The organism is Pseudomonas sp. UBA4617, assembly GCF_002386445.1.
Classification (GTDB): Bacteria; Pseudomonadota; Gammaproteobacteria; order Pseudomonadales; family Pseudomonadaceae; genus Aquipseudomonas.
The window spans coordinates 56,571-114,004 of sequence record NZ_DGIR01000002.1; the positions used below are offsets into that span (position 1 = coordinate 56,571).

Consider the following 57,434-nt stretch of genomic DNA (forward strand, 5'->3'; position numbering starts at 1 on the left):
GCTTTCATTTCTTCTTCGAAGTCCTGCGATGTGCTTTAGGTCTATCGGTACACTTGACAAAGCCCCCTATCGGTTAATCAGTTAAGGTGCGGGCGATTGCTTTCGCAAGTGGCAACCTGATTGCATTTCGCGTCCCCTTCTCGCCCTTTGGTATCGTTTCATGGCGCCAATTTCCTGAATGGCAAACTGGCTGGACACGTCATGCTCCGTCAGCCAGCCCAGCACGCGTTATTCCGTTACCACCTGGCTATTGATAATCAGCGTTTGATGCCTTCTTGAACAAGAAGGAGCATCGTCATGTTAGCCAACAACCTTCATCAACCCTTGCTCGAAGCGCAGCTGCCGTGCTGGGCTCGTCAATTGACATCGGACCAGTGGGCGGCGTTGAAGCAAACCCAGGTCGCCCCGTGGCAGGCGCAGGACTGGTACGCCAATGCAGCCCCCGACCTGCGCCAGGCGGTGGACACAAGCCATACGCGCCTACAGCACGCGCAGGCAGCCATGGCCCGATCACTCAAAGGCCTGAAACAAATCACAGAATTTGCGCAGCCCATGCTCGAGGCGCACCTTGCCGAACGCGGCTTTCATGCGCCGCTGCGCCATAGCCAACTGCTGAGGGTCGAGCGCCGCTGGCACTGGGTGGGCCTGCGCTATCTGTACAGTCACCGCCGTGACAACCTGTTGCAGGCTGCCCTGCAGAACTTCGCCTCGGACGAGACGTTCACGCCCGAGAGCGCCATCGCCCTGAGTGACAGCATTCAGGTAACACCGCTTCAGGTACAAGGCTCTGCACCGCTTGGCATGCAAGTACCGGCTGCTCACTTCACCCTGATGTCGGAGCGCTACCAAGTAGAGCGCCTGCCTCTTACGCCTGCGGCGTTTGCCTCACTCTGCCGTGAACTGGACCTGGGCGGCGCCTATAACGCTCATCTGGCACAGCACTTCACCCGACCGCAAGTCCGTGTGCAAGCCATCGAGCTTCAGCGCCAGCGCCTGCGCCTGGCAGCCGACCTCGCCTACTTGCAGCACTTGCTCGATGGCCGGGCTCGCGACCAGGTAGAACGGCTTGTGCAGGGTGAGCACGTGCAATGCTGGCAACTGGCATTGTTCGGCACTCTACTGCACGACGTCATGCTGATTGATGCCGGCCGTTCCGGGTTGATGCTGTATCTGCCCGACCATGAGCCGTCCCTGCGTCAATGCCGGGACCTTGAAGCGGCGCACGATGCACTCGCCTGCCTGCTGCTCGAGCCCGCTGAGCGTCGGGCATTTGCCGGCTACGTCATGCGGGACGAGAGGCGCCATTTTCTGGACCTGCTGCAGCAAAACCTCGATGCCAGCGGTGATACCGACTTCAATCTCCCGTGGCAGCGCGCTGTGCAGGCGGACCTGCGCCCGTCGCGCCAGGCCCTCCCGACAGAGCCTTTCGGCTATTACCAGGACCAGCACGTGGCCCGCCTGCTGCATGAAGCCAGCCTTGTTGCAGTGCCGACTGCAACAGCCGATGCCCAGGCGCGGACCAGGCGCATGGAAGAATGGGAGAGCCTGGGCCTGGATGCACTGATGGTCGCGGGGTTCTTTGTCCCGGCCATTGGCTCACTGATGCTCGCCGTCACGGCCTGCCAATTGCTCGGTGAGGTTTTCGAAGGCTACGACGCCTGGGAAGCAGGCGACCGCCATCTGGCGCTGCATCATCTGGAAGCCGTAGGTATCAACCTCGCGCTTATCGGCGGTGTTGCTGCAGCCGGTCGTGTGCTGCCCAGACTTTTCGACAGCCCATTGCTGAACAACCTGCAGGAAGTACGCGCCGACGACGGGCAGTACAAGCTGTGGAATCAGGACTTGCTGCCCTACCGCAGCAGCCTGCAGTTGCCTGAACACCTGCAGCCCAACGCGCAAGGCCAGTACGTGTATCAACAGCGTCACTTCATTCGCCTGGACGGTGAGCTGTACGAGCAACGCTTCGACCCACGTCTGCAGCAATGGCGAATCATTCATCCGCAGCAACCGGAAGCCTGGAGGCCACCACTGGAGCACAACGGGCACGGCGCCTGGCGCGGCGCGCATGAGCAGCCGGGCGCATGGTCCTTCGTCAAGCTTGTGCGCCGCCTGGGCGAGCGATATGCGGCATTTACCGCAGAGCAAATGGAGCAGGCCGCGCGCCTGTGTGGCATCGATGAGGCGTGCTTGCGTCAGGTACACCTGCAGGGCCGGCCCGCTCCGCCACTGTTGCTCGATACCCTGCAGCGCATGGCAGCACAAGCCGAGGTCGATGCTTCAGGTGCCGAGGCCCCCCCAGGCCTGTTCGACCAACTCTATGACGGCAACGCCCCCATCGATCCGTCCTGCCAGCAGTTGCTCGCGGCCTATCCGCGGCTTTCCCCGGCACTGGCAAAGCGCCTGCTGGCGCCCCTGGACAATGCCGAATCACTCGCCTGGCAACAGCACGGCAAGTTACCACCTGTGGTTCGCCAGCAGATCGAACAGGTTCACCACGAACTACCATTGGTCCGTGCCCTGGAGGGGTTGCTGCAACCGGCCAGGGCCAGCGCCGACAGCGAGCGGCTGCTGTTCAGCGCCTGCGACGCCATGCCTGGCTGGCCTGCAGACCTGCGCCTGGAGCTTCGTGCAGGTGGGCCGGATGGCCCAAGGCTGGATCATGTCGGTAGCCTTCGGGCCGGCAGACTGAGCCGGGTGATCAAATCCGTCGAGGGCTACGAGGCCGACCTGGGTCAGCGCCCCGCCCCGGGGAAGCGTGACAACGACCTGTGCCGAGCGGTGGAACAGGCGCTGCCACGCCAACATCGCGAAGCGCTAGGCATCGCAAAAGCTGACGGCCGCGTACTGCGCCAGCGGGTGCTGGCATGGGCCGCTCAACACCGCTCGCTGTTGGCGCGACGGATGTGGGGTATGCGCGCCGTGCGGGGTAAAACGCACATTGGGCTGCGCGCTGGAGCCCCCTTGGAGCCTCTGCCGGCCCATCCCCGTCAGACCGGCTCGCTGGCAGCAGCCTACCGCCGCGTATTCCCTGCTGCCACTGATACGGAAATCGCCGACTGGTTAGGGGACCCGGAAGAAAATCCAGACCTTTACGACCTGCGCTCAGCCACCGAGCGGGTGCGCGCCCTGCAACAGCGCCTGGAAGCACTGCGACAAGACCTTCGGTTATGGGCTCAGGCCGACTCTGCCCGCCTGCCGCAGCGGCAAAGTGCGATCCGTCCGATCATCAATGCGTGGCGGCGCCTTTCCACGCTGACACTTGGCGGGGATCAGCGCCTGTTCAGTCTCGACTTGTCCAGCCTCGACCTGAACGACGAAGACCTGGCAAGCCTGGCACTGCCCGACGACTTCGCCCACATCGAACACGTTTCACTCAGTAACAACCGCTCACTCAACCGCCTGCCAGCGGCATTCTGTGAACGCTTTCCCAACCTCAGGCGGCTCAACCTGACCCGGTGCCGCTTCGACCGCCTGCCCCAACTGGCACAACCTGAGAGCCTGTTGTGGCTGGACATGGACAGCAATCGCCTCACCTGGGATGGCCAGGCCCAGCATATGCTCAACCAGCTCACCCACTTGGCACTGCTGGACCTGACTGACAATCCGCTGCTTCAGGCGCCAGATCTGCATGGGCTTGCTCAGCTGCGGTCGCTGTTTCTTTCAGGGTGTGCGCTCAGCGAACTGCCGCAGGGTCTGGACGCTATAACCGAGCCCTTCGTGCTGGACCTTTCGGCCAACCAGTTCCAGCAACTACCTGACGGCTTCACCGTCCCCACGCCTGTCGCCAACGCCCTGCACCTGGAAAGCAACTGGTTGAGCGAGCCGGTCCTGCAACAAATTGAAGCCTACAATGACGCCCACCAGGTCGACCTGCTGGTGGACGAAAACGACTATCAGGAGTTCTTCGAAGAAACAGGCCCGGCACAAGCCGCCTTGTGGCAACGCTTGCCCCGGCAGTACCGGCGTGATCTGCGGGCACTCCTGGACCTTGAACCGTTCCTGTCGCATCCGCGCCTGGCACGCGAAGAGTTCTGGCGACGCCTGGCGCTGATCGATGCGCATCCGGCATTGCGCCAGCAATGGCTGAACTATCCCGCACAGCTTTTCAACCTGCCCCTTTGACCAGTGAACCGTGGTGCCCACCCGTATAGGCGCAAGCACCTCGGCTTCTCTTGAGCCAGACTGGTGTTTTTACGGCAGCCGGTGCATGCTCGCAGCTGAAGCGTTTCACCCGGCTTTGAACCCGCCCAGCAATGTGAGGTGCAGTACCCATGGACCGTCTGCTCGATTCACTTTTCCCCAGCGCCGAAAACATCCCGGAACCCTGGCGCCTGGAAGCTCCCCTGGAACAACGCGACTACCTGGTGAACGGCGAGCTCAGGCGCTGGGACGGCCCCCTGGCCACGGTGCGCAGCCCGGTCTGGCTCAAGCAAGGCAACGAAGAACACCAAGTGGTGCTGGGCAGCGCTCCGCTGCTCGATGCCGATACCGCGCTCACCGCCCTCGATGCCGCCGTGCAGGCCTACGACAAAGGCCGCGGCGCCTGGCCGACCCTGCGCGTGGCCGAGCGCATCCAGCACGTCGAGGCGTTCCTGGCGCGCATGCGCGAGCAGCGCCAGGCCGTGGTCAAGCTGCTGATGTGGGAGATCGGCAAGAACCTCAGGGATTCGGAAAAGGAATTCGACCGTACCTGCGACTATATCGTCGACACCATCAATGCACTCAAAGACCTCGACCGCCGCTCCAGTCGCTTCGAGCTGGAACAGGGCACGCTGGGCCAGATCCGTCGGGCGCCGCTGGGTGTAGCCCTGTGCATGGGGCCTTACAACTACCCGCTCAACGAAACCTTCACCACGTTGATCCCGGCCCTGATCATGGGCAATACCGTGGTGTTCAAACCGGCCAAGTTCGGCGTACTGCTGATTCGGCCACTGCTCGAAGCGTTCCGCGACAGCTTCCCGCCAGGCGTCATCAACGTCATCTATGGCCGTGGCCGGGAAACGGTAAGCGCACTGATGGCCAGCGGCAAGATCGATGTGTTCGCCTTCATCGGCACGCACAAGGCCGCCAGTGACCTGAAAAAACTCCACCCGCGCCCACACCGTCTGCGCGCCGCGCTGGGGCTGGATGCCAAGAACCCGGGCATCGTCCTGCCCCAGGTGGACCTCGACAACGCTGTCGAGGAAGCCGTCACCGGCGCGCTGTCGTTCAATGGCCAACGCTGCACGGCGTTGAAGATCCTGTTCGTCCACGAGGACGTGGTGGATGCGTTCCTCGACAAGTTCCAGCGCAAGCTGGCCGCACTGAAGCCCGGCATGCCCTGGGAGCCTGGTGTAGCGCTGACCCCTCTGCCAGAACCCGGCAAGGTCGATTACCTCGACGGCCTTGTGGCCGATGCCAAGGCCAAAGGCGCACGGGTACTCAACGAAGGTGGCGGGCACAGCCGCGGCTCGTTCTTCTACCCGGCCGTGCTGTATCCGGTGAAGTCCGACATGCGCGTGTACCACGAGGAACAGTTCGGCCCACTGGTGCCAGTGGTGCCCTACCGCGATCTGCAGACGGTGATCGATTATGTCCTGGACTCCGACTACGGCCAGCAACTGAGCCTGTTCGGCAACGACCCGGCAACCATCGGCAGCCTGGTCGACACCTTCGCCAACCAGGTCGGCCGTATCAACATCAACGCGCAATGCCAGCGCGGCCCGGACACCTACCCCTTCAATGGCCGCAAGAACAGCGCCGAAGGTACCCTGTCGGTGCATGACGCCCTGCGCGTGTTCTCGATCCGTACGCTGGTGGCCACGCGCTTCCAGGCAGCCAACAAGGAACTGATCAGCGAGATCATCCGTAACCGTCAGTCGAGCTTCCTGACGACCGACTACATCTTCTGACCGCCGCGCTTATAGCCAAGCGGTCTATCAAGAAGGTCGACTTTCCATCCGCGCAAACGACTCTAAGCAACAGGGCGCCATCCGGCGCCCACTTCCAAGGAGATCGAACATGGCAGCCAGACCCATTCCCGAGGGCCAGCACAGCATTACCCCGTACCTGGCCATCAACGATGCCGCCGAGGCCATCGAGTTCTATAAAAAGGCCTTTGGCGCCGTCGAGATGTTCCGTCTCGAGGCCCCGGGTGGCCGCATTGGCCATGCCGAGCTGAAGATCGGTGACTCGTCGCTGATGCTTGGCGACCCCTGCGACATGGAAGGCGGCCTCACCGCCAGCCAGAAGCTCAGCGGCGCAGGTGTAGGGCTGCACCTGTATGTCGAGGACAGCGACAAGGTCTACGACCAGGCCGTGGCAGCCGGCGCAACCCAGCTGAGTGCAGTGACAGACCAGTTCTATGGCGACCGTAGCGGTACGCTGAAAGACCCATTCGGCAATATCTGGTTCGTTTCCACCCACAGGGAGGATCTGTTCCCAGACGAAATCCGTGCCCGTGCCGCCAAGCTGTTCGCCGGCAACTGAGCGGCGGGTTGAAAGCGGCGCGGCTTTGCCTGAAGCTTGGCGCTCCTAGCCTGGAGCCGCTTCATGCGAATCATCGACAAAACCGCCGCACAGGTGCGCAGCCTGACCCCCGCCGAAGAGGAGCTGCTGGTCGGCTTTGCCAGCGGCACCCTCGCCGGCCCGCGCCTGCTGCAGGCCAACCAGTTGCTGATGAAAGTGCGCAGCGCCAACCAGTGGCTGGCCTGTGACTGCCGCAGCGATGCCTTGCCGGTGCTCAATGTCACCCTGAACGGCAACACCGGCACGCTGTTCCTCAAGAACAACCCCGGCACCGCCGAGCATGCGCCGGGCTGCCCGTTCACCAAGGACGAGCGGGAAGCTGCCGAGCGCGAAAGCCAGCCCACGCCGCCTGCGGCCTGGCTACCTCCGGACACGCCCCTGCGCCTGATCGGCGACTTCCGCAGTGGCAGCGCTCCAGCTGCCACCGGCGACAACCATGAGCGGCGCGAGCAGCAGCGTCTGCTGGCGCTGTTGCTGACCTGGATCGAAACCAGCGGCCTCAACCTGTATGCCACTCACCTGAAAAAGGACCTGACCGGGCAGTTTGCCGAATTGCGCAGCGTGGCCAGCCGCTACCCGCTGCTGGAGCGGGTGCCGGCCAGCAATTACCTGGAAACCCGCCTGGACATGAAGCACATGATGATGCTCAAGGCCCGCTTGCGCGAAGCCACGGTGTTCGGCAGCCATCGCCGCCACGGCCTGCTGCTGGACTGCGTGGACCAGGTCAAAGGGCGCAAGCTGTTCAACCACGGCAATGCAGACGGCCTGGACTTCCAGGGGCATCATCTGTACTGGGGTGGCAACCGCACCGCCGGGCCGTTGCTGGCCTTGGCGCTGTACTCGCCGACCAGCGCCGGCAGCCAGTTCTACGAACTGATTCATGTGGCCAGCGTGCCGGTGCTGTCGCGGGCGCACCTGTTTCCGGTGTATCGCGATGAAGAGCGCGAACCGCTCAAGGCGCTGGTGTCGCTGATCGACTGGATGGCCAGCAAGGGCGTGAAAGTACAGATGCGCCGCCCGGTGATCGGCGGCGAGGTGATGGATGAACTGGTGCTGACCTCGGACCAGGACCGCGTGCTGTCGGTATCGCTGCTGGAACAGCCGATCGGGCCCGAGCCGGATACCGAGAACTTCAAGCGCTACGCTGACTTCAAGAGCCCGGAGACCTTCCGCAAGTACGTTGCGGGGTTCTTCATGCGTGAGCGCTGAATGCCATTGCAGGCCGCGGTGAATGGCCCCGGCGCTGCCGGTGATCGCGGCTGAATCCGCTCCTGCAAGGTTTGGCAGCCTTGGGATGTTGGCCAAGACAGCGGCTTTACCGGTACCTGTTCAGCCAAGAAACAGCTTGTACGCCGGGTTGTCTGTCTCGTCCCAATAGCGGTACCCCATCTCATCCAGCGCCAGCGGCAAACTCGCCAGCTCATCCCCCGGCACTTCCAGTGCAGCGAACACGCGTGCCTCTGCCGCCCCATGGTTGCGGTAGTGGAACAGGCTGATGTTCCACTGCTTGCCCAATCGCTCCAGGAAGCCCAGCAAGGCCCCCGGACGTTCCGGGAACTCGAAGCGCAGCACCCGCTCGTCAGCACCCGGCGCGGCATGGCCGCCCACTGTATGGCGCACATGCAACTTGGCCAGTTCGTTGTCGGTCAGGTCCAGTACGCTGTAGCCCTGCTCGCGCAAGCTGGCCAGCAATCGTTCGCGCGGGTCGTGCAGCGGGTGGGTCTGTACCCCCACGAACAGGCGCGCCTCCTTGCCAGGATAGTAACGGTAGTTGAACTCAGTGATCTGCCGCTTGCCCAGCGCCCGGCAGAAGGCACGGAAGCTGCCCGGCTGTTCCGGGATGGTAACGGCAATGATCGCTTCGCGTTGCTCGCCCAGCTCGGCGCGCTCGGCGACGTGGCGCAGGCGGTCGAAATTGACGTTGGCGCCGGAATCGATAGCCACCAAGGTCTGTCCCTGCACGCCATGGCGCGCCACGTACTTCTTGATTCCGGCCACAGCCAGGGCTCCGGATGGCTCGGTGATGGAACGGGTGTCGTCGTAGATGTCCTTGATCGCCGCGCACAGCTCATCGTTGCTCACGGTCAGTACCTCATCGACGAAATGCCGGCACAGCTCGAAGCAATGGGCCCCCACCTGCGCCACCGCCACACCATCGGCGAAGGTGCCGACCTGCGGCAGGATAACCCGTTCGCCAGCGGCCATGGCGGCCTGCAGGCAATTGGAGTCTTCCGGCTCGACGCCAATCACCTTCACCTCCGGGCGCAGGTACTTCACATAGGCGGCAATGCCAGCGATCAGCCCGCCACCGCCAACCGGCACGAAGATCGCGTCCAGCGCACCCGGGCACTGACGGAGGATTTCCATGGCCACGGTGCCTTGCCCGGCAATCACATCCGGGTCATCGAACGGCGGCACGAAGGTGGCGCCTTCGCTGTCCGCCAGCTTCAGCGCGTGGGCCAGGGCATGGGGAAAGCTCTCACCCTGCAATACGACATGGCCACCACGCGAACGTACACCTTCCACTTTCAGTGACGGTGTCGTGGTAGGCATGACAATGGTGGCTTTCATACCCAGGTGCGAGGCTGCCAGGGCTACGCCCTGGGCATGGTTGCCCGCCGACGCGGTGATTACCCCGCGTTCGCGCTGTGCCGTGCTCAGACGCGAAAGACGCGTGTAGGCACCGCGGATCTTGAACGAGAACGTTGGCTGCAGGTCTTCGCGCTTGAGCAGCACCTGGTTGCCAAGGCTGGCGGACAACGCGGGAGCGGCTTGCAAAGGCGTCTCGATGGCCAGGTCGTAAACCGGCGCGGACAGGATACGGCGCACCTGCTCCGACAGCAGTTGCTGCACGGGGCTCGAGATACGAGGGCTGACGTTGAGGCTGGTCATCGATGGCAACTCCTTGGCTTTTATTCACGTTGCCCAGGAGTCAGAGAGAAAAAACCCGCCTCCAGGGCGGGTTCGGTGCACCTACGCGCTAGCCCGCCAAGCTGATAATGGCGGTAATAATAATGGCGTGGGCGTGCGGGAAAGTTCTCATGGGGTAGAAACTTAGCCGCTAGTGCGGCTTGAAGTCAACACTTCGCCTGCTGCGCCGAAAGCGGCACATCGAATACCTTGTCGAAGCCCCACTGGAAGACGAACGCATAAACGAAGAAAAACACGAACAGCGCCAGGTTGGTCAGCAGCGCCGCCCATAGGCTGACCTGCAACCAGTAGGCCACCAGCGGCAGCAGAATCAGCACCAACCCGCCCTCGAAGCCCAGAGCGTGCAGAAGGCGCCGCAGGAAGGTGCGCTCACGTCGGCGCTGGCGCGCTTCCCAGCGCTCGAACACCCAGTTGTAGGCCATGTTCCAGCTCATCGCGATGGCCGACATCAGCACCGAGAGCACGGTCGACTGCGCCATGCCGGCGCCGAACGCCAGTTCCAGCGCGGGCGCCACGCAGGCGACAGCGATGGCTTCGTAGAGAATGGCCTGGACGATCTTGCGTGCCTTGCCTTGCATGTTCCCTGCTCCCTGGATAAACGATCTGTAAACTACAAGAAGTGGCTTGTAAGAAAAAGCCTGAAATTTGGACAACCCGGCATTCGGCTGCTTGTATCTATCCAGTACAAACGCCGAATGTCGTACAACTTCGTCCAAGGAACCGAACGAGGACCAAATACAATGGCTTACGCCTTACTGCCGGTGGTCGGCACATGAGCCTGGCATTCATCGACTTTCTGACCTACGTGCTGTTCGGCCTGAAGATCCTCGCGATCGTCCTGGCCTCGCTGATGTTCCTGCTGGGCCTGGATGACCTGTTCATCGACCTGTGTTTCTGGGGCCGCAAGCTGATCCGGCGCTTCCGCATCTATGACAAATACGAAAAGGCCGACGAGAAGCGCCTGTTCGAAGTGCCGGAAAAACCCTTGGCCATCATGGTGCCGGCCTGGAACGAAGTGGGTGTGGTGGGCGAAATGGCGCGCCTCGCCGCCTCGACCATCGACTACGAGAACTATCAGATCTTCGTCGGCACCTACCCCAATGACCCGCAAACCCAGGCCGATGTCGACGCGGTGTGCCTGCACTACCCCAACGTACACAAGGTGGTCTGCGCGCGCCCCGGCCCCACCAGCAAGGCTGACTGCCTGAACAACATCATCGACGCCCTGCTGCGTTTCCAGCAGGACGCCGGTATCGAATTCGCCGGTTTCATCCTGCACGACGCCGAAGACGTGATCTCGCCCATGGAGCTGCGCCTGTTCAACTACCTGCTGCCGAACAAGGACATGATCCAGATCCCGGTGTACCCCTATGCACCGGAATGGAAAGGCTTCACCGCCGGCCACTACGTCGATGAGTTTGCCGAGAATCACGGCAAGGACGTGATCGTGCGCGAAGCCTTGACCGGTCAGGTACCGAGCGCCGGCGTCGGGACCTGTTTCAGCCGCCGCGCCATCGCCGCGCTGCTCGAGGATGGCGACGGCATCGCCTTCGACGTGCAGAGCCTTACCGAAGACTACGACATCGGCTTTCGCCTGAAGCAAAAGGGCATGAAGTGCATTTTTGCCCGCTATTCCATCACCGACCCGGCGCTGACCCTGAAGCAGAAATGGCGCCCGGGCATGAGCCGTGAATTCTCCCAGGTGATCTGCGTACGCGAGCATTTTCCGCGCGACTGGCAACATGCCATTCGGCAGAAGTCGCGGTGGATCGTCGGCATCGTGTTCCAGGGCACCAGCAACCTTGGCTGGAGCCGCAAGGGCGCCCTCAACTACTTCCTCTGGCGTGACCGTCGCGGGCTGTTCGCCTACCTGCTTAGCTTCCTGGTCAACCTGTTGCTGCTGGTGCTGCTGGCCATGTGGCTGGTCACGGTAATTGCGCCAGAGTCATGGCGCTTCATGTCCATCCTCGATGACAGCCCGCTGTTGGCCACCCTGCTGTGGCTGAACGGGCTGCTGCTGGTCAACCGCCTGTTCCAGCGCGCCTGGTTCGTCACCCGCTTCTATGGTATTGGCGAGGGCCTGCTGTCCGCGCCGCGGATGATGTGGAGCAACTTCGTCAACTTCTTCGCCAACCTGCGCGCCTTGCGCCAGGTGATGGAAATGGGCGACTCGCGGCGCGTGGCCTGGGACAAGACCACTCACGAATTTCCTGCCATTGCCGCGCCAGCCCGCACCCCGCTGGGCCAACGCCTGGTGGCCAAGGGCCTGATCAGCGACGAACAGCTGCAACAGGCGATCACCAGCCCGGTACGCCGACGCCTGGGCCGCGAGCTGCTGCTGCGCGGCTGGCTGGACAGCGAACAGCTGGTAGCGACCCTGGCCGAACAACTCGAGCTGCCCTGGGCACCGCTCAACCCGTTCAAGCTTGACCCACAACTGATCGCCAAACTGCCACGCAAGCTGGCGACCCACTATGGCGTGTTACCAGTGGACGAAGACGGCAACACGCTGATCCTGGCCAGCGAAAGCCCGGTCAGCCAGGTGTCGCTGGGGGTCATGAGCCGTCAACTGAAACGCCCGGTCAGCGCCCGCCTGGCGCCACAGGGTCGGGTAACCCTGGGCCTGCGCTACCACTACCCGAGCCCCTGGCAAAAGCCGGAAACCCGCGAGATGCTGGCCGTCCTGGAACGCAACCAGGACGACGAAGCGCTGCTGGAACGGGTCAGCCACCACCAGGTGATGCTGGGTGCCCTGTTGCAGGTGCGCGGCATGGTACCGGTCACCCTGTTCAACCAGGCGCTGATCGACTTCAACCCCGAACAGCAAAGCCTCGGCGAATACCTGATCACTCGCGGCATCATCACCGAGCAGGTGCTGCAGCAGGCCCTCATCGAACAGGCCAGCGAACAGCAGGCCGCCTTTGACCTGACCCGGGAGGTGGCATGAAGCCGCGCTTTTCCCTCACTTTCACTGGCCTGTTGCTGTGCTCCGCCGCCCTGCCCGCTGCTGCCTCGACGCCGATGACCGACTTCCAGCGGTTCACCAGCTACCCGTTCATGGAGCGCAGCTACCGCGAGGCGAAGAAGGACAACTGGGCCGAGGTCGAGCGCCTGACCCGCCATGTGCTCGACCGGGTACCGAACAATGACGAAGCGCGCTCGCTATTGGTGGAGGCCCTGGCCCATCAACGCCGCTACAAGGAGGCCGAAGCGCTGGCCGCACAACTGGGCGACAGCCCGGTGCATGCCAACGCCCTGCTCGAACTGCGCCTGAGCTGGATCGAGCAGGACCCACCCCCGGCCAGCGAGGTGGAGCGCTGGCTGGCCAGCAGCGCTGGCGCCCAGCGTGTACGTCTGTGGCAGGCCTATAGCTTGAGCCTGGCCAAGTCCGGCGGAGCCGCCAGGGCGCTGGACTGGCTCAATCACCTGCCGCCACAGGAAGATGGCCAGGTCTTGCGCCTGGCCAAGGCAAACTTTGCCGAACAGTTGCGTAACTGGAAGGAAACCATCGAACAGCTGCAGCCACTGGCTGCCCAGCGCCAGTTGCCTGCCCAGGACTGGCGGCGCCTGGCCAATGCCTATATCCAGCAACTGGACGAAAACGGCTTGAACGCCTTGCTGCCCAGCGCCCCATCCGCCGAAGCCGCCAACCAGGCTCGCCTGGCCATGGCCAACCGGGCCATCGCCGTCGGCCAGAACCAGCAGGCCCAGCGCTGGCTGCAAGCGCTGCCGGCCGAGCAACTGAACCAGCCGGTACAGCGCCAGCAGCTGTGGGAACTGGCTCGCCAGGGGCAGGACGCCGCGCTGGTCCAACGCCTGAGCAACGAACTGCAACGCCCCTGCCTGGAAACCGTCGACTGGCTGTCGCGGCGTGACCCGGCGCTGGCGCGCGAGCAGTTCAAGGGCTGCAATACCAGCACCGACCCAAAGGCCTACGCCGTGCTCAGACAGCGCCTGTACGGCGACCCACCCCAGCCACCGCAACCACGCACAGCCGCCGAATGGGAGAAGCGCTACCGGCAAAGCGGCGACCTGGCCGCACTGGAACAAACCACCTTCCTGCTGACGCAGCAAGGCCACACCGATCATGCCCGGCAACTGCTGGAGCAGGCCTACGACCGCCGCCAGGGCCGCCTCACGCCGTCGCTGCTGCAGCGCCTGGGCAACCTGTATGCACGTAACGACGGGCCGCTGCAGCGCCAGCGCATGCTTGGCCTGATTCCCCAGATCGATGCCAATACCCGCGCCCAGCTGCTCGGCCGCCTGGCCGAGGCTGGCCACTGCGATGCCGTGCGCCAGGTGATACCGGCCACCCCCAGCGAGCCCGGCCAGTACCGCGCGCTGGGCCGCTGCGCCATGCCCGACCAGCCCGGAGAAGCCGTCGTCTACTACCAGGCCGCCGAGCGCCTGGGCGACCGCGGCAGCCGCCTGCCGCTGGCCTATGCCCTCGAGGCCGCCGGCGATTCCGAGGCTGCCCTGGCCATCTGGCGCAGCTTGCCAGACAGTACCTGGACCGAAAACGCCCGCCTTACCGCTGCGCGTGGCGCGCTGAACGCCGGTGACCCGCAGGCGGCACGGCGCTATTGGGAAGCTGCCGGGCACCATAGCGCCGACGATTGGGCGCTGGGTGCCGCTATCGCCCAGCAGCAAGGCGATTATCAGGCGGCGCTGGGCTTGCAGCGCCAGGCCCTGGCGCATGACCCGCGAGCCGACCATTACTACGCTGCCGCCAGCACCGCGCAACTGGCCGGCGACCGCGCGCAAAGCACCGCCTGGCTGGCCGAAGCCGTGCGCCTGGCCCCGGACCAACCGCGTTATCGCGCCGACTACGGCATGCGCCTGGCCGGCTCGGCCGACAAAGCCCAGCGCCGCCAGTCAATCCCGTTGCTGGAGCGTGCCACCCAGGACTTCCCCGAGGACTACCGCCTGGGCGAGACGCTGGCCCTGCGCTACGACGAAGTCGAAGACAGCGCTGCCGCACGTCGCCAGCTGCGCCGGGTGCTGGATGTGGAGCAGGACCTGGTCGACGGTGGCGATGAATATGGCAGCCTGGAAGCCCGCAAGTATCGCCAGCGCCGGGCCCATGAAAGCCTGTCGCGGCGCGACACCATCACCCTGGCCAGCACCTGGTCGCCGGCCGGTACCTCGACCAACGACAGGTTCCTCGACAATGGCCAGCGCGGTGGCACCGCGCGCCAGGCACAATCGCAGAACGTGCAGTTGGCCATGTGGGACCATGCCCTGGGTGAAGAGCCCAGCCGCAACGGCAGCACCCTGTCGGTGTATGGCCGGGTGCTGTTCGGTGGGCAAAACCGTACCGACTACGCACAAAGCATGGGCACCGGCGTCGGCCTGCGCTACAAGCCGCTCGGTCAGGCCAACCTCAACCTGTACGCCGAGCTGTACCACCAGCGCCAGGTCGACGAGGCGCACTACCGCGGTCTGAGCCTCGGCCAGCTGCTGAGCCCGGCCAAGGTCGGCGGCAACTGGGGCGACCTGCGCCAGCATGCCGAGTCGAGCAATGACCTGCTGTTGCGCGCCACCGCCTCGTTCCTCGACCAGGGCGCCTGGCGCAACGACTGGCGGGTCGATGAAGACGACTGGAACGAGCGCTTCCTCTACCTCGACGCCGCCTGGTGGACCCGCGCCGGCGACCACGCCTGGTTGTCACGCTACCAGCAGGGCCACGCCTGGAAGCTGCCGGGCAGTTCACCGCAAACCCTCATGCCGTACGGCTTTGTCGAGTTCTCCAGTCAGGACCCGAGCAACGACTGGCGCCAGGACGCCCGGGCCGGGGTCGGCGTGCGCTGGCAATGGTGGTTCGATGACGACCGCTACAACGCCTATCGCGGTTCGCTGAAAGTGCGTGCCGAATACCAGCAAGCGCTGGGTGGCAATCTATACGAGCGCGCCAACGGCGTGCTGGTCGGTGCGGAGATGACCTTCTGATGCGTACGTTCCTGGCCCTCTGCCTGCTCGCCCTGTGCCTGCCGGCCAGCGCCGACCAGCGCCTGTTCTACCAGCCCCTCAACCGCGACGCCGGCATCCCCCCCGACCAATGGCAGCAGCTATGGCGGGCCACCGTGGCCCAGGGCGGCAAGACCCTGATCGTGCAATGGAGCGCCTATGGCGACAGCGATTTCGGGGGAGCCCGCGGCTGGCTGGCAAACAGCCTGCGCAGCGCCCAGGCCGAAGGCCTGCAGCTGGTGCTCGGGCTGTACCTGGACCCGGCCTATTACCAGCGCCTCGACGAGCTGGATGGGGACGGCCTGAACAGTTACTGGAAGGCGCAGCTGGGTCGTTCGCTCAACCAGTACCGGCAACTGCGCCAGACCTGGCAGTTGCCGGTGGCTGGCTGGTACCTGCCGATGGAACTGGACGACCTGCATTTTCGTGACGCTGAACGGCGCGATGCACTGTATGGCCAGTTGCAAGCGTTCAACCGCCAGCTCGACAGGCCGCTGCACATCAGTGCTTTCAGCGCGGGCAAACTGTCGCCACGGGCCAATGCTGCCTGGCTGGATCAACTGGCTGGCCTTGGGTTGATGGTGTGGTGGCAAGACGGCACCGGGACCGGGCGCTTGCCCACGCTGGTGCGCCAAAGCTATGAGCAGGCCTTGCCGTGCCGGGTGGGTGTGGTACGCGAGGCGTTCCGCCAGGTGAGCGCGCCAGGGCAGGCGTTCCGGGCCGAGCCCGCCGAACCGCAACTGGGCGGCGGCTGCCATGCCGAGGCGGTGTTCGACTTGCGTTACCGGCCTTGGGCCCGGGATGTTCTGCACGACAATTGAGTCGCCAGGCCCATACCTAGAGAGCCGACCGATGTTCAAGACCATCGAAGCGCACGTTCGCAAGCAGGTCGCCCCGGCCGCCCTGCGCGCCGAGTTCCGTCAGCACGAATTCGAGTCCATGCGCCCGTTCTGTTTGCTGGTGTTCTGCGTCAGCATCCTGATCTGGCTGGTCTTCGACCTGATTGTCAGCTTCCTCGGCGGCCAGGGCTTGACCTGGCTGTCCGGGCTGTTCATCGCCCTGCTCGGCTGCCTCACCCTGGTGCTGCGGTTCACCCGCCGCAGCCATCACTTCGATGTGCTCAACCTGCTGTTCATCATCGTCATCACCCTGGGCATGCGCCTGGTGATCGAAGGCATCCCGGTGGCCCGGCGCCCGGTGTGGCTGGTACTCGGCGTGTCCACCGTGCTGTATGCCGTGTCGGTGCTACCGGTTCGGCGCTGGTCGTTCTTCTGCGCCATGGCCATCACCTGGGTGGTGCTCAACCCGTTCTATCACACTCGTATCGACGCGGATGAGCTCGAAGGCGCCATGCTGCTCAGCTATGCGGTGTTCCTCAGCGGCCTGGTGATCTACAGCTACCTGCAGATGCGCAAGGCCAAGCTGCACAACTTCTATCTGTCCAAGGTGCTGCTGGAACAGGCCTATATCGACGCCCTGACCGAAATCCCCAACCGCCGCTCGTTCATGACCCAGGCCGACCGCCAACTGCGCCTGGCTCCGTCCGAGCGCTACCTGGCGATGATCGATATCGACAACTTCAAGCGAGTGAATGACCGTTTCGGCCATGATGTTGGCGATGAGGTGCTCAAGCGCGTGGCCACGCATATCAAGGCGAGCATGAGCGGTTTCGAGTATGCGCGGCTGGGCGGCGAGGAGTTCGCTATCTTTTTCCAGGGGCTGGACCAGCAAGGCGTCGAGCAACGGCTGGCAGGGTTGTGCCAACGGGTACGCGAGGACACTGCCGAGCACCCGGTGACCGTCAGCATCGGCCTGGCCCGGGTCGACCAGGGCGATAGCCTGACCACTGTGCTGGTGCGCGCTGACCGGGCGCTGTATGAAGCCAAGCACACTGGCAAGGACCGCTTCGTGCTGTGGTCGGCCCGGCTGGCAGACAGCGAATAGCAGGCCAGGCGACACATCACCCGGCCGGCAGACGTATCCGGAACTGCGCCCCGCCCAACGCCGACTGCGCCACGGTCAGCGTCCCGCCCTGGCTTTCGATCGCCCGCCGGCTGATCGCCAGCCCCAGGCCAAATCCGCCGGTATTGCGGTCACGGCTACGGTCAAGCCGATAGAACGGCTGGAAGATCCGCTCACGCTCTTCTACCGGAATGCCTATGCCGTCATCCTCCACCGTCACCAGACACGTACCATCCTCTTCCCGACGAAGACGCAGCAACAAACTTTCATCGCAATAACGCATGGCGTTGCGCACCAGATTCTGCACCGCCCGTGCCGTCAGCCTGGGGTCCAGGACAAAGCGTGGCAGGTCACCTTCGGCACGCACTTCCCACTTGATGCCACGGCCGTCGAGTTCCTCGGCAAAGCCGCCGAGTACGCTGTCGACCAACTCCAGCAACGACACCTCGACCCGCTCGCGGGCCTGGTCGGCATTGTACAGGCGGCTATAGGACAGCAACTCCAGCACCAGCTCATCCAGTTCCCGTACATGGCCCACCAGCTCCAGCAGGCGTTTGCGGCTGGCCGCTGGTACTTCGTCGAACAGCAGCACCAGGCCGAAATCCAGCCGGGTCAGCGGCGTGCGCAACTCGTGCGACACCGCATTGAGCAGCTCGCGCTGCTGGTTGACGTGGCGTTCCAGGTCGCTGGCCATGGTATCGAACACCCCGGCCAGCTCGCCGATGTTGGAGTGCGGCGAGATGTGCGTGCGCTCGGCCATCTGCCCCTGCCCCAGGCGCCGGGCGGTTTCTTTCAAGCGCTCCAGGTCGCGCCAGTGCGGCCATACCCACAGCAGCAGGCAGCCGAGCATGACCGCACCGATCAGCACGGTCACCCCCCACGACAGCACGTTGATGTCCAGCGGGTCGGGGGGTGAATGCAGGCGCACCAGCCATTCCTTGTCCAGCGGCGCCAGTACCGTCTCGTAGTAGCCCCATTCGGCAATGCGCACCGCGTACAGGCCATGTTCCAGGCGCGCCTGTTCGGCCTCGCTCAAGCCGGCCTGGTCCATGCGCAACAGCTGCAATTGCAGCGGGGCGAAATCCCTGGCCAGTTCCTGTTCCACCGCTGGCCACTGCTCGCGCGGGGCCTGGCGGAACTGGCGCACGATCAGCGCCTGCACGCCCTTGGCCTGATCCAGGTTGTAGGCCATGAAGCGCTCCTGGAACAGGCCGACGATGGTGTCAGGGATGAGCAGCAGCGCGCCGGCATAGGCAACGATGATGACCAGGTACAGGCGCACCAGGATCTTGAGCATGGCCGATCAGCACTCCCACTCGACGCGGCTGAACAGGTAGCCCTTGCCCCACACGGTCTTGATCTTGCGCGCTTCACCAGCGTTGTCGTCGAACTTGCGCCGCAGCTTGGAAATGGCCACGTCCACCGAGCGGTCGGTGCCGTTGAACTCGATGCCGCGCAGTTGCTGCAGGATACGGTCGCGGTTCAGCACCTCGCCGGCATTGCGCGCCAGCACCACCAGCAGGTTGTACTCGCCGCTGGACAGCTCCACTTCTTCGCCGCGCCAGCTCACCGTGCGCTCGGCCAGGTTGATGCGCAGACCACCGATCAGGATCAGGTCGTTGTCCAGGCGTGGCTCGTGGACACTGCTGCGGCGCAGCAGCGTGCGCACGCGGGCCAGCAATACGCGCGGCTCGCAAGGTTTGGTCACGTAGTCGTCGGCGCCCATTTCCAGGCCCAGGACCTGGTCATGGCTGTCGTCGCGGGCGGTCAGCATCAGGATCGGCAGGCTTTGCGATTCCTGGCGCAGCAGACGACACAGCTGCAGGCCATCGATCCCGGGCAGCATCAGGTCGAGGATGACCAGGTCGGGTTTGTGCCGGCGATACTCGTCCAGCACGTGGTCGCCACGGGCGATGACCTGGACATGGAAGTCGTTGCGTTGCAGGTAGCTGGCGATCAGCTCGGACAGGGCGCTGTCGTCTTCTACCAGGAAAATGTTCGGCATAGGCGGTTGGGCATCTAGGGGGGTGGTAGACCTTGCCGGCCTCTTCGCGGGTAACCCGGTGGAGCGGCCGGTACAGACGTACGCAGAATATAGAACCCTACAGCTCGACAGGCTTGTTCTTCACACTTTTTCACACTCGTCCTACAGGTATTAACAGCCACCCGGGGAACACCTGCCGTAGCATATAGGCGGTCATCATCGGAAGATCCGTATGTCTACTACCCTCCCCCAGCGCCTGCACCGCATGGCGCTTCTGGCGTTTGTGAGCCTGTCCCTGGCCGGCTGCGGCGACAACGCCGAGCAAGACGAACAGGCTGCCACCCCGCAAGTACGGGTGGAAACCCTGCAATTGCAGCCACTGGCCATCAGCAGTGAACTCAGCGGTCGCATCCTGGCGCCACGCACCGCCGAAGTCCGCGCCCGGGTTGCCGGTGTGGTGCTCAAGCGGGTGTACCGCGAAGGCAGCGACGTCAAGCAGGGCGATGTGCTGTTCCTGATCGACCCGGCACCGTTCAAGGCCGACCACGACAGCGCGCGCGCCACCTTGGCCAAGGCCGAGGCCACGCTGTACCAGGCCCGTCTGCAAGAACAGCGCTACCGCGAGCTGGTCGACGACAAGGCCGTCAGCCGTCAGGAATACGACAACGCCAAGGCCGCCTTCCTGCAGGCTGACGCCGCCGTCGCCGAAGCCCGGGCCGCCCTGGAGCGCGCCCGCCTCAACCTGGGCTACGCCACCGTGACCGCGCCGATTTCCGGCCGTATCGGTCGCGCCCTGGTCACCGAAGGTGCGCTGGTCGGGCAGAACGAGAGCACGCCGCTGGCGACCATCCAGCAACTGGACCCGATCCACGCCGATGTCACCCAGTCGACCCGCGAGCTCAACGCCCTGCGCCGTGCCCTGCGGGCGGGCGAGCTGCAGCAGGTTGGCGAGGGCCAGGCCCGCGCCACGCTGATCCAGGATGATGGCAGCGCCTATCCGTTACCCGGCAAGTTGCTGTTCTCCGACATCAGCGTCGACCCCAGCACCAACCAGATCACCCTGCGCAGCGAGTTCCCCAACCCGGACCTCGACCTGCTGCCCGGCAGCTACGTGCGTGTGCGCCTGGAACAGGCCGTGCAGCCCCAGGGCCTGAGCGTGCCGCAACGCGCCATCCTGCGCGACAGCGCCGGCGTGCCCAAGGTGCTGGTGGTCGACCCACAGGCCCGGGTCAGCGAGCGCCAGGTGCTCCTGGGCAGCGCCCAGGGCGACCGCTGGATCGTCAGCCACGGCCTGGCGCCCGGCGAGCGGGTGGTGGTCGAGGGCCTGCAACACGTCAAGGCCGGTGACCAGGTGCAGGTCGACAACGCATCCGGGGCAGCGCCCATCGCACAGCACACTGGCCAGTGAGGGCCTGATTCATGCCGCAATTCTTCATCGACCGCCCGGTGTTCGCCTGGGTGGTCGCACTGTTCATCCTGCTGGCCGGCGCGCTGGCCATCCCGCAACTGCCGGTGGCCCAGTACCCCAATGTGGCACCGCCGCAGGTGGAAATCTACGCCGTGTACCCGGGCGCCTCGGCGGCGACCATGGACGAAAGCGTGGTCAGCCTGATCGAGCAGGAGCTCAACGGCGCCGACAACCTGCTGTACTTCGAGTCGCAGAGCAGCCTGGGCAGCGCCACCATCACCGCCACGTTCGCCCCGGGCACCAACCCTGACCTGGCCCAGGTCGACGTGCAGAACCGCTTGAAGGTGGTCGAGTCGCGCCTGCCGCGCCCGGTCACCCAGCAGGGGCTGCAGGTGGAGAAGGTATCCACCGGTTTCCTGTTGCTGGCCACGCTCACTTCCGAGGACGGCAAGCTCGACGAAACCGCCCTGTCGGATATTCTCGCGCGCAACGTGATGGATGAGATTCGCCGCCTCAAGGGCGTCGGCAAGGCCCAGCTGTACGGCTCGGAGCGCGCCATGCGCATCTGGATCGACCCGCGCAAGCTGATCGGTTTCAACCTCACGCCCAACGACGTGGCCGCAGCCGTGGCGGCGCAGAACATCCAGGTGGCGCCGGGCAGCATCGGCGACCTGCCCGGCCGCAGCACCCAGGAAATCACCGCCAACGTGGTGGTCAAGGGCCAGTTGAGCACCCCCGAGGAATTCGCCGCCATTGTCCTGCGCGCCAACCCGGACGGTTCCAGCGTTACCATCGGTGATGTCGCCCGGGTCGAGATCGGCGCCCAGGAGTACCAGTACGGCACCCGCCTGAACGGTAAGCCGGCCAGCGCCTTCAGCGTGCAGCTGGCACCGGGTGCCAACGCCATGGAAACCGCCACGCTGGTGCGGGCGAAGATGCAGGAACTGGCGCGCTACTTCCCCGAAGGCGTCAGGTATGACATCCCCTACGACACCTCGCCGTTCGTCAAGGTGTCGATCCAGCAGGTGATCAACACCCTGTTCGAGGCCATGCTGCTGGTGTTCGCCGTGATGTTCCTGTTCCTGCAGAACCTGCGCTACACCCTGATCCCGACCCTGGTGGTGCCGGTGGCGCTGATGGGCACCTTCGCCGTGATGCTGGCCATGGGCTTCTCGGTCAACGTGCTGACCCTGTTCGGCATGGTGCTGGCCATCGGCATCCTGGTCGACGATGCCATCGTGGTGGTGGAAAACGTCGAGCGGATCATGGCCGAGGAAGGCCTGCCGCCCAAAGCGGCCACGCGCAAGGCCATGGGCCAGATCAGTGGCGCCATCGTCGGCATCACCCTGGTGCTGGTTGCAGTGTTCCTGCCCATGGCCTTCATGCCAGGTTCGGTGGGCGTGATCTACCAGCAGTTCTCGCTGTCGATGGCGGTGTCGATCCTGTTCTCGGCGTTTCTTGCCCTCAGCCTGACTCCGGCACTATGCGTCACCCTGCTCAAGCCGGTGGCCAAGGGCGAGCAGCATGAGCGCAAAGGTTTCTTCGGCTGGTTCAACCGCCGTTTCGAGAGCATGAGCAACGGCTACCAGCGCTGGGTGCTGCAGGCGCTCAGGCGCAGCGGCCGCTACCTGCTGGTGTACGCGGTGCTGCTGGCCGTGCTGGGCTATGGCTTCAGCCAGTTGCCGACGGCGTTCCTGCCCACCGAAGACCAGGGCTACACCATCACCGATATCCAGCTGCCGCCAGGCGCCAGCCGCATGCGCACCGAACAGGTGGCGGCCCAGATCGAGGCACACAACGCCGAGGAGCCGGGCGTAGGCAACACCACGCTGATTCTCGGCTTCAGCTTCTCGGGGAGCGGGCAGAACGCGGCACTGGCCTTCACCACGCTCAAGGACTGGTCCGAGCGCAGTGGCGACGACAGCGCGCAGTCGATTGCCGACCGCGCGACCCTGGCCTTCACCCAGCTCAAGGACGCCGTGGCGTTCTCCGTGTTGCCGCCACCAATCGATGGCCTCGGCGAGTCGACCGGTTTCGAGTTCCGCCTGCAGGACCGCGGCGGCATGGGCCACGCCGCGCTGATGGCAGCCCGGGACGAGCTACTGGCCAGCGCCGGCAAGAGCAAGGTGCTGGCCAACGTACGCGAAGCCTCGTTGGCGGAAAGCCCGCAGATCCAGCTGGAAATCGACCGCCGCCAGGCCAACGCCCTTGGCGTGTCGTTCGCCGATATCGGCTCGGTGCTCGATGTGGCCGTTGGCTCCAGCTACGTCAATGACTTCCCCAACCAGGGCCGCATGCAGCGGGTGGTGGTGCAGGCCGAAGGCGACCAGCGCAGCCAGGTCGAAGACCTGCTGAAGATCCACGTGCGCAACGACAGTGGCAAGATGGTGCCGTTGGGCGCTTTCGTCCAGGCCAGATGGGTCAGTGGCCCGGTGCAACTGACCCGCTACAACGGCTATCCGGCGGTGTCGGTTTCCGGCGAACCGGCAGCCGGCTACAGCTCGGGCGAAGCCATGGCCGAGATCGAGCGCCTGGTGGCCCGGCTGCCGGCTGGTTCAGGCCTGGAGTGGACCGGCCTGTCGCTGCAGGAGCGCCTGTCCGGCAGCCAGGCACCACTGTTGATGGCGCTGTCATTGCTGGTGGTGTTCCTGTGCCTGGCGGCGCTGTACGAAAGCTGGTCGATCCCCACCGCAGTGCTGCTGGTGGTGCCGCTTGGCGTGCTCGGCGCGGTGCTGGCCGTCACCCTGCGCGGCATGCCCAACGACGTGTTCTTCAAGGTTGGCCTGATCACCCTGATCGGTTTGTCGGCGAAGAACGCCATTCTCATCATCGAGTTCGCCAAGGGCCTGGTCGACCAGGGTGTCGATGCCGTCGACGCGGCCGTGCAAGCCGCCCGCCTGCGCCTGCGCCCGATCGTGATGACTTCGCTGGCGTTCATCCTCGGTGTGGTGCCGTTGGCCATTGCCAGCGGCGCCAGCTCGGCGAGCCAGCAGGCGATCGGCACCGGGGTGATCGGCGGCATGCTCAGCGCCACCCTGGCGGTGGTGTTCGTGCCGGTGTTCTTCGTGGTGGTGATGCGCGTGGCGGGACGACGTCGATCGCGTGACACCGACCTGGCCAGCGCCAACAGCGAAAGCTGACTGGACAAGCGTCACATGACATGGGAGGGTTCCCGGCAATGACTGCCCGGAACCCTTTTTCATGCCTGATGCACTGCCACCCTGCTCGATCCTCATTCTCGCCGGTGGCCGCGGCCAACGCATGGGTGGGCGCGACAAAGGCCTGGTCGACTGGCACGGCGTACCGCTGGTCGCGCATGTACAACGCGTGGTGCGCCCGCTCAGCAATGACCTGGTGATTTCCTGCAACCGTAACCAGGCGGCTTACCGGGCGTACGCAGACCAGTTGGTGGGCGATGCCGAGGCGGACTACCCCGGGCCGTTGGCGGGGGTGATTGCCGGGCTCAAGGTGGCGCGGCATGAATGGGTGGTGCTGCTGGCCTGTGATGCGCCGCTGGTTGACCAGGGGTTGATCGAGGACCTGCTACGGCTGGCGGTGACCAGCGACAGTGCGGCCATGGTGCGCCAGGGTGGGTACTGGCAGCCGATGTTCAGCGTGCTGCCGCGCCGGGTGTTGCCGGTGCTGGAGCAGGCCTGGGCGGCGGGTGAACGGAGCTTGCAGAAGGCCTTGCTGCGCGAGAATGTACAAGGGCTGGAGTGTGCCGAGGGGGATCGCCGGCTGAGCAACTTCAACAGCCCGGAGTTGCTGCTGGGCTGAAGGCCTGGCCATCAGGCCCGCAGGATTACTGCGCGATGCCATTCCCCTTCAGCGGGTGGTCTACCTGGCCGACAGTTCCTCGACACTGATCTCGCGCATGCGGAACTTCTGCACCTTGCCGGTCACCGTCATCGGGAACGCGTCGACAAAACGGAAGTAGCGCGGCACCTTGAAGTGCGCAATCCGTGCCTTCGCCCACTCGCGCAGTTGTTCCTCGCTGGCTACCTGCCCTGGATGCAGCCGTACCCAGGCGACGATCTCTTCGCCGTACTTGCTGCAGGGCACGCCGATCACCTGCACATCGGCCACCGCCGGGTGGGTATGGAAGAACTCCTCCAGTTCACGTGGGTAGATGTTCTCGCCACCGCGAATGATCATGTCCTTGCTGCGCCCGACAATGCGCACGTAGCCCTGCTCGTCCATCAGCGCCAGGTCGCCGGTGTGCATCCAGCCGTCCTGGTCAATGCTTTCGGCGGTGGCCTCGGGGTTGTTCCAGTAGCCCAGCATCACACTGTATCCACGCGTGCACAGCTCGCCAACCTCACCGCGCGGCACGGTGTTGCCGTCGCCATCGACCACTTTGTTCTCCAGCCGCGGCTGGGTGCGCCCGACGCTGGTCACGCGACGCTCCAGGTCGTCGCTGGCGCCGGTCTGCAGCGAGACCGGGCTGGTCTCGGTCATGCCATAGGCAATCTGCACCTCGGCCATGTGCATCTCGCTGATCACCCGGCGCATCACCTCGATCGGACAGGTGGCGCCGGCCATGATCCCGGTACGCAGGCTGGACAGGTCGAATTCACCGCGCTGCGGGTGGTCCAGTTCGGCGATGAACATGGTCGGCACGCCGTACAACGCAGTGGCCCGTTCTTCCGCCACCGCGCGTAGCGTGGCCAGCGGGTCGAACGCGTCACTGGGGTAGATCAGGGTACTGCCGTGGGTCATGCAGCCGAGGTTGGCCATGACCATGCCGAAGCAGTGGTACAACGGTACCGGCACCACCAGCCGGTCATGTTCGGTCAGGCCCAGGCTTTCGCCGACCATGTAGCCGTTGTTGAGGATATTGCTGTGGCTGAGCGTGGCACCTTTGGGGAAGCCGGTGGTGCCCGAGGTGTACTGGATGTTGATCGGGTCATCGCAGTGCAGTTGTGCCTGGCGCCCGGCCAGGGCCTCGCGGCTGACGGCTGCGGCTCGGGCTTGCAGGTCCTGCCAGGCGAGGAAGCCCGCCGGTGGCGTAGCGGCCAGGCTGATGACCCCGTGCAGTTCCGGAAAGCGCTCGCAGGCCAGGGCACCCGGCTGGCCACAGGCCAGGCCTGGCACCAGGCCCTGCAGCATGGCGTGGTAGTCGGAACTCTTGAATGCGTCGGCGCAGACCACCCAACGGCAGCCGGACTGGCCGAGGGCATAGTCCAGTTCGCTGGAACGGTAGGCCGGGTTGATATTGACCAGTATCGCGCCAACCTTGGCGCTGGCGAACTGGGTGATGCACCACTCGGCGCAATTGGGTGCCCAGATACCCAGGCGGTCGCCGGGCTGCACGCCCAGCGCCATCAGCGCCCGGGCGTGCTGGTCCACGGCATCGGCCAGTTGCTGCCAGGTGTAGCGCAGGGCCTGGTGGCGGACTACCAGGGCTTCGCGATCGGGGAAGCGGGCAACGGTGCTGTCGAAGGCGTCGCCGATGCATTGGCTGAGCAAGGGCTTTTCAGGGTTGCCCTGGGTGTAGCTTGGTAGGGCCATGGGCGTTCTCTTGTTCTTGTATGGTTTGAACCGGCCTGTTCGCGGGCGAGTCCGCGACCAGGCCCATACCGATCTAGCGGACGAACACCTGCGGCGTAGTGGTCGACATGTCGCCACCGGGCAGTTTGATGTTCCTCACCTTCTCCAGGGTATCCGGATCGAACACCGCCAGGTCGTTGAAGGTACCGCCCAGGTACAGCTTGTCGCCCTTGCGATCGAAGGTGACGCAGTAGTAAGTGTGCTCCAGATTGGCCGCCTTGATCAGCTTGCGCTGCTTGATGTCGTACTTGGCCAGGCGGTTGAGCACACCGTAGATCTGGTTCGGGTCTTTCGGCGAACGCAGCCCGGTGAAGTACAGCTCGGTGAGGTCGGCGAACTCCTGGGTGTGGGTCTTGCCGGTCTTCAGGTCGACGCTCAGGTAGCCATACAGCAGGTCGGCAGTGGCTGGGTCCTGCTTGTCGTCCTTGAACCGGGCAATGGTGTACAGCATCGAGAACTCGTGGCGCGGGCTCTGGTGCGGCCAGAAGTACAGCACGTCCGGGGCGCTGTAGCCCTTGCGCTGCCAGTTGCGCAGCGGTAGCGCCACCGTGTACTTGCCAGTGCGCACGTCCATCTTGTAGATGTCCGGCCCGGCAACGTACAGGCTGCCATCGTCCGCGGCGCGCATCAGGTACACCTGGCGCGGCATCGGGAAGCTGCGCACGGGCTTCGCCTGCAGGCCATCGGCAGTACTGAACACCTCAAGCCGCGGTGGCTTGACCACGTAGTGGTCGTTCAGGCGCTGGGTCGGGTTGACCGTGGCGTACACTTCCTTGCCGTCGGGGCTGATGGCAAACGAGTACATCGCCTTGCCCACCTCGCCCGCCACGCTGGACAGGTTGGCATGGAAGGTATTCTTGCAGGTGTCCAGGTCGATGCCGTAGATGTCGCCGTAGTGGTTATTGAGCACATAGGCGGTGCGGTTGTCCGGCGCCATCATTGCGGTGCCGGGGCCGAACTTGTCGGGCATGACGCAGCTCTTGTACACGCTGTCACTGGCCACATCGACCACATGCAGGTTGTTCGGGTAGTTGGTCACGATCATGTATTCGTGGCCAGCCTTCAGCGCCGGCCCGGTGTCGGCGGCCTGTACCAGCCCGGCGCAGGCCGTGGTGGCGATGGTGAGCGCGAGTGACGCGCAGCGTCCAGCTTTCATGCGGTTTCCCCTTGTCATTCTTGTTGGGCCGGTCACTTGTCTTTCGGGAACACGGTACCGAGGTTGCGCCAGTCTTCGGCCGAGTTGCTCGCCTGGGCGTTCCAGTCCTGGTAGGTGCTCATCATGTCCGGCACCTGGGCCGGCCACCAGCAAGGGTCGGAACAGCCATACAGGTCGGCCTCCATCGGCTGGCACAGCGAGCTGACGCCGCCGAAGGCGTCCACTTCCCAACCCGGGTCGGTGGTGGCGGTGCAACCCGCCACTGCGCTCATGGCCATGACTTCTTCGACGCGGTCCTCGGCAGCGGCCTTCTCGAGGATGCGCGCCTTGTTGTTCAGGGGCTTCAAGTGCTTCATGTCAGTGCGCCTTCCGCGGGGTGATGTAGCGATCGATGAAGGCCGGATTGGCGGCCATGATGCGGCTGTAGACTTCGATGCCGAAATCGACCCAGTCGCGCATCAGTTCGCAATAGTGGTAGGTCGGGTGCTGCGGGTCGCCATAGCGGGCGTAGCTTTCGTGGTAGCAGCCGCCGGAGCACAGGTTGCGGATGCGGCAGCTGTCGCAGCCGGTGTTGCTGCGGTCCAGGCGCTGCGACAGGAAGTCGTTGAGCTGCGCCTGCTTCACCCCCTGGTGCACATTGCCGAAGGTCGGCAGGCTGGAGCCGGTGAAGCGGTGGCACAGGTTCAGCTCGCCCTGGTGATCCACCGCCAGCATCTTCAACCCGGCACCGCACGGCAGGGCCTTCTTGTGCCCTTCGTGGATGTCGGTGATCAGCTGGTGCAGGTTGGAGAAGCCGATGTTGCGGTGCTCCAGCGCCGCCTGCAGGTACTTGCGGCCCAGCGCCTTCATGTTGGCGAACACCTGCACCAGCTCGTCGCCGGTGAGGTTGAAGTCGGCCATGTCGCCGGAGGTGACCGGGGCAAAACCGACCTCGGCAAAGCCCAGCTCGTTGAACAGGTGGTTCCAGATGGTCTCGACGTCGGTGATGCCACGGGTCAGCGTGACCCGCGCGCCCACCGGGCGGCTGGTGTAGCGCGACAGCAGCAGGTCGGCCTTGCGCCGCACCACGTCATAGGTGCCCTGCCCGCCCACGGTGATACGGTTGCGGTCGTGCACGGTCTTCGGGCCGTCGATGCTGATCGACAGGCCGAAACGGTGGGCGTCGAGCCAGTCGATGATCTCTTCGGTGAGCAGGGTCGCGTTGGTGGTCATGATGAATTCCACCTGCTTGCCGGCTTCGGCGAAACGCCGCTCGCAGTAGGCGACCATGTGCTCGATCAGCGGCCGGTTGGACAGCGGCTCGCCGCCGAAGAACACCACGCTGTAGCGTTCCTCGTCGGGCGATTCCCTGAGCAGCATCTCTACCGAGGCTTCGGCGGTGGCGGTGCCCATTTTTTTGCCGGCAGAAGGTTTGTCCAGGTCTTCCTTGTAGCAATAGGTGCAGCTGAGGTTGCAGCCGGTGTTGACGTTGAGCACCACGGTATTCAACGCGGTGCGTTCGACCTGCCTGAGGGCGATTTCCGGGGTCAGCGGCGCGCCGTCGCTGACCAGCTCCAGCGCCATCAGCTCGCGCAGGGTGTCCTGGATATCATCGCCGGCAAACTGCTGGCCAAGGCGCTGCAGCAGCTCCTCGGCCGAGCAGCCTTGCTGGCGCAGGGTATCGATGATGCCGCCGGTCACCGCATCGGCAGTGAACAGCGAACTGCTGGGAATGTGGAACAGCATGCGGTCGGCATCAACCTGCACTTCGTGCAGGTTGCGTTCGACCAGGTTCAGTAGTGCGCCCATGGCGACCTCCCGTTAATCGATCCGTTTGGCAAACCGTAAGCCCTCTGCCCTTACGGCAGCGGCGGGTTGTTCCAGCGCTGTACGGTGACGATCATGTGCCCTTCGCCGGTCTGGCCGCCGTCGGCCAGGGTGGCGATGACCTTCAGGTTGCCGGCGTTGTTGGTCATCATCTTGCGCGCCGGGTTGGGGCCGGCACCGCCGGGCACGAACACGCCATCGGCCTGCATCTGCCCGGCGAACTTGACGTCTTCGTCCTCGACCGCACGCTCGTTGAACGGCTCGACCTTCCAGCTGGCTGGCAGGTAGCCGATGCGCAGTGGCTGGCCGTTGGCGTCCTTGCCCCAGGCCTCGGCCTCGAAGCGGCCCTGCACCTTGGGCACCGAGGCGCCGTTTTCGCCGATGCGGGCGATGGAAAACGCCGGTACCACCTTCACTTCCTCGACCTTGTCGTACACCGCCAGGCTGACGCCCTTGAGTGCGCCTACCGCGACTTCGCGTTGGCCAGGGCTGGCGTCGGCCGCGGCGCGCGCCTTGACCCGAAGCAGGGTTGGCGTCTGCTCCAGCACTTCGACCACGTGCACCCCGGCGCCCAGGTCCGCATTGCCAGCCAGGCCGCTGCCGACCAAGGTGATCTCGCTTTCGCCGCCGGCCTTGATGAAGGCCGGCTGCACGGCCAGCAGGCGCGCCTTGTCCGCTTTCACTGCAGTAAAGTCGAGGCCGCGCTCGTCATGCTCGGCCTCGAACATGCGGCCTTTCATTTCACCGTCCAGCGCGGCGAACACCTGGCGCAGGTTGACCTCGCCAACCTTGACGGTGCCGCGCCATTCGTAGCCGTTGTAGAGGATTGCCGTGCCGCTGCCGTTGAACGGCGTGCCGTCGGCGTAGGCCCCCTTGAGCTCCACCTTGAAGGTATCGCCCTGGTCTGCGGTAACGCTCATCACCCCGCGCACATCGCCCTTGGCCAGCATGTGCCCGCTGAACGGCCACTGCCCCGGCAGCGCGTCGGCGTTCGGCTTCGCCTGCTGCCATGCGGCCCATTCCGGGCTTTCCAGTGGGTAGCGCTTGGCCAGCTCAGGCACTACTTGCTGCAAGGCGATCGGCAGCCAGTCGCGGTCACGCGCCTGGGCCTGGTACTCGAGGGATGGCCACTGGCCGAGGTGGAAATTGACCAGGTGTTCCCATTCCTTGGCGGGGCGGCGCTGCAAGGCAACGCGGGCACCCGAGTGACAACGGCCACAGGTTTCACTGAGCTGGGTGTCGAACTGCTCGACGGTGTTCAGTCGGCGCTCCATGGCGTAACGCACGCCATCGGTCTCGCTGGGCGCCAGGCCCTGTTTGTCGGCGAGGTACTTGACCAGGGTACGGCGGTCATCGTCACTGATCTGCAGGCCGTGCATCACCTGCATGCGCGCGATGCTCATCAGCCAGCCTTCGGGTGTTTTACGCTGGTGGCTGATACGGCTGTAGTCGTCGTTGCCTTCGGGGATATGACACCCCATGCACTTGTTCTGCAACAGGCTCGGGCCCTGCTCGGCCGCCATGGCCTGGGTGCTCAGCAGCGCGGCGGCGACCAACGCCAGTTTGCCCGCATGCCGCCGGAGTCGAGTCGTCTTCAAGGTCAGACCTCCACGGTTGTTGTTCTTATGGTTTTCGCACGCTTTGGTACAGCAGATGTGCATGTGTCGGTGGCGATACAGGAACTGTGCCAGGTGCGGTAAAAGTATTTCCTTTCAACCTGTTAGCCGGTTTTCAGCGCTTGGCCAGCATCAGGGAGTGCCAGTTGCAGCGTGCCATTTCGCGACAGGGGTGTTTCATCCTGAGACAGCGGCCCGCTGCGCGGCAGGCCCGCGCAGCGGGCGGAAACAGCCACTGTGTCACCCCCGTCTCACACCGTCTCAATGTGCAACAGCGCAAACCTGCAATCGCAACCTTTGAGCAGGACAAAAGCCAACCGCTTCAACGGCTTGCGACCATCAAGCCAGCTTGGCACGTCCATTGCGCGATGCCCGTCACATCCAATCACAAGAGGCACAGCCCAATGCTTTCCGAACTGCCCATCCTGCCCGCCACCCGCGCCTTCCTCGAGCGCAAGCTGAAGATGCGTATCGGCGCCGACTGGCAGGACGCCACCAGCGGCCGTACCCTGTCGTTCCGCAACCCGGCCACGGGTGACGTGCTGGGTGATGTGCCCAGCGCCGACGCCGAAGATGTCGACCGCGCCGTGCGTGCCGCGCGCCAGGCCTTCGATGACTCGCCGTGGAGCCGCCTGCGTCCGCGGGAGCGGCAGAACCTGTTGTGGCGCCTGGCCGAGCTGATGGAGCGCGACGCCCGTCAACTGGCCGAACTGGAATGCCTGAACAACGGCAAGAGCGCCGCGGTGGCCCAGGTCATGGATGTACAACTGGCCATCGACTTTCTGCGTTACATGGCCGGCTGGGCCACCAAGATCGAGGGTAGCACCGTCGAACCTTCGATGCCGTTGCTGCCCAACGCGCAGTTCCACGGGTTTGTCCGACGCGAAGCGGTGGGCGTGGTCGGTGCCATTGTCGCCTGGAACTTCCCGCTGCTGCTGGCCTGCTGGAAGCTCGGACCGGCCCTGGCCAGTGGCTGCACGGTGGTGCTCAAGCCCGCCGACGAAACACCACTGAGCGCGCTCAAGCTGGCGGAACTGGTGGAGGAAGCCGGCTACCCGGCCGGGGTGTTCAACGTGGTCACCGGCACCGGCCTGAATGCCGGTGCCGCGCTCAGCCGCCACCCTGGCGTGGACAAGCTGACCTTCACCGGCTCCACCGAGGTTGGCAAGCTGATCGGCAAGGCCGCCATGGACAACATGACCCGCGTCACCCTCGAGCTTGGCGGCAAGTCGCCGACCATCGTCATGCCCGATGCCAACCTGCAGGAGGCGGCCGCCGGCGCGGCCACGGCGATCTTCTTCAACCAGGGCCAGGTATGCTGCGCAGGTTCCCGGTTGTATGTACACCGCAAGCACTTCGACAACGTGGTGGCCGACATCGCCGGCATCGCCAATGGCATGAAACTCGGCAGCGGCCTGGACCCGACCGTGCAGATGGGGCCATTGATCTCGGCCAAGCAGCAGGACCGCGTCACCGGCTACATCGAGCTTGGCCGCGAACTGGGCGCGACCATCGCTTGCGGCGGCGAAGGCTTCGGGCCTGGCTACTTCGTCAAGCCGACGGTGATCGTCGATGTCGACCAGCACCATCGCCTGGTCCAGGAAGAAATCTTCGGGCCCGTGCTGGTAGCCTTGCCGTTCGATGACCTCGACGAGGTGATCGGCATGGCCAACGACAACCCTTATGGGCTTGGGGCGAGCATCTGGTCCAACGACCTGGCTGCCGTGCACCGGATGATCCCGCGGATCAAGTCGGGGTCGGTCTGGGTCAACTGCCACAGCGCCCTCGACCCGGCCTTGCCGTTTGGTGGCTACAAGATGTCCGGCGTCGGCCGCGAGATGGGGGCGGCTGCCATCGAGCACTACACCGAGCTCAAGTCGGTACTGATCAAGCTCTGATCTCAGCCTGTTCCGGCCTCTTCGCTGGGTTTGCCTACGAGGAGGCCGGCAAGGACACCAAAAACAACAATAAAAACCATGGAGCAAACCCATGAGGCACACCCTCGCCTGCACATTGGCCCTGCTGTTCGCCGCCCCCGTCAGCCAGGCCTACGAGCTGTACAACCACGATGGCAGTATTCTCAACGCCGACCTCGAAGCGCTGTTCGGCAGTTTCCACAGCGACGAAAGCTTCAACCTGGCCGGCAACCGCCAGCCCGGCAGCAGCGCCTGGCAGGAAGGCTACGTCAAGTACGGGCTCAGCGGCAGCCAGGCCCTGGCCGATAGCGGTACCCTCTACGGCGCCTTCAACCTGCTCAGCTCCGCCACCTGGGGTGATGGCGATGCTGCCGGCCTGACGCTGGGTGGTGAGCGCCGCACCGCCATCGAAGACCTGTACCTGGGCTGGCGTTCCGCCAACCTGTTCCCGACCCTGGGCGTGGACGGCGTGGATATTTCCGGCGGCCGCCAGGTGGTGACCCTCGGCGACGGTTTCCTGATCCAGGGTGACCCGGTGAACCTGGGCAAGGTCGACCTGGGTGCCAACTTCGACCGCGGCGGCGCCTACTACCTTGCCGCGCGCAAGGCCTTCGACCGCAGCGCGGTCCTGCGCCTGGGCGGCCGACAGGGTTGGCGCGGCGACCTGATGTGGCTGAAGTCCGACAACCACTACCAGGCCGATACCTCACTGGCGGTGGCCAACCTGGAGCATGTCGCCGATGCGGGTAGCGTCGGCCTGAGCTGGATCCACGGCCTCGACGTCGACCAGCGCTACGCGCAGCTCATGGGCCTGGAACATCGCGATGGCATGGACACGGCCAGCCTGCGCGGGCGCGGCAACCTGGGCGTCAAGGATCTGGAGCTGGCCGCCGAATACGTGACCCAGGACCAGACCGGAGGGCGCGAGAACGCCTGGTACCTGGAGGGCAACTGGACCTTTTCCGAACTGCCCTGGACACCCACCGCGACCTACCGCTACAGCCGCTTTTCCGAGGGCTTCGACCCACTGTTCTACGGCCTGAGCCGTGGCTACGGCACCTGGTTCCAGGGAGAAGTGGCGGCCAACTATGCCGGGCCATTCAACAACAACACTCAGGTACATCACCTGGCGCTGAAGGGCAAGCCACGGGACAACCTGACCCTGGGCGTGCTGTACTTCGACTTCACTACGCTGGACAGCGACCTGGGCAACCAGGGTGGACGGGAGCTGGACCTGTATGTGGAATGGATGGTCAACGAGCACCTGCTGATCAGCCCCCTGGTGGGCTTCTACCAGCCTGAGCGCAGTGCGGCCAATGGCGGCACCCAACTGGGAGGGCGGGATACCGGGACCTACCTGCAGCTGATCGTCGGGACGTTCTTCTGACGTGCGATCCGGGGCTGCGCTGCAGCCCCGGCGATCTCAAGCCAAGCCCTGTTCCGTCAACCAGCGGCGCACCCCCATCTGCTGCTCCCCCGGCAGGTTTGACAGCACGGCCTCAACCGGCCGACCGCTATACAGCGCGCGCACTACCGGCGCCAGCTCCACCCCCTGCACATGCCACACCCCCAACGGCTGGTCCGCCGTCACCACCACCTCGGCCTCGTCCACCAGCCCATCACGCAACACCGGCCGTCGCTCCACCCGCACCGCCTGCCCGTCCGCCGCCAGATGCAGCGGTTGCCTGTCCGGCCAGGCCTGACGCCGTGCCCAGAACGGCTGCTCGGCCCGGCTCTGCTCCTGCCCATGGAAGTCCCGGCCAATGCGGGCGAAGCGCAAGAACAGCTGTTCGACCCGCTGCTGGTGAAATTGCCGTGCCAATGCAGCCCGCCCGGGCCTGCGCAGCAAGGTATTGATCACCACCGGCGCCTGCAACGCCGAAGACAGCGACTGGAATATGCCGTTGCCCGACAACGGGTCAACGGCCATCGCGGCATCGCCTACCCGAATCCAGTCCGGCCCGACACATTCGCCCGCCAGAATCGCAGTACTACTGCGCGCATGCACCTGCGCCGGCACCAGCGCCCGGGCATCGAACAGCTCGGCCACCAGCGCGCTGCGGGCTCGCCGCGCAGCGCAGTACGCTGCCAAACCGGCCTTGCCCGGCAGGCCGGCGGCGTCCAGGGTGACCTGCCAGTAGCAGCGGCCATCTTCCAGCCGCGCCATCCATGCCCAGCCATCCTCCAGGCTTTCCACCGCCGATGCGGGGGTGCCTGGGGCACCCTGCCAGGTATTGAGCAGGCTGACCGTCTCCGGCCCACGCAGGCGGTCAGCCGCCAACGGGGCCTGGCGGCCGCGGGCTTCGACCAGGAAATCGGCCAGCAGTAGCTGGCCATCGTCCAGACGCACCTGGTGACCTCCGTCGTGCCGGAGTTCGCCCACCCGCCCCTCGACCACGCCCACCCCGGCGCGTTGCAGATCGTCGCGCAGCGCCCGGTCAAACTGTTGCCGGTCGAGCAGGAACTCCTGGTTCAGCTGTAGTTGCTGGCCGCCCCAGTGCACTCGGCGGGTGGCCGGCATCGCCGCCTGGCTCAGGGCACCGCCAAGGCCAGCATGACGCAAGGCGTCCAGCACCCGCTGCGAAACCCCTTCGACTGCGGCAAAGCGGCGCCAATCGGACACCACCGTGACCGCGTAGCCCAGGCGCCGCAAGCCAATCGCCGTGGCCGCACCGGCCGGGCCCGCGCCCAGCACCACGATGCACGGTTCAGGCATGCTTGGCCCCCCGTCGCTCGGGGCCGACAAACGCCGCGTGCTGGCGCAGCCAGTCGTGCACCTGCTGGGGGGGCATGCCGGGCTGCTCACGCAGCAATGCGGCAATCCTGCCGCTCAGGGCCGCGCAGCCCAGGCTCGCACCTGCCTTGTCGCCCACCCCGGCATAGCCTCCGAAGTCGGCCTGCCGCGAGCCCAGCCATGACCATTGGCCTGGGGCGCAGCGCGCATCGCCGGTGACCCGGATCACTCCCGGGTAGCTGGCCGGGTACACCGGCCCGCCTTGTGCCGGGCTGGACGCACACAACAGCACACCCGCAGCCATGGCTTCGGCGCAAGCCTGGTGCAATACAGGCCGGTCCTGCTGCAGGCCAAGGCTGAGGTTGACCAGCGTGGCTCCCGCCTCCACCAGCCACAGCAAGGCAGCCGCCACCTGCAATGCGCTGGTGCTGGCCTGGCCAGCGAACACCTGGGCTACCAGCAGCGGCACCGGCCCGGCCTCGCGCTGCAATGCCTCCACTACCGCGCTGCCGTGGCCGAGCTGGTCGGGCAGCGGTTCACCTTCACGCAACTGGCCGTCCTCCAGCCAGAATCGCCGTCCTCCCAGCACGCCGCGGCCCTGCATCGGTGAGCAGCCGCTGTCAATGACGCCAACGCGCAGGTCAGTGCCCATGCCTGATGACCTCGTGGGGCAACACCCGCAGTTGGCCGGCATGCAGCTGCAGGTGCAGGTCGGCATCGGCCAGGGTCGAGGCGCGGTGGCTGATCAGGATGCGGGTACGGCCGGCGAACAACTGGTCGATGGCGGCGATCACTTCGCGCTCGGTAGCTTCGTCCACTGCCGAAGTGGCCTCGTCCAGCACCAGGATCGCCGGCGCCTGCAGCACCGCGCGGGCGATCGCGATGCGTTGTTTCTGGCCGCCGGACAATTGTTGGCCGCGCTCACCGAGCAGGCCGTCCAGGCCCAGTGGCAGGCTTTCTACCAGGCTGTCCAGCCGGGCCAGCCGCACGACCCGCTCAAGCTCGGCGCGGCTGGCCTGCGGCATGCCATAGGCCAGGTTCTGCGCCAGGGTGCCGCGGAACAGCACGATGTCCTGGCTGACCACCGCGATGCGCCGGCGCAATGCAACCAGGTCCAGTTCGCGCAGGTCGATGCCGTCCAGCAGGATGCGCCCGGCGTGCGGGTCGTAGAAGCGCTGCAGCAGATCGATCAGGGTCGACTTGCCCACCCCCGAGGCACCGCTGATGGCGACTTTCAGGCCACCTGGCACACACAGCTGCACGTTGTCCAGCACCGCGCCCTGGCGCCCTTCATGGGCAAAACTCAGCGCCTCCAGACGCAGTTCGCCCGGCCCATCGGGCATCGGCTGCGGGTTGGCCGGCGAGCGCACAGCCACCGCTTCCTGCTTCAGTTCCATTACCCGCCCAAGGCTCACGGCCATGCGCTGCACTGCCACGTACAGGCCCAGCAGGCTCTGCACCGGCCCGACCGCCATGCCCATGTAAGTGGAAAAAGCGATCAGCGCCCCCAGCTGCCAGGTGCCCTGGATCACCCACCAGCCGCCGACCAGGAATGCGCAGGCGCGGCACCAGGAGGTCAGTGTGCCGGGGATGGCCTGGGTGAAGAACTCGGTCACCTGAACCTTGAGCAACTGGCGCATGTAGCCCTGGCCCAGTTGGTCCAGGCGCCCGGCCTCGCGACTTTGCTGGCCAGCCGCCTGGATGAACTTCATCGCTGGCAGCGTTTCCACCAGAAATGACGACACATCCGCCGAACGCTCGCGCAGGTGGCGCACCTCACGCTCCACCTTGCGTCGCATCCAGCGCAGCCACAGCACCTCGATCGGCACCAGCAGCGCCAGCAACAGTGATAGCTGCCAGGACAGCACCAGCATCAGTACCACCGCGCCTGCCAGGCCGATCACCGCCGATACCGCCGAGAACAGCGAGTCCACGGCGAAACGCTGGATTTCCGCCACATCGCCATCCAGCCGCGACAGGATGTCACCGGTCCGTCGCCGGCCATAGAACGTCGGCGACAGTTGCTGCAAGTGTCGGTAAAGATCATCGCGCAGGGCAAACAGGATGCGCCCTGACAGGCGCGTATGCAGGTAGCGGTTGATCCCGGCCAGCACGGTGCCCAGCAGGCCGGCGGCGATCATGATCGCCGCCATGTGCCAGAGGGTCTGGTAATCCTTGGCCAGCAGCCCCTCGTCAATCAGCGTCTTGACCAGCCAGGGTTGCGCCAGGGCCAGCAGCGAGGCGCCCAGCGACAAGCCCAGCAACAGGCCAATGGCGCGCCGATGCGGGCGCACGAAACCATACAGCCAGGCCAGCGCCTGACGCATGAGGAGCGGGTCGCTGGACTCCACCAGCCGGGCGAACAGGCCGCCCATTTCAGCTGCGCAACTGTTTGAGCTTGCGGTATAGCGTTGCCCGGCTGATGCCAAGCGCCTCGGCGGCGGCCGACACGTTGCCCTGGTGGCGCGCCAGGGCGCCGCGTATCAGCTCCAGTTCGTTGTCCTTGAGGCTGCCGGAGGGGGGCGTGCCGCTGGCCAGTTCATCCAGCAGGCAATCGGTGAGATGCTCCAGGCTCAGCACCTGCTCGCCGTCCTCGCGCATGGCCAGCGCGGTGCGTACGACCATCTCCAGCTGGCGGATGTTGCCCGGCCAGTCGAACCCTTCGAGCAACGCTGTCAACGCCGGGTCAAGCGTGATGCCACGCGCACCTGACTTGTCCAGCAGCCCCTGGATGATCGCAGCCAGGTCATCCCGCTCGCGCAATGCCGGCAGGCGCAGCGACACGCCGTTGACCCGGTAGTACAGGTCTTCGCGGAAATGCTGTTCCTGTACCAGGCGCTTGAGGTCGCGGTGCGTGGCGCAGATCAGCGCCACATCGATCTCCTGCTCGTCCCCTGCCCCCAGCGGCGCCACCCGGCGTTCCTGCAATACGCGCAGCAAGCGCGCCTGCAGGGCCAGCGGCATGTCGCCGATCTCGTCGAGGAACAGCGTGCCGCCATGCGCCTGCATCAGCCGCCCGACCATGCCGCCCCGGCGCGAACCGGTAAACGCTCCCTCACGGTAGCCAAACAGTTCGGACTCGATCAGCCCTTCGGGAATGGCTGCGCAGTTGACCGCCACGAACGGCTTGCCGGCGCGCGGGCTGGCCTGGTGCAGGGCCCGGGCGACCACTTCCTTGCCAGTGCCGGTCTCGCCCAGCAACAGCACCGGCAGGCCGTTGCCCAAACCCTGGCGGGCCATGCGCAGGTTGCGCGCCAGGCGCGCGTCACCACCGGCCAAGGCCTCGAGTGCCGGCGACTGCTGGCCAGCTGCCGGCTTGCTGGCCGGCGTGCCGGCGTTGACCCGGCCATGGCGCGGCAGCTGCAGGGCGCGAAAGTAGAACTCGCCCTTGGCCGTTTGCACGCTGCTCACCCCACCCTGCCACAAGCGCGCAATGAAGGCTGGCGAACGCTCGCCCAGCAAGTCGCTGCTGCGCCGCCCGATCAGCTCATGGCGCGGCACCTGCAGCAGCTGGCAGGCACTGTCGTTGGCGGCCAGTACCTCGCCGTCCAGGCTCAGAGCCAGCAAGCCATGCCAGGCGCTGTTGAGGTACTGCGGGCGACTGTGGAAGGCCAGCACCAGCTGCTCGGGGTGGCACAGGCCGAACAGCCGGCTTTCGATGTTGCCGGCCGCCAGCATCAGCGTGGTCAGGCTGTCCTGCGGCTGCGCCATTACCCCCTCGCGGGTGATGTCCAGCACGCCGATCACGTCGCCACGCGGGTCGCGCAGCGGCACGGAGGTGCAGGAGAAAGGGCTGAGGCGGTCCAGGTAGTGTTCGCCGCAATTGATCAGCGTCGGCCGGCCTTCGACCACCGCCGTACCGATGGCATTGGTGCCACGCAGCGACTCGCTCCAGCAACTGCCCGGATGCAGGTCGCGCAGGCCCTCGCGGCTAAGCACATGGGTCTGGCCTTCGATGGCCAGTACGTTGGCCTGGGCATCACCGAGGATGACGATACCGGCCTTGCCCTGGCGCGCGACCAGGTAGTCCAGTTCGGGGGTGACAGCGTCGACCAGCAGGCGGTTGCGCTCCAGCAGCATGCGCAGGTCATGGCCTTGTTCCAGGCCCAGGCCGACCTGCTCGCCCTGCCGGCAATCCAGGCCATGGCTCAGGCTGCGGCGCCAGGAAGCGTCGATTTCGTCGCGCAGCATGCCCAGCGGCAGCTCGCCTTCGCTGGCCAGTTTGAGGCGGGCCTGACGGGATTCATGCAGCGGGTCGTGGGCGTTTGTTATGGGAAATTGTCGCGCCATTTGTTGCTCCAGCTGTGCCGTGGATCGGGCAACGGGCTTGGTTTTTTTCCGCAGTGTGCGGGAGATTTTCATGGGCGTCGAGGTGCATGCCTCATGAGGTGTGGCGCCTGTGAGATCGAGCGCCGCCCGCGCGGCGCATCGCGGATAAATCCGCTCCCACACTTGTTGCAACGTGGCCATGCCTGTGAAGCCATGGTTGTCAGCCGGTTTGTATGGCTCAAGACCTGCACCAAGGCAGGCGTTTCAGGGTGTGTCTCCCGGGCCAGCATGGGTACGGGCGCCACCGGCGCTTTCACTGAACGGCTGCTCGGCGACGAACTGCCAGTCGCTGTAGTGTTCCAGGCCCTCGAAACCGGAGAACTGCGTCTCGAAGCCACTGCGCTTGAACGGGGTGGCGTCCGAGCGGCTGTGTATCCCGGTGATACGGCCGTCGAGCCCGCGCAGCAAGCCCCACTCCTGGCTGTTGGTGATCGGGTCGGGGTACAACCGACGGATGTGCCGCCTGGCCTGCGGGAAGCGGTTGTCCTGCAGCAGGTCGGCCAGCGCCTGTGGGTACTGGGCCAACCCCGGCGAGGCGCGGTAGTAGCTGCGCAGGGCCTGGGCGTACTGGCCGCCTACCCACAGCAACTGGCGTTCACGATCGCGCTGGGCAGCACTGGTCCACAGTGTGCCGGTGGCGGCCAGGGCCACGCTGCTGACGGCAATCAGCAGCAGCACGCCGAGGTAGGTGAAGCCGCGGTTGGCCTCACCATTCCGCGAACAGGCTGCCATCGCGGGCCCTCCCTGGAGCACCGCTCTTGACATCGGCCACCCCGCCGGCCACGCCTTCGGGTGGTGGCACCAACTGCCAGGCATCACTGCGCTCGGTGATCGGGTCGACCGGGGTATTGCGCAAATAGCGTTGTTCCACCAGTTGCTCCAGCGAGTCCGGGTAATGGCCGGTGTCGCCGTAGTAATGGTCCAGCGCTTCACGCAGCACCGCCAGGCTCTGGCGCAAGGTGGCTTCGCGCGCGCTTTCCAGGCTGTTGAAGTAGCGCGGCATGGCGATGGTCATCAACGTGGCGATGATCGCCAGCACCACCAGCAGCTCGATCAAGGTGAAGCCTGTGCGGCGTTTCATGGCTGTCACCATTGCCGGTACGGAATGCCGTCGAGGCCCTTGCCACGGGCTCTGGAGTAGACGTCGAACACATCTTCACCTTCGCGCGGGTTGTCGGGGCTGCTGTCGTAGGCGCGCAGGCCCCAGCCGCCAGCGTCGTCATGCCTGGCGGGCACCAGCGGGTCGTGCGGGATGCGCCGCAGGAAGTAAAACTTGGCACCCTTGGCACTGCGCACATCGCGTACCCCCTCGACCAGAATCTGCAGATTCGGCGGGTAGCCGCTGGCATCCAGGCGCTTCTCGATGTAACCGGCATCGAACGCCCGCTTGTAGGCATCGATGGCATCGCGAATCTGGTACAGCGCCTCACGCAGCTGCTGCTCCTTGCCGCGCCGCACCACGGTTTCGGTCAGTGGTGCGGCGATGCTGGCGAGCAGCCCGAGCAATGCCAGGGTCAGCACCACTTCGATCAGGCTGAAGCCGCGCATGCAGCGCTGCAGGGTCATGGCTGCGTTCTCCCTTTCACCGGGGCGACGGCCATCTGGCTGTCTACCACCGGTGCATCGGTGGTGGGTGCATTGCCCGGCACGTCCGCCGGCGGCAACGGCGTCATCTGGCGCACCTGCATGGCCGACTCGGTGCCGGTGGCGAACTCCATGTCCGAGGGGCTCTGGTACGGCAGGTTGCGCACGATGCGCGGGGTGATCGCCAGCACCAGCTCCGACTTGCTCATGTCGTCCTTGTTGCTGCCGAACAGCCGGCCCAGGCCGGGGATGTCACCCAGCCCGGGGATCTTGTTGCCGCTGGCGTTGTGGTCGTTACGCACCAGGCCTGCCAGCACCTGGGTTTCGCCATCGTGCAGGCGCAGGCTGGTCTGCGCGTTGCGGGTGTCGACCTGGACCGGGATGGTGCCCTGGCGTGTCGGCTCCAGCGGCGTGGCGTTGCTCACTTCCAGGGCCACCTTGATCGCCACTTCGTTGTTCAGGTGCACGGTCGGCTGCACTTCAAGCTTCAGGCCGACATCCAGGTAGGTGACGCTTTCGGTAATCACCGGGCCCTGGGTGGAGGGCACCGAGGTGGCGCTGATGATCGGGACCCGCTGGCCGATGTGGATGCGCGCTTGCTCGCGGTTGCTGACACGGATTACCGGGCTGGCCAGGGTATTGATGTCCTTGTCCTGGGCGTTGATCTTGGCCTGTGGTGCCGGGGAGATGCTGATGCGGCTGGAATCGATGCCCTTGAGCTGGTCGAGCACGCTGACCGGCTGGCCATCGGAGCTGAGCACACCGAAGGTGTTCGGCCACTGCAGGCCGAGGTCGAGGATGCGCGAGGTGGCCACTTCCATCACCTCCACCTCCAACACCACCTCGGGGTTGGACTGGTCCTGCGATTGCAGCAGCTTCTCGGCCATGCGCACGGCATCGGGGGTGTCGCGCATGGTCAGGGTATTGAGGCGTTCGTCGACGAACACGTCGCGGGTCTTGAGCATGGTCTTGACCATGTTCAATGCAGTGTTGGCATCGATACTGGTCAGGTAGAACGTGCGCATGACCAGTTCCTGGTAGTCCTTGGCCTTCTGTGGCGAGTCGGGGTAGATCATCAGGGTGTTTTCGTTGACGATCTTCTGGCGCAGCTGGTTCTGCTCGAGCAACAGTGCCACGGCGTCCTCGATGCGCAGATCGCGGACGAAGATGGTCGCCTTCATGTCCGGGCGCAGGTCCTTGTCGAAGATGAAGTTGATGCCGGCGACCTGGGACAGCACCTCGAAGATGCTCTTCAGGTTGGCATCGCGAAACTCCAGGGTCACTGGCCGCTCCAGCTTGCTGCGCAGTTGCGGGTAAGGCTGCGCGGTACGCGCCTGGACATTCTCGATGTCGCTGCGCAGGGCCATGCCTTTCTGGTTCTGCGGGTCCAGGCGCAGCACTTCGCGCATGTAGCGCTCGGCGCCGAACAGGTCACCTTGGCGTAGCGCCGCCTGGCCCAGCGCCACGCGCTCGTCGAGTGTGCGGAGCAGCTCCAGCTGGCGGATGCCTTCCTGCGCGCGGCGGTTGTTCGGCTCCAGGGTCAGCACCCGGCTATAGCCCATGCGCGCACCGGCGAAGTCATGACGAACGCGATCGGCATCGGCCTGGCTCAGCAGCGCCTCCACCGCAGCCTGGCGGCTGTGTGCCAGGGCGATGTTCAGCTCGGTGTCGCGCGGGTCTTCGAGCAGGGCCTGTTCCAGCTGCGCGATGCCCGCCTCGTACTGGCCCTCCCTCATCAGCTGGTCGCTGTCCTCGCGTAGCGCATTGGAAGCGCAGCCGGCAATGGCCGCGCACAGCGCCACTAACAGGAACGGGGCCGGCTTGCACAGCGTTGATGACTTCATGGAGCACTCCCTACAGACAAGGTCTGCGGCTGATGCAAGGGCAGGTAGACCAGGCTCAGCTCACTGGCCGAGACGCGGTCGAGGCGGTAGGTGTCATCGATGACGTCGCCCTGGCGCACGACGTAGAGCTTTTCGCCGTTCTGCAGGAAAATCTGCAGGTCGTCACGGTCGCCGATGCGGCCGATGAACTGGAATGGCAAGGCCGGGGCGGTGGGCGTCTGAGGTACGACCGAGGCAGCAGTCTCGGGCTGTTCGGTGATGCTGGCCAGGGCTTCGGGCTTGCTCCACTGCTGGATGGGGAACAGGTCTCTGTCTGCCGCCTCCGGCCCTTTGGCGGCGGCAGCCGCTGCCCCAGGTCCGGCGCTTCCTGCCGGCTGGGTGGCAGCGAACTTGCCGACTGACGCCACGTTCCCGTCCTCCTGGCCGAACCAATGGCCCGGCGCCCAGGCCAACGCCACGCTCACGCCGAGAAAGCCGCCCCAGATGACTGCACGCTGTGTGTTCATCACGACCTCGACAGGTAAAGGGTCATATGCAGGCGGGCGTCGAGCTCGCTGTCGCCGATGCGTTTGCGTTGCAGCTCCAGGTCTTCCAGCACCAAGGTCGGCAGTTGCTTGAGCAGGCCACCGACGAAACCGCGAATCTGCAGGTAGCTGCCATGCACAGGCAGCACGATCTGGTAGCGTGCCAGCTGGGTCTTGGGATCGATGCCCAGGGCGTATTCACCGTGGGCCAGGCTGATGTGCTCGGCGCTGGCCAGGTGGTACAAGCGTTCGATCAGCGCGCTGGCCTGGGGCTGCCCCGGCAGTTGCTGGCGCAGGCTGTCGAGAGCCTGTTGCTCGGGCTGGGTGGCAATCTTCAGCTCGCCGCGTCTGACCCGCTGCAGTTGCAGCCTGGCATCCGCTTCGTTGCCACGCAGTTCGCGAATGGCCTGCCATTGCGGCAATACCCCGGCACACAGTACGCCCAGCGCCAGCAATGCCACGATGGCGGCTGCCACCCCGACCGCGCCGAGACGACGCAGACGCTCCTGCAGGATCAGCCTGTTCAGCGGTTCATGGGCGCGCATGGCCGGTCTCCCAGGTGGCAGTGAGGGTGAAACGCACTGGTTGCTCGGGCTGGCTGGCCAGCACCTCGTGGTTGAGCAGCGATACGTCGCTGAGCTCGGCACTGGCCTCCAGGCGCTGGTGGTATTGCAGCATTGCTTCGAGGTTGCGCGCCTCGGCGGCGATGCGCAGCTGGCCCTTGTGCGCGTCAGGGGCCAGCCTGAGCAACGCCACGTCGTCCTGCGGCTGCGCCTCCAGCATGGCGAACAGTTGCTGCCATGGCCGTTGCAGCTGCTGCGAGACGCTTTGCATCTGCGCCAGGCGCTCGGCCTGCTCACGGCTGGCTGCGCTGCTCAGCGGCGCGGCACTGGCCGGGCGGCGGCCCAGTTGCAGTTCCAGGTTATGCAGGCTGGCCTGCCGTTCGACCTGCTCGGCCTGCAGGCGCTGTTGCAGCAGCAACAGGCCGGCGACCACGGCGCAGCCCAGCGCAAGCAGCGACCAGGCCAGCGGGCCACTGCGCCGGGGCTGGAATTCCAGGTCGAGGCGGCGCATCTCAGGCCACCGCCCGCCACATGGCACACAACGGGTCGGCATCGCTGGCCGGTGGGCACAGCTGCAGCGCCGCCACCCGCGGCACATCAAGCCGGGCCGGGGCATACAGGTAGACCGCTGGCAGGGCCCCGCCATACAGCTCGCAGGTGCGCTCGATCAGCGCCTGCAGGGCCTGGTCGCTGTCGGCACAACCTTGCGCCAGCACTTGCTTCCAGGCTCCCCCGGCGGCCAGCAGCAGCACACTGCGCTGTGGCTCGGCCAGCACAAACAGGAAGTCGCCCTGCGCCAGCTGCTCCGTGCAGCGGTTGTAGGCGGCCATCAGGTACGGCTGCACCGAGCGCAGGCTCAGGTGGTGGTCGCGGCCGAGCGCCTGCAGCCGCAACAACAGGGCTTCGGGCAGCGCCGTGGCAATACGGGCGGCACCGGCAGGCTCCGGCGACAGCACGATGCGCCAGTCGTCCAGGGCCTGCCCGTAGAGCGCTTCGAAGCAGGCCCGGGCATAGGCGTGCAGTTCGCGCGGGTGGCCGATGACATCGCTCCACGGCACCAGGCAGAAGCGGCTGTAGCGGGCCGACAGCAACACCCGCAACTGGGCGCCGCCTGCGCCACGCTCGGTCAGCATGGCGGCCAGTGCGTCGACGGCGGCCACCCAGGGCGATTGGCCGGCAGCGCCGGTGAAGGCACGGCTGCCCAGCCACTGGTGACGGTTGGCCTGCCAGCAACCCAGGCCGACCCCCTCGGCACCTAGCACCGCAGTGTATCGACACGAGCCATGATCAGATGAACGTGACACGGTTGATCTCCTCGAGGGTGGTACGGCCATCGCGGACCAGGTCCAGGGCCGAGGCGCGCAGCAGGCGCAGGCCGCGCTGGCAGGCGAGCGCCTTGATCTGCGACAGTGGACGGCGCTCGACGATCATCTGCCGCAGGTCATCGTCCAGATGCAGCAGTTCGGCGATCGCGCTACGGCCGCGGTAGCCACTGCCACGGCACTGGCCGCAGCCCTGGGCGCGGATGAACGCCCAGCCAGCCACGCTCGCGCGGCACAGGCCTGCGCCGTGCAAGGTGTCGTCATCGACCTCACGCGGCGTGGCGCAATGCGGGCAGGCCAGGCGAATCAGGCGCTGGGCCAGTACCGCATTGAGCGCGGAAACGAAGCTGTAGGGGTCGACCTGCATCTGGCTGAAGCGGCCGATCACGTCAAACACGTTGTTGGCGTGGATGGTGGTGAACACCAGGTGGCCGGTGAGCGCCGACTGTACGGCGATCTGCGCGGTATCCGGGTCACGGATCTCACCGACCAGGATCTTGTCCGGGTCGTGACGCAGGATCGAGCGCAGGCCGCGGGCGAACGTCAGCCCTTTCTTCTCGTTGACCGGGATCTGCAGCACGCCGGGGAGCTGGTACTCGACCGGGTCCTCGATGGTGATGATCTTGTCCATGCCGTGGTTGATCTCGCTGATCATGGCGTACAGCGTGGTGGTCTTGCCGCTGCCGGTGGGGCCGGTGACCAGGATCATGCCGTAAGGTTCTGCGGCCAGCCGGCGCAGGGCGCGCAGGGTGTCCTCGGCAAAGCCCAGGGCGTGCAGCTGCACGCCATTGACCCGGTCGGACAAGTCCTGCTTGTCGAGCACCCGCAGCACCGCGTCTTCGCCGAAGATGCTGGGCATGATCGACACGCGGAAGTCGATCTGCCGGTCGCCCACGGCTACCTTGAAACGGCCGTCCTGGGGCACCCGCCGTTCGCCGATGTCCAGCTCGGCCATGACTTTGATGCGCGAGATCACCTGGTCGGCGAAAGCGCTGCCACTGGCCTTGCCGGCAGCGTTGAGCACGCCGTCGATACGGTACTTGATGGTCAGCCCCTGGCCGGTCATGCCCAGGTGGATGTCGCTGGCGTGCAGCTTGAGGGCGTCATACAGTGTGGCGTTGACCAGCTTGACCACACGGCTCTGGTCTTCGCTGATAGTGGCCAGCGACAGGCGTTGCAGCGGCCCACTGTCATTGCAGGCCTCGGCGTCGTGGCCCAGGGCGTCGACGGCGTGGAAGCTTTCTTCCTGGCGGGCGAGGAAGGTGGCCAGGTCGGCGGCATGTGCCAGGTACAGGGGCGCGCCCTGCAGCACATCGTCGATCCAGGCCAGCCGGGCATGGTCGAAGGGGTCGGCGAACACGCCCAGCAGTTGGCCGCCCTGCTCGATCAACACGAATTCGCGCTTCAGGCACATCGCCAGGCTGACCTTGTCGAACCGTGGGGTGCTGGCCAGCAAGGTGTGGCTGTCCAGCACCGGGTAATGCAGGGTCAGGCCCAGGCGCTGGGTGAACGTGTCAGGCATGTCGCAGGCCAGTTGTTCCAGGCGGGTGAGCAGGCGTTCGTCGCTGCTTTGCAGGCGGGCCTGAGCCAGGAGGTCGCGCGGGTAGGCTGAGCAGAGTGGCCGCGAAGTGACCGGTGCAGGCAGTAGCGCGTCCCGTGATGCATCGAATGCTTCTGGCATGGCCTGCGACTCCGCTCAGGGGCGCGTCGCAGACTGGCTCGGCCAAGGGTGCGGGCGCCACTATTCCCCGGTGAGCAGTTGGTCGTCGTCCGGCCCTGGGGCCTTGCTGCCGTTACGGCGGCGGTCGGCCAGTACCCAGCTGCCATCGTACAACTGCAGGGGGAACGACTCGTTGCTGTTCTGGCGTCGCTCGACGAACCCTTCAGCCGGTTTGTCCGTGGCCCTGCGCTGGCGCTCGATACCCAACAGGTCGAAAATCGCACGGGCCAGTTCCGCCAGCGGGAACGGCTTGAACAGGACATGACTCACACCCAGTCCGGCGGCTCGCTCACATACCTCGACGGTAGGGTGGGCGGTAATCAGCACGAAGTGGCATTGCCTGTTCCTGCGTACGGCTTCCAGTACCTGAAAACCCTCCATGTCGGGCAAGCGGTAATCCAGCACGATGACCTGGGGGGCCAGCTTCGCAGCCAGCTCGATACCACCGGCACCATCGTGGGCAACATGGACGTCCAGGCCTTGCGCCTGCAGATACGCCTGCAGGTTTTGCGCAAGAGTCCGTTCGTCATCGACTACCAATACGCTGTTCACCAAGGTCGACTCCCAAGAACTGCCCGGTTAGCGGTCTGCGAAGTGCGCCCTCGTACAGGCTAGAGCAGGCTTCGTGCCAGGCGTTGAAGGTCATGCTGTATCGCTTCAAGCCCTTGATACCGATAGGCTTTTTTTCTGAAACCGGCACTGCGGCAGGCAGCCGCACGGGCCCGTTTCCCCATATCCGGGGAAACTGCCGGTACAGGGCAAATTGGTTAATCCCCAGTATTGGGGCAATGCCATGCCTGACCTCAGTCGGCGATCTCCACTGTAGCGGATGCCCGCAAGCGTTGGCGCACGGCCTGGCGCGCACGCGCCTGGCGTTGGCCGATGAGCGTGGCCCTGGCCAGGGCCAGGCCGTGTTCGCGTATGACCGAAGTATTATCACTTTGGTTCTGCGCCCCTTGCAGTTTTTCCCGGTTGGCCTCGTAAAACGCCTGTACTTCGTCCGCTCCGGGTGCGTCGATCGCAGTGAACAGGTCATACACCTGCTGCGCGGCCAGTTCGTACCGCGCGTAATCATTGTAATGTGACCGGTCGACGCCCGCCTCCGCCAGCCGCCGCTCGAAAACCGCCACACTGCCGGCCGCGGCCTCTATCTCGGCAACATGCGCCGACACTTGTTGCTCGCTGACGGTGATGCCAAGGCGCATTGCCTCCTGCCACAGCAGTTCCTTGTCGATCAGCTCGTTCAGGGCCTGGTCGCGCCAGCGCTTGTACAGGGTCGGGTTGCCGATGCTGGTCACCGCGCGGCCCCGAGCCTGCAGGTATACGCTGAAATAGCACTCCAGGCGCAGCAACCCGATCGCCACGCCATTGACCCGCGCCGCCGGCACATCGGCCCAGCTGGCCTTGGCCAGCACCTGCAACAGGCACAACAACAGCGTACGCATGGCAACCTCCGCTCAAGGGTTGTCCGGCAGCGCCGGTACGGGGTGAACGCGGTGAACCGGGGCGCAGGCAGGGCCACCGCCGTCGCTGCCGATCGCCGGCACCGCTGGCTGCGGCGCCGGCAGCTGAGGCGCATGGCCCTGATGGGCGAACGCCACCGAGGCGAGGATCCACAGGCAAGCGCCCAGCACCAGCCAGTCGACACCGCGCATGCCCACGCGGCGGGAGGTTGCCTGGCTCATGGTTGCACCTCGTGGCGGTCGGCAATGGCCGTGCTTTTGACGTGTACCCGGCGGGCGCTGAGGCGGTTGAGTTCGTCGATCAGCACCGCCGGGTCGGTAACGCCGTAGTAACGCTTCCAGTGCCCGCTGCGCCCGTCACCCACCAGGATCAGTGGCGGATGCCGGCTGAGGTCGGCGCTGAAGCTGCCCAGGCCTTTGAGCGTTTCGCCGATGGCATACGGTGTGCCGGTCAGCCAGCTCCAGCCAGGGCCCTTCTGGAAGGTCCTGGCATAACGTTGCAAGCGCCTGGCGTCGTCGCGTTGCGGGTCGACGCTGATCGACACCAACTGAATCTCCTGCCCTACCCGGCCACCCAGTTGCTCCTGGACCTTGCCCATGACCGCGGACACCACCGGGCACACCGTGGTGCAGCGGGTGTAGATGAAGCCCATGACCACCAGATGCTCGCCGACCAGGTCTTGTTCCAGGCGCACCGGCATGCCGTCCTGGTTCAGCAGCGACACATCGGCAAAGCGTACGCTGGCCTTTTCCTCGCTGGCAGGCCGTGGCTGCGCGGCATGGCCGCCAGGTTCACTGTCGCCATGCGCCAGCGCCAGGCTGCTGGCCAGCGCCAGGGCCAGGGCCAGGGCCAGGGCCAATGTTCTGCAAGCGTGCCTGGTAGTCATCGCGGATTCCTCGCGCCTGTCTGGGAAACCTTGGACGCTGCGGCCGGCGTGACGCGCAGGCTGGTGTAGTTTTCTTCGGCCGGCGCTTCGGCCACCTCGGTGCTGAAACAGTGGATGATCGGGGGCTGCTTGAGCAGGAAGGCCACGTCGAACTTGCCGGCGGCGGGCATCTTCACCGTCGAGCCGTACACACCCGGGGCCAACTCGCGCAGGCTGCGGTCGACGATGAGCGCGGCGCGGGCCTGGTGGCCACGGTTGTTGTAGCCGGACATCGGCGCATTCATGCCCTCGGTATAGAAGTAGGTGGTGTTGTCCACCGGGTTGACCACGAACACCGAGTTGCCATCGCGCGACACCACCATGCCCTGGGCCAGCGGCAACTCGCCGGCCTGGCGTGGCGCCGCCGGGCCGGCCTCGAAACCCTGGATGATCGGTGTACGCCCTTCGCCCAGGCTGGCCAGGTTGATCATGCTTACTGTCGGTGCAGCCAGGCTGCGCACGTAGGCGTAGTTCTGGGTAAAGATCAGCTGGTACGGTTGTGCGGCCACCGGAATATGGTGGATCAGCTTGTCGGTACTGGCATCGATGACCAGCGCCTGGTTGCCCTGGCTATCGAGCACCATGCCGTAGCGCCCATCGTGGCTGAAGCGCATCAGACCCAGGCCCTTTCCGGCCTGGACGGTGTGGCGCAGTTGCTGGCTGCGGGCATCGAGCACCCGCACGCTGCCCTCTTCGCCATCGACCACGTACACCGCCTGGGACAGCGCCGAATAGCTGACCGACAGCGGTTGCGGCCCCACCTTGAGGGTCTTGGCCAGGCGCATTTGCGGGATGTCGATGATGCTCAGCGTGCCACTGGCGCGGTTGCTGACGTAGGCAAAGTGCGAGTCGGCGCTGAAGGCGATTTCATGGTGCCCGCTGCCGGTGTTGAAGGTTTTCAGGGTGTTGCGCCCTGGCACATCGATCACCGTGACACCGCCCTTGGCCGGGTCGCTGCTGTCGTTACCCACCCACAGCCGGTGCTGGTCCGGCTGCAGGGCCACGCGCAGCGGCTGGTCGCCGGCGTCCAGGTCGGCCACGCGGGAGAAGGTTTCGGTGTCGATCACCGAGACCTTGCCACGCTCGGGGATGGACACGAACACCTGCTTCTCGTCCCCGGTGGCCGCCCAATCCATGGGCCGTCCGGGCAACTCGATGCGGGCCAGGGTACTGGTCACGCCGCCCACCGACACCGTCGGGTCGATTACTGTCAGGCTGGCGTCCTGGTTCAGCATCAACAGGAAGTAGCTGTTCAGGTCGAGCAATGGCCTTGCGCCAATGCTGCTTTTGAGAAACAGCGCAACCCGGGCCTTGCAGCTGTGCTCACGGTTGCCCTGCGGGCCCGCCTGCGTCGGGTCGATCCACGCGCCCGGGGCCATGCCCGACAAGGGTTGGCCACTGGCCTGGTCGCTGACCTTGAAGCGGATGCTGGCGATGCTGCCCTCCTGTAACTCCCTTCCGGTCAGCGGCCTGGCCTCGAATTCCACGGTTACGCCGTCGCGGCTCAACCGGTGCAGGGCTTGCGGGTCGGCAGGTGCCTGCAACAGCTCGCGCGGGTCGCACCAGAGGCTTTCATAAGCCACTCCCAACGCAATCAGTGCGCCTCCAAGTGCCATCCCCAGGTAAGCAGGGCGTGGGTTCGTGTTCATGCTCCTGCTCCTTCTCGATCTGCGCCCCATCAGCGCGTTGCCGCCTTCGGCCCGGCAACATGAAGCAGTTGTACAGTGGCCACACATGGCCATCGAACGGGCAGACCATGGCGCGGCTGCCACCGCCGGGCATCGGCACAGGCTTGCGCAGCGGCTGGCCAGGCCCGGCGTGGAGGGGCCTTGCAGGTGGGTGGGTAGGTCAGCTTGACTACCAGGCAGTCATTGGTGGCCGTCGATGACAGGATGGGACGTTTGTGTGGCATAGCCATGCCGTACCTCCGGGACGCAGGATCTCTGCGTGGGGCCGGAGCAAGGTATATGCCACACGATAATTGCTTTGTTTTTCAACGCCTCAGCTCGGCAAGCGAAACAGATTGGGGAGGATACCCCGGCGGTATTCCCCGAATCGGGGGGGGGCGGCAGTGATGGCAACGGGTCGCGGCTGGCACCGCTTCGCTTCCGTTACCATCACCCTGTGCCGTTGCCCGCCTGCCCTTCAGCCGACCAGGCCGCGTACGCAGAAGTACAGGATCGAAGGCCCCATCAGGCAACCCAGGCCGGTGTGGAAGGTAGCCGTCAGCGCGCCATACGGCACCAACCGCCGGTCCGTCGCCGCCAGCCCGGCGGTCACCCCGGACACGGTGCCCGCCAGGCCGCCGAACACCATCGCCGAGCGCGGGTTGTCCAGCGCCAGCAGCCGCGCCGAAACCGGGGTGAATACCATCACCAGAATCGCCTTGATCAGCCCGGTGGCAATCGACAGGGCCATCACCTCCGAACTGGCGCCCAGCGCCGCGCCAGTCACCGGGCCGACGATATAGGTTACGGCACCGGCGCCGATGGTGGTCATGCTGACCGCATCGCGGTAGCCGAAGGCATAGGCCACCGCCGCACCGACGATGAACGGCAGCACCGTGCCCAGCAACAGCGCCAGCGCGCCGATCATGCCGGCCTTGCGAGCCTCGGTGGCCTGTACCTCGAAGGCCGTGGCGACAATGGCAAAGTCGCGCAGCATGGCCCCACCCATCAGGCCGATGCCGGAGAACAAAGCCACGTCGGCCAGGCCTTGCTGCCCGCCGGTAAGCGTGCCCCCCACCCACGCCAGCACCAGGCCGATGACGATGGCGATGGCCGAGCCATGCACGCGACCGAAGGTCAGGTACTTCGACAGCAGCACCGATAGCCACATGATGCCGCCCACCAGCGCGAATGCAGTGATCAGGGCGTTATGTTGCAGCGCATTGGCAATGATCGGCCACATGATCAACGCCCTCCCGCAGGGGCGGCCTGCACGTTGCTTTCGGGCCCGGGTTCTGTCGGCAGTGGGGCACCACGATGGCTGCGGCTGATCACCGCGATGGTCGCGCCGCACACCAGTACTGCGCCTACCGCTGCCAACAGCGCTACCGGCCCGCCGTGCAGGGCGGTGACCACGTTCTGCTGGGCCGCCATGGCCACCACCACCGGGATGTACATGGCGCCCCAGAAGCCCACGCCGAATTCGCATTCCTTGCTCATGCCACCGTTGCGGTGCATGTACAGGCGCGCGCAAATCAGCAGGATCATGGCGATGCCGACCCCGCCCACATTGGATTTGACACCCAGCAGCACGCCCAGGAAGTCGCCGACGATGACGCCGGCAAGCGTGCAGACCGCCAGCAGAGCCACACCATAGATAATCATTGTTATTGTCCTCAGGTAGTGTCGAAGTTGCTTGTTGTTGTCCTTGGTGAACCCACGTGCACGGCATTGCCTATTTGCGGGCCCACGTCGGCCGCCGCCAGGCAGCTGCCCTCATCGATCGTCGGCCACCCCCTGGCGCAATAGCGCATCCAGGCTGTCCCAACGGCTGCCTTCGACGGTCATCACCCGGCCCTGTACGAACACCGGCCTGGCCAGCCCGCTGAGTACACTGCCGGGCGGCATTTCCAGATGCAGGCGCACGCCGCGCTCATAGGCGTTGCGCAACGTACCGCGCCAGTCGACCAGCCGCGCCATGTTGCCGGCCAGGTCGTCGCGCAGGTGCTGTGGGTCGCACACCGGGCGTGCGCTGCTGCCACTGAGATAGCGGATGCGTGGGTGCCGCAGTTCTACCGTGGCGAACGCACGGGCCAGTTCCGCCGCGGGGCCCGCCAGCAGCGGGCAATGCGACGGCACGCTGACCGCCAACCGCCGGGCCATGCCCTGCCCTAGCCGACGCGCCTGGTCAGCCACGGCAGCCATCGCCGAGTCGCTTCCCGCGATGACGATCTGAGTGTCGCTGTTGAGATTGGCCACATAGACCTCGCCGCCCACCGTCATCAGCAGGCGCTCCACGCCGGCCAGGTCCAGGCCACTGAGGGCAGTCATGCCATAACCTTGCGGATAGGCGCGCTGCATCAGCTCGCCGCGCAGGGCAACCAAGCGCACGGCGTCGGCAAAATCCAGGGCGCCTGCCGTGACTGCCGCGGGGTAAGCACCAATCGACAAGCCCGCCACATAGTCCGGCGCAGGGCTCCGTTGCATCAGCCAGCGTGCCCAGGCCACGCCAGCCAGCAGCAGGCACAACTGCACCGCACGGGTCGTCTGCAGCGACTGCTGGCTGTCCAGCGCCAGCGCCTGCTGGCCGAGGATGTCGCTGGCCTCTTCGAGCAATCGCCCGGCACCCTCAGGCAAACGCTGCAGCATGCCCACCTGCTGTGCGCCCTGGCCAGGGAAGGCAAACAGGCTGCTCATGCGGCACGCTCCAGGGCTGCCCATGGGTCGCTGACCAGGCGTGGCCCCTGCGCCGCCCTGAGCAGCACGCGGCGGCCCAGGCCAGCCCACTCGCGCAAGGCGATGCCGCCCGCCGGCGTTTCCAGCTGCACATCGATACGGCACGGTGCGCAATCGAGAGCATCCAGCAGCTCCCGCGCCTGCGCACGGGGTAGCGGTTGGGGCGTATACAGCAACAAGTCGAGGTCGCTGGCGGCGTGGACGACTTGGCTACCGCTGGCAATCTGGTAGCCGACCGCGCCGGTAGGCCCCCAGGCCAGGCCGCTGGCGTCCAGTAACGGGGTGACCGAGACCAAAGCCTGCAAGGCAGGCCAACGGCTTTGTGCTTGCCAGCGCAGTGCTTCGGGGCCTTGTCGACGCTGAATATCCGCCAGGCGCATCATTGCCGCCAGGCGCCGCGCCCGGCCCTGGCCGCGTAGCCCCACCGCCACCCAGCCGGCGTTACCGATGGCTCGACGCACCACCACCGGCTGGCCGTCGAGCAATACGTCTCGCGCCCATGGCGGGGCATCGCCAGGCAGGCCCGAGGCAGGCATCCCCCAGAGCAGGTCGTGCGGCCTTGGCGCGTTCATCTCAAACGCCCTGCCATTGCTGGCGCAGCTGTTCGCGTACCTGGCGCGAGGCGCTGCGGTGCTCACCCACCAGCCGCGATGACAAATCAGTCGAGGCGCCGATATCCCGCACGGCTTCGGCCAGGCAGGCGCGCACATTGGCAATGTCGGCGGCGCTCGGTGCCGCGGCATCCGCTACTGCCAACCGACGCCACAGCAAGCCGAGGGACGCGTAGCTGGCCAGGTCGTAGGCCATGGGTGGCACCTCGGCAGCCAGCGCCTCCAGTTGCTCGACACTGCGCAGGGTGATCCGCGCTGCCGCCGCCTTGCCCATGGCGTGCACCATGACCCCGGCATCGTCCAGGGCGATCAGGCGCTGGGCCTGGTAGCCGTGGGCCAGGAAGGCACCGGACATGGCCTTGCCGACCAGCAGGCCGATCACTGGGTGCCCGGCCAGGCGTGCCTGGGCATAGGCCTGCACCGCGGCCGCCAGCGCCTGGTGTATGCCCAGCGCCTCCTCGCGGCGGCCATAGGCCTGGCTGGGCACGTCGATCACGGCGACGATAGCCCGCTTCTGACTGTCACGGTCAGCCTCGACTGCCTGGCTCACAGCCTTGGCCAGGCCCCAGCCCTCCAACAAGCCGACTTCGCCCGAACGGGCCCGGGGGAAAGGATTGTCGGCATCCGGCACTACGGCAATGAAGCGCGCCAGGCGGTTATCCAGTTCACCGTCGACTACTCGCAACGACGCCGGGTAGCCCGGCAAGGCGGGCCCGCCGGCCAGGCCCGGCAGCCAGTTCAAGGCTCGGTTCATTTGCTTTCTCCTTGGTAGAGGGCGCGTACAGCGGTGGCGTCCAGTTGCGGGCAGGCAACACCCAGCCGCGCCAGGCGCCCAAGGAACCAGTCGTACTGGCTGGCACGCTCCCTGGAAGGCTCGTCGAGCAGTTGCAGCAAGCGTTCGCGCAGGGCCTCGATGTCATCGGTCATGTAGCCATCCGCCAGCCCGCTGGCATGACGCTGCTCACCACCGGTCAGGCCCCAGATCAGCGGTCGGTCCCTGGCGTCGTACTCGGCGATGCCGGCCTCCTGTTCGATCACCTGGGGGCCGTTGAGGCCCAGGCGCGCCTCACGGGTAACCAGCAAATGGCTGCACAGGCCAGCGGCGATGGCCATGCCGCCGAAACAGCCGACCGAGCCTGCGACCAAGCCGATCACCGGCTGCCATTCGCGCAGTTCGACGATCGCCGCCTGGATCTCGGCAATCGCGGCCAGCCCCAGGTTGGCTTCCTGCAGGCGCACACCGCCGGTTTCCAGCAACAACACGGCACAGGTGGGGATGCCGTTGCGGTTGTCTTCGCTGGCCAGTTCCAGCGCACCCGCGATCTTGGCCCCGCCCACCTCGCCCATGCTGCCCCCCTGGAAGCCGCCTTCGATGGCCGCGACCACGGCGCTGCGCCCGTTCAGCCGCCCCTTGGCGATGATCACGCCATCGTCGGCCTGCGGCACGATGCCCTGGCGTGGCAGCCAAGGCGACATCAACCGGTCGAACGGCCCCAGCAGCTCGCGGAAAGTGCCGGGGTCGAGCAAGGCGCGGGCACGCTGGCGGGCGCCCAGTTCGACAAAGCTGCGGCTGCGCAGCAAGCGTGCAGTGTCAGTCATGGGCAATCTCCTCGAAGCCTTGTTCCAGGCGCAGGCGGACCACGCCTGGAGTAGCGCCGAAATCATGGATGGCGATATTCATGGCCGGCCAGGTGTGGCCTTCGAACAGGCGCTGGAACAACTGCGTCCAGCGGGCACCGCTACCGTTGACCGAGGTCACCACCTGGACCTGCAAGGTGCCGGCGGTACCAGGTTCGATCAGTACTTCGAGGTCGCCAGAGCTGACGCAACCCACCAGCGAGCGTCCACGGCCCGGCTCGGCGGCGGGGAATTGAAAGGTCAGGGTTTCCATGTCACAGGCTCCCGGCTTTGTCGAGGAGCAGGCAGGCGGCCAGCAGATCGGCGGCACCGCCCGGTGAGGCGTTCAGGCGCAACAGTCGAGCGTCCAGCGCCCGCAGCTGGCGGCGACCGCCCAGGGTGGCACTACCGCCGGCTTCGAGTACCGCGCGGGCGCCCTGCTGCAGGGCTTGCAGGCCTTGTGGGCCGGCGCGCCAGAGCACGCAGGTATCGCTGAGCACGGCCATGATCGCCAGCAAGGCGTCAAGCCGGGCATGCGGCTCGCTGGCGCCGTTGGTGCGGCTGCGCCGCAGTTGTGGCAAGCCGTGGCCGATGACCGCGGGGAAGCCTTGCTGGGCCTGTTCGCGGGCGCCCGCCGAACCATAGCGGCGGCGCACCTGCTGACCGTGGCTGTCATGCGCAATCGTGGCCGGGTCGTCAAGCAGCGCGATGCGCCCGGCGCGGGCGGCCAGGGTAGCGGCATCAGCGCCGCCACCGAGGGCCCTGGACGCGACCAGCAGGCCCAGTGCCCAGATGGCACCACGGTGGGTGTTGATCCCGCCGGTGGCAGCCAGCATCGCCGCCTCGCCTTCGCGGCCGATATGGCCGAGGCTGGCGCGCAGCGCCTGGCCGATGCTGCCGATGGCCTGGGCGGCTTCGGCCATTTGCCGCAGGCATGGCCACAGGGCCAGCGCCGAGGCATGCATCAGGCCCAGAGTCATGTCGTGGTGGG

47 protein-coding genes and 2 pseudogenes (2 of these 49 cut by a window edge) are annotated in these 57,434 nt (G+C 65.7%); 13 read left to right on the forward strand and 36 right to left on the reverse strand.

The annotated features are described in order from the left end of the window. Window positions 1–8, reverse strand: partial view of a hypothetical protein gene (locus tag B4L76_RS00470; protein ID WP_296229754.1) — the 5' end (the start) only. Its footprint begins 1,147 nt before the window's first position; the window shows 8 of its 1,155 coding nt (coding positions 1–8); its start codon is at window positions 6–8; its stop codon lies beyond the left edge, outside the window. A gap of 289 nt (window positions 9–297) precedes the next feature. On the opposite strand from B4L76_RS00470, the gene B4L76_RS00475 reads away from it, so the two are divergent. The 4 genes from B4L76_RS00475 (at window position 298) to B4L76_RS00490 (ending at window position 7,716) form a co-directional block, all read left to right on the forward strand. After that, complete coding sequence (locus tag B4L76_RS00475) at window positions 298–4,122, forward strand: dermonecrotic toxin domain-containing protein (protein WP_296229755.1); 3,825 nt, start codon at window positions 298–300, stop codon at window positions 4,120–4,122. Window positions 4,123–4,271: 149 nt separating this feature from the next. Then, a complete protein-coding gene (locus B4L76_RS00480) occupies window positions 4,272–5,891 on the forward strand; it encodes an NADP-dependent glyceraldehyde-3-phosphate dehydrogenase (protein ID WP_296229756.1) in 1,620 nt (539 codons plus the stop codon). Between the two features lie 109 nt (window positions 5,892–6,000). Continuing rightward, window positions 6,001–6,468, forward strand: coding sequence for a VOC family protein (locus tag B4L76_RS00485; protein ID WP_296229757.1), 468 nt, complete (start codon window positions 6,001–6,003; stop codon window positions 6,466–6,468). Window positions 6,469–6,531: 63 nt separating this feature from the next. Then, window positions 6,532–7,716, forward strand: a complete 1,185-nt coding sequence (locus tag B4L76_RS00490; RefSeq protein ID WP_296229758.1) for a hypothetical protein — start codon at window positions 6,532–6,534, stop codon at window positions 7,714–7,716. A gap of 120 nt (window positions 7,717–7,836) precedes the next feature. Here the strand turns inward: B4L76_RS00490 and ilvA are convergent, their stop codons facing one another. Next, on the reverse strand, window positions 7,837–9,399 hold the full coding sequence (gene ilvA, locus B4L76_RS00495) for a threonine ammonia-lyase, biosynthetic (protein WP_296229759.1): 1,563 nt from the start codon (window positions 9,397–9,399) through the stop codon (window positions 7,837–7,839). A gap of 185 nt (window positions 9,400–9,584) precedes the next feature. Beyond that, window positions 9,585–10,016, reverse strand: a complete 432-nt coding sequence (locus B4L76_RS00500; protein WP_296229760.1) for a PACE efflux transporter — start codon at window positions 10,014–10,016, stop codon at window positions 9,585–9,587. Window positions 10,017–10,210: 194 nt separating this feature from the next. On the opposite strand from B4L76_RS00500, the gene nrfB reads away from it, so the two are divergent. The 4 genes from nrfB to B4L76_RS00520 are packed head-to-tail and all read left to right on the forward strand — an operon-like array spanning window position 10,211 to window position 17,349. Further along, window positions 10,211–12,385: a cyclic di-3',5'-guanylate-activated glycosyltransferase NrfB gene (gene nrfB / locus B4L76_RS00505; RefSeq protein WP_296229761.1), complete on the forward strand. Its 2,175-nt coding sequence runs from the start codon at window positions 10,211–10,213 to the stop codon at window positions 12,383–12,385. Continuing rightward, entirely contained in the window at window positions 12,382–15,387 is a 3,006-nt protein-coding gene (locus tag B4L76_RS00510) for a phage receptor (protein WP_296229762.1), read from the forward strand. The genes nrfB and B4L76_RS00510 overlap by 4 nt, the downstream gene beginning before the upstream one ends. Then, window positions 15,387–16,226, forward strand: coding sequence for a DUF4434 family protein (locus tag B4L76_RS00515; RefSeq protein ID WP_296229763.1), 840 nt, complete (start codon window positions 15,387–15,389; stop codon window positions 16,224–16,226). Before B4L76_RS00510 ends, B4L76_RS00515 begins: the two co-directional genes overlap by 1 nt. A gap of 31 nt (window positions 16,227–16,257) precedes the next feature. After that, complete coding sequence (locus B4L76_RS00520) at window positions 16,258–17,349, forward strand: GGDEF domain-containing protein (protein ID WP_296229764.1); 1,092 nt, start codon at window positions 16,258–16,260, stop codon at window positions 17,347–17,349. Between the two features lie 16 nt (window positions 17,350–17,365). Here B4L76_RS00520 and B4L76_RS00525 read toward each other — a convergent pair whose 3' ends face one another. Further along, window positions 17,366–18,664, reverse strand: a complete 1,299-nt coding sequence (locus B4L76_RS00525; protein WP_296229765.1) for an ATP-binding protein — start codon at window positions 18,662–18,664, stop codon at window positions 17,366–17,368. Window positions 18,665–18,670: 6 nt separating this feature from the next. Continuing rightward, complete coding sequence (locus B4L76_RS00530; RefSeq protein ID WP_296229766.1) at window positions 18,671–19,372, reverse strand: response regulator transcription factor; 702 nt, start codon at window positions 19,370–19,372, stop codon at window positions 18,671–18,673. A gap of 211 nt (window positions 19,373–19,583) precedes the next feature. Between B4L76_RS00530 and B4L76_RS00535 the strand changes: the two genes are divergently transcribed. The 3 genes from B4L76_RS00535 (at window position 19,584) to mobA (ending at window position 24,536) form a co-directional block, all read left to right on the forward strand. Further along, complete coding sequence (locus tag B4L76_RS00535; RefSeq protein ID WP_296229767.1) at window positions 19,584–20,759, forward strand: efflux RND transporter periplasmic adaptor subunit; 1,176 nt, start codon at window positions 19,584–19,586, stop codon at window positions 20,757–20,759. Between the two features lie 11 nt (window positions 20,760–20,770). Further along, window positions 20,771–23,899 (forward strand): efflux RND transporter permease subunit, encoded by a 3,129-nt coding sequence (locus B4L76_RS00540; protein WP_296229768.1) that lies wholly within the window; start codon window positions 20,771–20,773, stop codon window positions 23,897–23,899. Between the two features lie 61 nt (window positions 23,900–23,960). Continuing rightward, the gene (mobA, locus tag B4L76_RS00545) at window positions 23,961–24,536 is read left to right on the forward strand and encodes a molybdenum cofactor guanylyltransferase MobA (protein ID WP_296229769.1); all 576 of its coding nucleotides are present in this window, start codon (window positions 23,961–23,963) and stop codon (window positions 24,534–24,536) included. 60 nt (window positions 24,537–24,596) lie between these two features. On the opposite strand, the gene B4L76_RS00550 is transcribed toward mobA, so the two are convergent. From B4L76_RS00550 to peaA, 5 genes are all read right to left on the reverse strand, one after another. Beyond that, a complete protein-coding gene (locus tag B4L76_RS00550) occupies window positions 24,597–26,270 on the reverse strand; it encodes a fatty acid CoA ligase family protein (protein WP_296229770.1) in 1,674 nt (557 codons plus the stop codon). Between the two features lie 73 nt (window positions 26,271–26,343). Further along, window positions 26,344–27,465 carry a quinohemoprotein amine dehydrogenase subunit beta gene (peaD, locus tag B4L76_RS00555; protein ID WP_296229771.1) on the reverse strand — a complete coding sequence of 374 codons (1,122 nt, stop codon included), beginning with the start codon at window positions 27,463–27,465 and terminating at the stop codon, window positions 26,344–26,346. Between the two features lie 32 nt (window positions 27,466–27,497). Beyond that, window positions 27,498–27,821 (reverse strand): quinohemoprotein amine dehydrogenase subunit gamma, encoded by a 324-nt coding sequence (gene qhpC, locus B4L76_RS00560; RefSeq protein ID WP_296229772.1) that lies wholly within the window; start codon window positions 27,819–27,821, stop codon window positions 27,498–27,500. Between the two features lies 1 nt (window position 27,822). Next, window positions 27,823–29,253: a quinohemoprotein amine dehydrogenase maturation protein gene (gene peaB / locus B4L76_RS00565; protein ID WP_296229773.1), complete on the reverse strand. Its 1,431-nt coding sequence runs from the start codon at window positions 29,251–29,253 to the stop codon at window positions 27,823–27,825. A 50-nt stretch (window positions 29,254–29,303) separates the two neighbouring features. After that, the gene (gene peaA / locus B4L76_RS00570) at window positions 29,304–30,869 is read right to left on the reverse strand and encodes a quinohemoprotein amine dehydrogenase subunit alpha (RefSeq protein ID WP_296229774.1); all 1,566 of its coding nucleotides are present in this window, start codon (window positions 30,867–30,869) and stop codon (window positions 29,304–29,306) included. 422 nt (window positions 30,870–31,291) lie between these two features. On the opposite strand from peaA, the gene B4L76_RS00575 reads away from it, so the two are divergent. Both B4L76_RS00575 and B4L76_RS00580 read left to right on the forward strand, forming a co-directional pair. Continuing rightward, window positions 31,292–32,785: an aldehyde dehydrogenase family protein gene (locus B4L76_RS00575; protein ID WP_296229775.1), complete on the forward strand. Its 1,494-nt coding sequence runs from the start codon at window positions 31,292–31,294 to the stop codon at window positions 32,783–32,785. Window positions 32,786–32,876: 91 nt separating this feature from the next. Next, window positions 32,877–34,190 carry a hypothetical protein gene (locus B4L76_RS00580; protein ID WP_296229776.1) on the forward strand — a complete coding sequence of 438 codons (1,314 nt, stop codon included), beginning with the start codon at window positions 32,877–32,879 and terminating at the stop codon, window positions 34,188–34,190. Window positions 34,191–34,226: 36 nt separating this feature from the next. Here the strand turns inward: B4L76_RS00580 and qhpG are convergent, their stop codons facing one another. From qhpG to B4L76_RS00710, 26 genes and pseudogenes are all read right to left on the reverse strand, one after another. Further along, a complete protein-coding gene (gene qhpG / locus B4L76_RS00585; RefSeq protein ID WP_296229777.1) occupies window positions 34,227–35,519 on the reverse strand; it encodes a flavin-dependent monooxygenase QhpG in 1,293 nt (430 codons plus the stop codon). After that, on the reverse strand, window positions 35,512–36,189 hold the full coding sequence (qhpE, locus tag B4L76_RS00590) for a subtilisin-like serine protease QhpE (protein WP_296229778.1): 678 nt from the start codon (window positions 36,187–36,189) through the stop codon (window positions 35,512–35,514). The genes qhpG and qhpE overlap by 8 nt, the downstream gene beginning before the upstream one ends. Continuing rightward, entirely contained in the window at window positions 36,179–37,912 is a 1,734-nt protein-coding gene (locus B4L76_RS00595; protein ID WP_296229779.1) for an ABC transporter ATP-binding protein, read from the reverse strand. Before B4L76_RS00595 ends, qhpE begins: the two co-directional genes overlap by 11 nt. Window position 37,913: 1 nt before the next feature. Then, window positions 37,914–39,827, reverse strand: coding sequence for a sigma-54-dependent Fis family transcriptional regulator (locus B4L76_RS00600; RefSeq protein ID WP_296229780.1), 1,914 nt, complete (start codon window positions 39,825–39,827; stop codon window positions 37,914–37,916). A gap of 243 nt (window positions 39,828–40,070) precedes the next feature. Next, window positions 40,071–40,598, reverse strand: a complete 528-nt coding sequence (locus tag B4L76_RS00605; RefSeq protein ID WP_296229781.1) for a type II secretion system protein — start codon at window positions 40,596–40,598, stop codon at window positions 40,071–40,073. Next, window positions 40,573–40,947: a type II secretion system protein gene (locus B4L76_RS00610; protein WP_296229782.1), complete on the reverse strand. Its 375-nt coding sequence runs from the start codon at window positions 40,945–40,947 to the stop codon at window positions 40,573–40,575. Before B4L76_RS00610 ends, B4L76_RS00605 begins: the two co-directional genes overlap by 26 nt. Window positions 40,948–40,952: 5 nt before the next feature. Continuing rightward, the gene (locus B4L76_RS00615) at window positions 40,953–41,432 is read right to left on the reverse strand and encodes a type II secretion system protein (RefSeq protein ID WP_296229783.1); all 480 of its coding nucleotides are present in this window, start codon (window positions 41,430–41,432) and stop codon (window positions 40,953–40,955) included. Next, window positions 41,429–43,294, reverse strand: coding sequence for a secretin N-terminal domain-containing protein (locus B4L76_RS00620; RefSeq protein ID WP_296229784.1), 1,866 nt, complete (start codon window positions 43,292–43,294; stop codon window positions 41,429–41,431). The genes B4L76_RS00615 and B4L76_RS00620 overlap by 4 nt, the downstream gene beginning before the upstream one ends. Further along, window positions 43,291–43,800, reverse strand: coding sequence for a hypothetical protein (locus B4L76_RS00625; RefSeq protein ID WP_296229786.1), 510 nt, complete (start codon window positions 43,798–43,800; stop codon window positions 43,291–43,293). Before B4L76_RS00625 ends, B4L76_RS00620 begins: the two co-directional genes overlap by 4 nt. After that, window positions 43,800–44,363: a type 4a pilus biogenesis protein PilO gene (locus B4L76_RS00630; protein ID WP_296229787.1), complete on the reverse strand. Its 564-nt coding sequence runs from the start codon at window positions 44,361–44,363 to the stop codon at window positions 43,800–43,802. The genes B4L76_RS00625 and B4L76_RS00630 overlap by 1 nt, the downstream gene beginning before the upstream one ends. Next, window positions 44,350–44,892 carry a pilus assembly protein gene (locus tag B4L76_RS00635; protein WP_296229788.1) on the reverse strand — a complete coding sequence of 181 codons (543 nt, stop codon included), beginning with the start codon at window positions 44,890–44,892 and terminating at the stop codon, window positions 44,350–44,352. Before B4L76_RS00635 ends, B4L76_RS00630 begins: the two co-directional genes overlap by 14 nt. Window position 44,893: 1 nt before the next feature. Continuing rightward, the gene (locus tag B4L76_RS00640) at window positions 44,894–45,715 is read right to left on the reverse strand and encodes a hypothetical protein (RefSeq protein ID WP_296229789.1); all 822 of its coding nucleotides are present in this window, start codon (window positions 45,713–45,715) and stop codon (window positions 44,894–44,896) included. Next, the gene (locus B4L76_RS00645; RefSeq protein WP_296229790.1) at window positions 45,669–47,384 is read right to left on the reverse strand and encodes a GspE/PulE family protein; all 1,716 of its coding nucleotides are present in this window, start codon (window positions 47,382–47,384) and stop codon (window positions 45,669–45,671) included. The genes B4L76_RS00640 and B4L76_RS00645 overlap by 47 nt, the downstream gene beginning before the upstream one ends. Window positions 47,385–47,444: 60 nt before the next feature. Continuing rightward, window positions 47,445–47,978, reverse strand: a complete 534-nt coding sequence (locus B4L76_RS00650) for a response regulator (protein ID WP_296229791.1) — start codon at window positions 47,976–47,978, stop codon at window positions 47,445–47,447. A 248-nt stretch (window positions 47,979–48,226) separates the two neighbouring features. Next, window positions 48,227–48,868: a SurA N-terminal domain-containing protein gene (locus tag B4L76_RS00655; RefSeq protein ID WP_296229792.1), complete on the reverse strand. Its 642-nt coding sequence runs from the start codon at window positions 48,866–48,868 to the stop codon at window positions 48,227–48,229. Window positions 48,869–48,943: 75 nt separating this feature from the next. After that, a pseudogene (locus tag B4L76_RS00660) lies at window positions 48,944–49,108 on the reverse strand (SCO family protein); the annotation flags it as partial. Beyond that, window positions 49,105–49,773: an SCO family protein gene (locus B4L76_RS00665; RefSeq protein WP_296229793.1), complete on the reverse strand. Its 669-nt coding sequence runs from the start codon at window positions 49,771–49,773 to the stop codon at window positions 49,105–49,107. The pseudogene B4L76_RS00660 and the gene B4L76_RS00665, both read right to left, overlap by 4 nt. Window positions 49,774–49,852: 79 nt before the next feature. After that, window positions 49,853–51,461, reverse strand: a pseudogene (locus B4L76_RS00670) (YncE family protein); the annotation flags it as partial. Window positions 51,462–51,957: 496 nt separating this feature from the next. Further along, a complete protein-coding gene (madM, locus tag B4L76_RS00675) occupies window positions 51,958–52,722 on the reverse strand; it encodes a malonate transporter subunit MadM (protein ID WP_296229795.1) in 765 nt (254 codons plus the stop codon). A gap of 2 nt (window positions 52,723–52,724) precedes the next feature. Continuing rightward, on the reverse strand, window positions 52,725–53,144 hold the full coding sequence (gene madL, locus B4L76_RS00680) for a malonate transporter subunit MadL (protein WP_296229796.1): 420 nt from the start codon (window positions 53,142–53,144) through the stop codon (window positions 52,725–52,727). Window positions 53,145–53,255: 111 nt separating this feature from the next. Next, window positions 53,256–54,176, reverse strand: a complete 921-nt coding sequence (gene mdcH / locus B4L76_RS00685) for a malonate decarboxylase subunit epsilon (RefSeq protein WP_296229797.1) — start codon at window positions 54,174–54,176, stop codon at window positions 53,256–53,258. After that, entirely contained in the window at window positions 54,173–54,787 is a 615-nt protein-coding gene (locus tag B4L76_RS00690; RefSeq protein WP_296229798.1) for a malonate decarboxylase holo-ACP synthase, read from the reverse strand. The genes mdcH and B4L76_RS00690 overlap by 4 nt, the downstream gene beginning before the upstream one ends. Before the next feature lies 1 nt (window position 54,788). Next, on the reverse strand, window positions 54,789–55,580 hold the full coding sequence (gene mdcE / locus B4L76_RS00695; protein ID WP_296229799.1) for a biotin-independent malonate decarboxylase subunit gamma: 792 nt from the start codon (window positions 55,578–55,580) through the stop codon (window positions 54,789–54,791). Next, entirely contained in the window at window positions 55,577–56,425 is an 849-nt protein-coding gene (locus B4L76_RS00700; protein WP_296229802.1) for a biotin-independent malonate decarboxylase subunit beta, read from the reverse strand. Before B4L76_RS00700 ends, mdcE begins: the two co-directional genes overlap by 4 nt. Then, complete coding sequence (locus B4L76_RS00705) at window positions 56,418–56,717, reverse strand: malonate decarboxylase subunit delta (RefSeq protein WP_296229803.1); 300 nt, start codon at window positions 56,715–56,717, stop codon at window positions 56,418–56,420. Before B4L76_RS00705 ends, B4L76_RS00700 begins: the two co-directional genes overlap by 8 nt. A gap of 1 nt (window position 56,718) precedes the next feature. Continuing rightward, window positions 56,719–57,434: the 3' portion of a triphosphoribosyl-dephospho-CoA synthase gene (locus tag B4L76_RS00710; RefSeq protein WP_296229804.1), read on the reverse strand. The gene runs 187 nt beyond the window's last position; the window shows 716 of its 903 coding nt (coding positions 188–903); its start codon lies off the right edge, out of view; the stop codon is at window positions 56,719–56,721.

Coding starts and splice junctions, on each gene's coding strand:
- B4L76_RS00475 (WP_296229755.1), top strand. CDS start 298: ATGTTAGCCAACAACCTTCATCAACCCTTGCTCGAAGCGCAGCTGCCG.
- B4L76_RS00480 (WP_296229756.1), top strand. CDS start 4,272: ATGGACCGTCTGCTCGATTCACTTTTCCCCAGCGCCGAAAACATCCCG.
- B4L76_RS00485 (WP_296229757.1), top strand. CDS start 6,001: ATGGCAGCCAGACCCATTCCCGAGGGCCAGCACAGCATTACCCCGTAC.
- B4L76_RS00490 (WP_296229758.1), top strand. CDS start 6,532: ATGCGAATCATCGACAAAACCGCCGCACAGGTGCGCAGCCTGACCCCC.
- ilvA (WP_296229759.1), bottom strand. CDS start 9,399: ATGACCAGCCTCAACGTCAGCCCTCGTATCTCGAGCCCCGTGCAGCAA.
- B4L76_RS00500 (WP_296229760.1), bottom strand. CDS start 10,016: ATGCAAGGCAAGGCACGCAAGATCGTCCAGGCCATTCTCTACGAAGCC.
- nrfB (WP_296229761.1), top strand. CDS start 10,211: ATGAGCCTGGCATTCATCGACTTTCTGACCTACGTGCTGTTCGGCCTG.
- B4L76_RS00510 (WP_296229762.1), top strand. CDS start 12,382: ATGAAGCCGCGCTTTTCCCTCACTTTCACTGGCCTGTTGCTGTGCTCC.
- B4L76_RS00515 (WP_296229763.1), top strand. CDS start 15,387: ATGCGTACGTTCCTGGCCCTCTGCCTGCTCGCCCTGTGCCTGCCGGCC.
- B4L76_RS00520 (WP_296229764.1), top strand. CDS start 16,258: ATGTTCAAGACCATCGAAGCGCACGTTCGCAAGCAGGTCGCCCCGGCC.
- B4L76_RS00525 (WP_296229765.1), bottom strand. CDS start 18,664: ATGCTCAAGATCCTGGTGCGCCTGTACCTGGTCATCATCGTTGCCTAT.
- B4L76_RS00530 (WP_296229766.1), bottom strand. CDS start 19,372: ATGCCGAACATTTTCCTGGTAGAAGACGACAGCGCCCTGTCCGAGCTG.
- B4L76_RS00535 (WP_296229767.1), top strand. CDS start 19,584: ATGTCTACTACCCTCCCCCAGCGCCTGCACCGCATGGCGCTTCTGGCG.
- B4L76_RS00540 (WP_296229768.1), top strand. CDS start 20,771: ATGCCGCAATTCTTCATCGACCGCCCGGTGTTCGCCTGGGTGGTCGCA.
- mobA (WP_296229769.1), top strand. CDS start 23,961: ATGCCTGATGCACTGCCACCCTGCTCGATCCTCATTCTCGCCGGTGGC.
- B4L76_RS00550 (WP_296229770.1), bottom strand. CDS start 26,270: ATGGCCCTACCAAGCTACACCCAGGGCAACCCTGAAAAGCCCTTGCTC.
- peaD (WP_296229771.1), bottom strand. CDS start 27,465: ATGAAAGCTGGACGCTGCGCGTCACTCGCGCTCACCATCGCCACCACG.
- qhpC (WP_296229772.1), bottom strand. CDS start 27,821: ATGAAGCACTTGAAGCCCCTGAACAACAAGGCGCGCATCCTCGAGAAG.
- peaB (WP_296229773.1), bottom strand. CDS start 29,253: ATGGGCGCACTACTGAACCTGGTCGAACGCAACCTGCACGAAGTGCAG.
- B4L76_RS00575 (WP_296229775.1), top strand. CDS start 31,292: ATGCTTTCCGAACTGCCCATCCTGCCCGCCACCCGCGCCTTCCTCGAG.
- B4L76_RS00580 (WP_296229776.1), top strand. CDS start 32,877: ATGAGGCACACCCTCGCCTGCACATTGGCCCTGCTGTTCGCCGCCCCC.
- qhpG (WP_296229777.1), bottom strand. CDS start 35,519: ATGCCTGAACCGTGCATCGTGGTGCTGGGCGCGGGCCCGGCCGGTGCG.
- qhpE (WP_296229778.1), bottom strand. CDS start 36,189: ATGGGCACTGACCTGCGCGTTGGCGTCATTGACAGCGGCTGCTCACCG.
- B4L76_RS00595 (WP_296229779.1), bottom strand. CDS start 37,912: ATGGGCGGCCTGTTCGCCCGGCTGGTGGAGTCCAGCGACCCGCTCCTC.
- B4L76_RS00600 (WP_296229780.1), bottom strand. CDS start 39,827: ATGGCGCGACAATTTCCCATAACAAACGCCCACGACCCGCTGCATGAA.
- B4L76_RS00605 (WP_296229781.1), bottom strand. CDS start 40,598: ATGGCAGCCTGTTCGCGGAATGGTGAGGCCAACCGCGGCTTCACCTAC.
- B4L76_RS00610 (WP_296229782.1), bottom strand. CDS start 40,947: ATGAAACGCCGCACAGGCTTCACCTTGATCGAGCTGCTGGTGGTGCTG.
- B4L76_RS00615 (WP_296229783.1), bottom strand. CDS start 41,432: ATGACCCTGCAGCGCTGCATGCGCGGCTTCAGCCTGATCGAAGTGGTG.
- B4L76_RS00620 (WP_296229784.1), bottom strand. CDS start 43,294: ATGAAGTCATCAACGCTGTGCAAGCCGGCCCCGTTCCTGTTAGTGGCG.
- B4L76_RS00625 (WP_296229786.1), bottom strand. CDS start 43,800: ATGAACACACAGCGTGCAGTCATCTGGGGCGGCTTTCTCGGCGTGAGC.
- B4L76_RS00630 (WP_296229787.1), bottom strand. CDS start 44,363: ATGCGCGCCCATGAACCGCTGAACAGGCTGATCCTGCAGGAGCGTCTG.
- B4L76_RS00635 (WP_296229788.1), bottom strand. CDS start 44,892: ATGCGCCGCCTCGACCTGGAATTCCAGCCCCGGCGCAGTGGCCCGCTG.
- B4L76_RS00640 (WP_296229789.1), bottom strand. CDS start 45,715: ATGGCCGTACCACCCTCGAGGAGATCAACCGTGTCACGTTCATCTGAT.
- B4L76_RS00645 (WP_296229790.1), bottom strand. CDS start 47,384: ATGCCAGAAGCATTCGATGCATCACGGGACGCGCTACTGCCTGCACCG.
- B4L76_RS00655 (WP_296229792.1), bottom strand. CDS start 48,868: ATGCGTACGCTGTTGTTGTGCCTGTTGCAGGTGCTGGCCAAGGCCAGC.
- B4L76_RS00665 (WP_296229793.1), bottom strand. CDS start 49,773: ATGACTACCAGGCACGCTTGCAGAACATTGGCCCTGGCCCTGGCCCTG.
- madM (WP_296229795.1), bottom strand. CDS start 52,722: ATGTGGCCGATCATTGCCAATGCGCTGCAACATAACGCCCTGATCACT.
- madL (WP_296229796.1), bottom strand. CDS start 53,144: ATGATTATCTATGGTGTGGCTCTGCTGGCGGTCTGCACGCTTGCCGGC.
- mdcH (WP_296229797.1), bottom strand. CDS start 54,176: ATGAGCAGCCTGTTTGCCTTCCCTGGCCAGGGCGCACAGCAGGTGGGC.
- B4L76_RS00690 (WP_296229798.1), bottom strand. CDS start 54,787: ATGAACGCGCCAAGGCCGCACGACCTGCTCTGGGGGATGCCTGCCTCG.
- mdcE (WP_296229799.1), bottom strand. CDS start 55,580: ATGAACCGAGCCTTGAACTGGCTGCCGGGCCTGGCCGGCGGGCCCGCC.
- B4L76_RS00700 (WP_296229802.1), bottom strand. CDS start 56,425: ATGACTGACACTGCACGCTTGCTGCGCAGCCGCAGCTTTGTCGAACTG.
- B4L76_RS00705 (WP_296229803.1), bottom strand. CDS start 56,717: ATGGAAACCCTGACCTTTCAATTCCCCGCCGCCGAGCCGGGCCGTGGA.